The organism is Corynebacterium sp. HMSC074C01, from assembly GCF_001814605.1.
Classification (GTDB): domain Bacteria; phylum Actinomycetota; class Actinomycetes; order Mycobacteriales; family Mycobacteriaceae; genus Corynebacterium.
This window is the reverse complement of record NZ_KV817285.1, coordinates 1-57,122: the sequence shown is the minus strand read 5'-3', so window position 1 is coordinate 57,122 and position 57,122 is coordinate 1. Positions and strand designations below refer to the sequence as shown.

50 protein-coding genes, 1 tRNA gene and 1 pseudogene (1 of these 52 running past the window's edge) are annotated in these 57,122 nt (G+C 62.0%); 16 read left to right on the top strand and 36 right to left on the bottom strand.

The features are described 5' to 3' along the window. From HMPREF2978_RS08480 to HMPREF2978_RS08460, 5 genes and pseudogenes are all read right to left on the bottom strand, one after another. Positions 1–369: pseudogene (locus HMPREF2978_RS08480) on the bottom strand (2'-5' RNA ligase); it reaches 140 nt to the left of the window's first position. Between the two features lie 11 nt (positions 370–380). After that, the gene (locus HMPREF2978_RS08475) at positions 381–1,142 is read right to left on the bottom strand and encodes an ABC transporter ATP-binding protein (protein ID WP_070745001.1); all 762 of its coding nucleotides are present in this window, start codon (positions 1,140–1,142) and stop codon (positions 381–383) included. Next, positions 1,133–2,248, bottom strand: coding sequence for a FecCD family ABC transporter permease (locus HMPREF2978_RS08470; RefSeq protein ID WP_246818749.1), 1,116 nt, complete (start codon positions 2,246–2,248; stop codon positions 1,133–1,135). Before HMPREF2978_RS08470 ends, HMPREF2978_RS08475 begins: the two co-directional genes overlap by 10 nt. Before the next feature lie 2 nt (positions 2,249–2,250). Next, positions 2,251–3,399, bottom strand: coding sequence for an ABC transporter substrate-binding protein (locus HMPREF2978_RS08465; RefSeq protein WP_070744999.1), 1,149 nt, complete (start codon positions 3,397–3,399; stop codon positions 2,251–2,253). 268 nt (positions 3,400–3,667) lie between these two features. Next, the gene (locus tag HMPREF2978_RS08460; protein ID WP_010191207.1) at positions 3,668–3,946 is read right to left on the bottom strand and encodes a DUF3618 domain-containing protein; all 279 of its coding nucleotides are present in this window, start codon (positions 3,944–3,946) and stop codon (positions 3,668–3,670) included. Between the two features lie 198 nt (positions 3,947–4,144). On the opposite strand from HMPREF2978_RS08460, the gene bcp reads away from it, so the two are divergent. Further along, positions 4,145–4,615: a thioredoxin-dependent thiol peroxidase gene (gene bcp / locus HMPREF2978_RS08455; protein ID WP_070745015.1), complete on the top strand. Its 471-nt coding sequence runs from the start codon at positions 4,145–4,147 to the stop codon at positions 4,613–4,615. Positions 4,616–4,618: 3 nt separating this feature from the next. Next, positions 4,619–5,257: a TetR family transcriptional regulator gene (locus tag HMPREF2978_RS08450; protein ID WP_070744998.1), complete on the top strand. Its 639-nt coding sequence runs from the start codon at positions 4,619–4,621 to the stop codon at positions 5,255–5,257. A 35-nt stretch (positions 5,258–5,292) separates the two neighbouring features. Here the strand turns inward: HMPREF2978_RS08450 and HMPREF2978_RS08445 are convergent, their stop codons facing one another. The 6 genes from HMPREF2978_RS08445 to HMPREF2978_RS13250 all read right to left on the bottom strand — a co-directional run bounded on the left by HMPREF2978_RS08445 (position 5,293) and on the right by HMPREF2978_RS13250 (position 17,755). After that, on the bottom strand, positions 5,293–5,715 hold the full coding sequence (locus tag HMPREF2978_RS08445; RefSeq protein WP_070744996.1) for a holo-ACP synthase AcpS: 423 nt from the start codon (positions 5,713–5,715) through the stop codon (positions 5,293–5,295). 30 nt (positions 5,716–5,745) lie between these two features. Continuing rightward, a complete protein-coding gene (locus HMPREF2978_RS08440) occupies positions 5,746–6,498 on the bottom strand; it encodes an ATP-binding cassette domain-containing protein (protein ID WP_070744994.1) in 753 nt (250 codons plus the stop codon). A gap of 2 nt (positions 6,499–6,500) precedes the next feature. After that, complete coding sequence (locus tag HMPREF2978_RS08435) at positions 6,501–7,559, bottom strand: ABC transporter permease (RefSeq protein ID WP_070744992.1); 1,059 nt, start codon at positions 7,557–7,559, stop codon at positions 6,501–6,503. Then, positions 7,556–8,551, bottom strand: coding sequence for a substrate-binding domain-containing protein (locus tag HMPREF2978_RS08430; RefSeq protein WP_010191221.1), 996 nt, complete (start codon positions 8,549–8,551; stop codon positions 7,556–7,558). The genes HMPREF2978_RS08435 and HMPREF2978_RS08430 overlap by 4 nt, the downstream gene beginning before the upstream one ends. A gap of 97 nt (positions 8,552–8,648) precedes the next feature. Then, entirely contained in the window at positions 8,649–17,579 is an 8,931-nt protein-coding gene (locus HMPREF2978_RS08425) for a type I polyketide synthase (protein ID WP_070744991.1), read from the bottom strand. Between the two features lie 5 nt (positions 17,580–17,584). Next, on the bottom strand, positions 17,585–17,755 hold the full coding sequence (locus HMPREF2978_RS13250) for a hypothetical protein (RefSeq protein WP_157753289.1): 171 nt from the start codon (positions 17,753–17,755) through the stop codon (positions 17,585–17,587). Between the two features lie 37 nt (positions 17,756–17,792). On the opposite strand from HMPREF2978_RS13250, the gene HMPREF2978_RS08420 reads away from it, so the two are divergent. From HMPREF2978_RS08420 to HMPREF2978_RS08400, 5 genes are all read left to right on the top strand, one after another. Then, positions 17,793–18,572 (top strand): HNH endonuclease family protein, encoded by a 780-nt coding sequence (locus tag HMPREF2978_RS08420; protein ID WP_070525331.1) that lies wholly within the window; start codon positions 17,793–17,795, stop codon positions 18,570–18,572. A 370-nt stretch (positions 18,573–18,942) separates the two neighbouring features. After that, positions 18,943–19,926 carry an ABC transporter permease gene (locus HMPREF2978_RS08415; protein WP_070525329.1) on the top strand — a complete coding sequence of 328 codons (984 nt, stop codon included), beginning with the start codon at positions 18,943–18,945 and terminating at the stop codon, positions 19,924–19,926. Beyond that, entirely contained in the window at positions 19,927–21,012 is a 1,086-nt protein-coding gene (locus tag HMPREF2978_RS08410) for an ABC transporter permease (protein WP_070525326.1), read from the top strand. Continuing rightward, positions 21,009–22,979 carry an ABC transporter ATP-binding protein gene (locus tag HMPREF2978_RS08405; protein ID WP_070744989.1) on the top strand — a complete coding sequence of 657 codons (1,971 nt, stop codon included), beginning with the start codon at positions 21,009–21,011 and terminating at the stop codon, positions 22,977–22,979. Before HMPREF2978_RS08410 ends, HMPREF2978_RS08405 begins: the two co-directional genes overlap by 4 nt. A gap of 60 nt (positions 22,980–23,039) precedes the next feature. Beyond that, positions 23,040–24,737, top strand: a complete 1,698-nt coding sequence (locus HMPREF2978_RS08400) for an ABC transporter family substrate-binding protein (protein ID WP_070525322.1) — start codon at positions 23,040–23,042, stop codon at positions 24,735–24,737. Between the two features lie 124 nt (positions 24,738–24,861). On the opposite strand, the gene HMPREF2978_RS08395 is transcribed toward HMPREF2978_RS08400, so the two are convergent. The 5 genes from HMPREF2978_RS08395 to pflB form a co-directional block, all read right to left on the bottom strand. Next, a complete protein-coding gene (locus HMPREF2978_RS08395) occupies positions 24,862–26,058 on the bottom strand; it encodes an SPFH domain-containing protein (RefSeq protein ID WP_070744986.1) in 1,197 nt (398 codons plus the stop codon). A 104-nt stretch (positions 26,059–26,162) separates the two neighbouring features. Continuing rightward, positions 26,163–27,413: an alpha/beta fold hydrolase gene (locus HMPREF2978_RS08390; RefSeq protein ID WP_070744985.1), complete on the bottom strand. Its 1,251-nt coding sequence runs from the start codon at positions 27,411–27,413 to the stop codon at positions 26,163–26,165. 4 nt (positions 27,414–27,417) lie between these two features. Continuing rightward, a complete protein-coding gene (gene pflA / locus HMPREF2978_RS08385; RefSeq protein WP_070525316.1) occupies positions 27,418–28,287 on the bottom strand; it encodes a pyruvate formate-lyase-activating protein in 870 nt (289 codons plus the stop codon). Further along, positions 28,288–28,539, bottom strand: a complete 252-nt coding sequence (gene grcA2 / locus HMPREF2978_RS13515; RefSeq protein ID WP_070525314.1) for an autonomous glycyl radical cofactor GrcA2 — start codon at positions 28,537–28,539, stop codon at positions 28,288–28,290. Positions 28,540–28,574: 35 nt separating this feature from the next. Next, positions 28,575–30,686 (bottom strand): formate C-acetyltransferase, encoded by a 2,112-nt coding sequence (pflB, locus tag HMPREF2978_RS08375; protein ID WP_256380754.1) that lies wholly within the window; start codon positions 30,684–30,686, stop codon positions 28,575–28,577. A gap of 354 nt (positions 30,687–31,040) precedes the next feature. On the opposite strand from pflB, the gene HMPREF2978_RS08370 reads away from it, so the two are divergent. Next, the gene (locus tag HMPREF2978_RS08370) at positions 31,041–32,963 is read left to right on the top strand and encodes a solute carrier family 23 protein (RefSeq protein ID WP_070744981.1); all 1,923 of its coding nucleotides are present in this window, start codon (positions 31,041–31,043) and stop codon (positions 32,961–32,963) included. Between the two features lie 78 nt (positions 32,964–33,041). On the opposite strand, the gene HMPREF2978_RS08365 is transcribed toward HMPREF2978_RS08370, so the two are convergent. After that, positions 33,042–33,647 carry a hypothetical protein gene (locus HMPREF2978_RS08365; RefSeq protein ID WP_070525308.1) on the bottom strand — a complete coding sequence of 202 codons (606 nt, stop codon included), beginning with the start codon at positions 33,645–33,647 and terminating at the stop codon, positions 33,042–33,044. A gap of 59 nt (positions 33,648–33,706) precedes the next feature. Further along, positions 33,707–34,054 carry a hypothetical protein gene (locus tag HMPREF2978_RS08360; RefSeq protein ID WP_246818747.1) on the bottom strand — a complete coding sequence of 116 codons (348 nt, stop codon included), beginning with the start codon at positions 34,052–34,054 and terminating at the stop codon, positions 33,707–33,709. 113 nt (positions 34,055–34,167) lie between these two features. On the opposite strand from HMPREF2978_RS08360, the gene HMPREF2978_RS08355 reads away from it, so the two are divergent. Further along, positions 34,168–34,938 (top strand): DeoR/GlpR family DNA-binding transcription regulator, encoded by a 771-nt coding sequence (locus HMPREF2978_RS08355; protein ID WP_070525305.1) that lies wholly within the window; start codon positions 34,168–34,170, stop codon positions 34,936–34,938. Here HMPREF2978_RS08355 and HMPREF2978_RS08350 read toward each other — a convergent pair. Continuing rightward, positions 34,935–35,291, bottom strand: coding sequence for a DUF3817 domain-containing protein (locus HMPREF2978_RS08350; RefSeq protein ID WP_010191247.1), 357 nt, complete (start codon positions 35,289–35,291; stop codon positions 34,935–34,937). The two genes, HMPREF2978_RS08355 and HMPREF2978_RS08350, sit on opposite strands and share 4 nt — an antisense overlap. Then, entirely contained in the window at positions 35,288–35,686 is a 399-nt protein-coding gene (locus HMPREF2978_RS08345; protein WP_010191248.1) for a hypothetical protein, read from the bottom strand. The genes HMPREF2978_RS08350 and HMPREF2978_RS08345 overlap by 4 nt, the downstream gene beginning before the upstream one ends. A gap of 143 nt (positions 35,687–35,829) precedes the next feature. On the opposite strand from HMPREF2978_RS08345, the gene HMPREF2978_RS08340 reads away from it, so the two are divergent. Further along, a tRNA-Leu gene (locus HMPREF2978_RS08340) sits at positions 35,830–35,911 on the top strand. Positions 35,912–36,244: 333 nt separating this feature from the next. On the opposite strand, the gene rdgB is transcribed toward HMPREF2978_RS08340, so the two are convergent. The 7 genes from rdgB to clpS all read right to left on the bottom strand — a co-directional run bounded on the left by rdgB (position 36,245) and on the right by clpS (position 40,875). After that, entirely contained in the window at positions 36,245–36,856 is a 612-nt protein-coding gene (rdgB, locus tag HMPREF2978_RS08335) for an RdgB/HAM1 family non-canonical purine NTP pyrophosphatase (protein WP_070744980.1), read from the bottom strand. After that, positions 36,850–37,578, bottom strand: a complete 729-nt coding sequence (gene rph, locus HMPREF2978_RS08330; RefSeq protein ID WP_070525301.1) for a ribonuclease PH — start codon at positions 37,576–37,578, stop codon at positions 36,850–36,852. Before rph ends, rdgB begins: the two co-directional genes overlap by 7 nt. Before the next feature lie 22 nt (positions 37,579–37,600). Beyond that, entirely contained in the window at positions 37,601–38,368 is a 768-nt protein-coding gene (locus HMPREF2978_RS08325; protein ID WP_070525297.1) for an MBL fold metallo-hydrolase, read from the bottom strand. 67 nt (positions 38,369–38,435) lie between these two features. Continuing rightward, positions 38,436–39,212, bottom strand: coding sequence for a glutamate racemase (gene murI / locus HMPREF2978_RS08320; RefSeq protein ID WP_070744978.1), 777 nt, complete (start codon positions 39,210–39,212; stop codon positions 38,436–38,438). Then, on the bottom strand, positions 39,212–39,934 hold the full coding sequence (locus tag HMPREF2978_RS08315; protein WP_246818746.1) for a rhomboid family intramembrane serine protease: 723 nt from the start codon (positions 39,932–39,934) through the stop codon (positions 39,212–39,214). The genes murI and HMPREF2978_RS08315 overlap by 1 nt, the downstream gene beginning before the upstream one ends. A 64-nt stretch (positions 39,935–39,998) precedes the next feature. Further along, positions 39,999–40,535 carry a DUF2017 domain-containing protein gene (locus tag HMPREF2978_RS08310; protein ID WP_070744974.1) on the bottom strand — a complete coding sequence of 179 codons (537 nt, stop codon included), beginning with the start codon at positions 40,533–40,535 and terminating at the stop codon, positions 39,999–40,001. Between the two features lie 4 nt (positions 40,536–40,539). Beyond that, the gene (gene clpS / locus HMPREF2978_RS08305) at positions 40,540–40,875 is read right to left on the bottom strand and encodes an ATP-dependent Clp protease adapter ClpS (RefSeq protein WP_083316518.1); all 336 of its coding nucleotides are present in this window, start codon (positions 40,873–40,875) and stop codon (positions 40,540–40,542) included. An 88-nt stretch (positions 40,876–40,963) separates the two neighbouring features. Between clpS and HMPREF2978_RS08300 the strand changes: the two genes are divergently transcribed. The 3 genes from HMPREF2978_RS08300 to HMPREF2978_RS08290 are packed head-to-tail and all read left to right on the top strand — an operon-like array spanning position 40,964 to position 44,934. Further along, a complete protein-coding gene (locus HMPREF2978_RS08300; RefSeq protein ID WP_246818745.1) occupies positions 40,964–41,542 on the top strand; it encodes a hypothetical protein in 579 nt (192 codons plus the stop codon). 41 nt (positions 41,543–41,583) lie between these two features. Continuing rightward, positions 41,584–42,936: a nicotinate phosphoribosyltransferase gene (locus HMPREF2978_RS08295; protein WP_070525290.1), complete on the top strand. Its 1,353-nt coding sequence runs from the start codon at positions 41,584–41,586 to the stop codon at positions 42,934–42,936. A gap of 36 nt (positions 42,937–42,972) precedes the next feature. Then, a complete protein-coding gene (locus tag HMPREF2978_RS08290) occupies positions 42,973–44,934 on the top strand; it encodes an ATP-dependent DNA helicase (protein WP_070525289.1) in 1,962 nt (653 codons plus the stop codon). Here HMPREF2978_RS08290 and HMPREF2978_RS08285 read toward each other — a convergent pair. The 4 genes from HMPREF2978_RS08285 to nrdF form a co-directional block, all read right to left on the bottom strand. Beyond that, on the bottom strand, positions 44,931–45,656 hold the full coding sequence (locus HMPREF2978_RS08285) for a peptidyl-tRNA hydrolase (RefSeq protein WP_070744972.1): 726 nt from the start codon (positions 45,654–45,656) through the stop codon (positions 44,931–44,933). The two genes, HMPREF2978_RS08290 and HMPREF2978_RS08285, sit on opposite strands and share 4 nt — an antisense overlap. After that, a complete protein-coding gene (gene serB / locus HMPREF2978_RS08280) occupies positions 45,649–46,842 on the bottom strand; it encodes a phosphoserine phosphatase SerB (RefSeq protein ID WP_070744970.1) in 1,194 nt (397 codons plus the stop codon). Before serB ends, HMPREF2978_RS08285 begins: the two co-directional genes overlap by 8 nt. A gap of 103 nt (positions 46,843–46,945) precedes the next feature. After that, positions 46,946–48,637, bottom strand: a complete 1,692-nt coding sequence (gene ctaD, locus HMPREF2978_RS08275; protein ID WP_070744968.1) for an aa3-type cytochrome oxidase subunit I — start codon at positions 48,635–48,637, stop codon at positions 46,946–46,948. A gap of 339 nt (positions 48,638–48,976) precedes the next feature. After that, a complete protein-coding gene (gene nrdF / locus HMPREF2978_RS08270) occupies positions 48,977–49,966 on the bottom strand; it encodes a class 1b ribonucleoside-diphosphate reductase subunit beta (protein WP_070744966.1) in 990 nt (329 codons plus the stop codon). A 105-nt stretch (positions 49,967–50,071) separates the two neighbouring features. Between nrdF and HMPREF2978_RS08265 the strand changes: the two genes are divergently transcribed. Next, positions 50,072–50,782 carry a FadR/GntR family transcriptional regulator gene (locus HMPREF2978_RS08265; protein WP_070744964.1) on the top strand — a complete coding sequence of 237 codons (711 nt, stop codon included), beginning with the start codon at positions 50,072–50,074 and terminating at the stop codon, positions 50,780–50,782. On the opposite strand, the gene nrdE is transcribed toward HMPREF2978_RS08265, so the two are convergent. The 5 genes from nrdE to HMPREF2978_RS08240 form a co-directional block, all read right to left on the bottom strand. Then, on the bottom strand, positions 50,779–52,941 hold the full coding sequence (gene nrdE, locus HMPREF2978_RS08260) for a class 1b ribonucleoside-diphosphate reductase subunit alpha (protein WP_070525409.1): 2,163 nt from the start codon (positions 52,939–52,941) through the stop codon (positions 50,779–50,781). The genes HMPREF2978_RS08265 and nrdE overlap by 4 nt on opposite strands. Positions 52,942–53,003: 62 nt before the next feature. Then, entirely contained in the window at positions 53,004–53,429 is a 426-nt protein-coding gene (gene nrdI / locus HMPREF2978_RS08255) for a class Ib ribonucleoside-diphosphate reductase assembly flavoprotein NrdI (RefSeq protein ID WP_070525283.1), read from the bottom strand. A 9-nt stretch (positions 53,430–53,438) separates the two neighbouring features. Continuing rightward, complete coding sequence (nrdH, locus tag HMPREF2978_RS08250; protein ID WP_070744962.1) at positions 53,439–53,678, bottom strand: glutaredoxin-like protein NrdH; 240 nt, start codon at positions 53,676–53,678, stop codon at positions 53,439–53,441. A gap of 475 nt (positions 53,679–54,153) precedes the next feature. Continuing rightward, complete coding sequence (ykgO, locus tag HMPREF2978_RS08245; protein WP_003847162.1) at positions 54,154–54,276, bottom strand: type B 50S ribosomal protein L36; 123 nt, start codon at positions 54,274–54,276, stop codon at positions 54,154–54,156. A 123-nt stretch (positions 54,277–54,399) separates the two neighbouring features. After that, positions 54,400–55,728, bottom strand: coding sequence for a sugar porter family MFS transporter (locus tag HMPREF2978_RS08240; RefSeq protein WP_070525282.1), 1,329 nt, complete (start codon positions 55,726–55,728; stop codon positions 54,400–54,402). A gap of 27 nt (positions 55,729–55,755) precedes the next feature. On the opposite strand from HMPREF2978_RS08240, the gene nadE reads away from it, so the two are divergent. Together nadE and HMPREF2978_RS08230 are read left to right on the top strand one after the other, a co-directional pair. After that, a complete protein-coding gene (gene nadE / locus HMPREF2978_RS08235; protein WP_070525281.1) occupies positions 55,756–56,580 on the top strand; it encodes an ammonia-dependent NAD(+) synthetase in 825 nt (274 codons plus the stop codon). A gap of 254 nt (positions 56,581–56,834) precedes the next feature. Further along, positions 56,835–57,065, top strand: a complete 231-nt coding sequence (locus HMPREF2978_RS08230; RefSeq protein ID WP_070744960.1) for a hypothetical protein — start codon at positions 56,835–56,837, stop codon at positions 57,063–57,065. The last annotated feature ends 57 nt before the right edge of the window (positions 57,066–57,122 follow it).

The following is a 57,122-nucleotide window of genomic DNA, read 5'->3' as shown; positions in this document are numbered from 1 at the left end:
GCCCCATCGTCAGGTGCGGGGGGTCCATCGCGGCCCGCGGCCTTCCGGGTTCGCGGCGCTTAACTGGCGCGCAGCGATCTCCAACTCGTCCGTGGTTTCCAGAAGCCACGCCACGGTCTGCTTGCTTTTCCTCCCGAATACCACCGTCCCGACGCGATGAAACAGCGCCGGCAGTAGCGGCGGCAACAGCGTGCGGGCCTCGTCGACGACTGCGGTCTCGAGCGCCGGCGCAAACGTTACCGTAATGTGCGGGCGCTGGTGCTGCACCGGAAAGCCACGCTGAGCCAGGGCAGCATAGACTTCCCGGATCGTGTCTTCATCCTCTGGGGTGAGGTACAACAGGAGGTTTTCGGGCGAATTTCGGCTCACACGGCCCGAGTCTAACTAACCTCCCGCAGCGCCACGACGGGTTGCCCGCGGTGGTCCAGCACATCCGTCTCTACGCCGTATACCTCGCGCAAGAGCTCCTCCGTGAGCACCTCTCCCGGCGCACCATGGGCGCGGGCCTTGCCGCCATGGAGCACGACGAGCTGGTCGCACATCCGGGCCGCCAGGTTGATGTCATGAATCGCCACCAACGCGAGGCTTCCTTCCTCCCGAGCTTTTGCCCGCACGCGGCCCAAGACGAAGAGCTGCCGGTTGAGGTCGAGAGCGGAGGTGGGTTCGTCGAGAAGCATGAGCCCAGGGGTCCCCACCAGCATCTGCGCCACGGCGACGAGCTGGCGTTGGCCGCCGGAGAGCTCGTTGAGGTAGCGCTGCGCAATGTCGTCGAGCCCCATGGAGTGCAGGACCTCGGCGGTGCGGGTGATTGGGTCCTCGCACGCTTCGCGCCGCGCCGCAATCAGCACCGCTTCAAACGCGCGCAGCGCCGCGGTGTGCGGCAGGCCCTGCGGCACATAGCCGATAAGCTGGCGGCGCCGCTGTCCGCGCGGGCTCTGGCCATCGACGCGAAAGTCCACCGTGCCGCCCCGCGCGCGGTGCACGCCGGCGAGCGACTTAATGGTGGTGGTCTTGCCTGACGCGTTCGGCCCCAGCAGTCCCACGACCTGCCCGCCGCGCAGGGTGGGAAGGCTCAGCCCGTCTACCACCGTGCGCGAACCATAACCGGCGGTCAGATCGGAGATGGTGAGATCTACGTCCACAATGCCCTCCTCCGGGTCATGACGATGGCGATGAAGAATGGCACGCCCAGAAGCGAGGTGACGATGCCGATGGGGATGGCCAGTCCGGGCTTAATCAGGAGGCTTAGCGCGTGGGCGGCGCACATCACCGCTGCGCCCGCGGCCATGGAGGCCGGCACGAAGTAACGCTGGTCCTCCCCCACCAACATGCGCGCGATGTGCGGGCCCACCAGGCCGATAAAACCGATGATGCCGGCGAAAGCCACGGTGGTGGCCGCGACGAGCGAGACCACAACGAGAACAATCACGCGTAGGCGGGAGGTGTTGATACCGAGGGCGGTGGCGCGGGCATCGCCGAGCCGCAGCGCCGTCAGCCTCCACGACAGCGCTCCCAGGATGGGCAACGCCACCGCAAGCACGCCGGCCAGCACGGCGTTGGCCTGCCAGCTAGCGCGGGTGAGCGAACCCATGGACCAGAAAACGATCTGTTGTAGAGCCTCGCTGGAAGAGCGGTATTGAATGAGCGCCAGCATGGCCTGAAAGAAGAAGACGAGGCCGATGCCGAGCAGCACCATCGTCTCGGACTTCGCACCGCGAATAACGGCGGCGACGACGATGATGGCCGTGGCCAGCGCCGCCGACAACCACGCGATGAGCGCGAGGTTGAACTGCGGCTGGGCCAGAAGCTGCCAGCGCAACACGATGGCGCTGGCTCCGCCGAAGGCAGCCGCCGCGGAGATGCCGAGGGTAAAGGGCTCTGCCAGCGGATTATCCAGGATGGTCTGCATCTGCGCGCCAGCCAGCGACAGGCTGGCGCCGATAAGCAGCGCCATGACTGCCATAGGCAGGCGCAGGCTCCACAGGACTGTACGCGTTTGCTTGTCGACGCCTCCCGGATCCACCATCCCCCGCAGCACCTGGCCCGAGGTGAGGTCGATGGCGCCAACGATCACGCTAAGAACGAATGCGGCGAGCGCTACGCCGATAAGCCCGGCGACGATGGCGATGCGGCGGCGGGTCACTCGGGAGTGTTCGCGTGCGAGGGCCTCCACGGGAAGCACCGCGGTTTCTGCGCGCGTGGTCCGTTCAGGGCTTGCCGAGCGCGCGGTTGAGGTGAGAATGCTCATGACTAGTTGGTGCTGAAGAAGGTTCCGTCGCCGGGGACGGGCGAGTATTTCTCTTGGGCTTCGGCCCATTCTTGCTGAACGTCGACGTCTGCGTAGTCCTCTGGGTGGAGCCACGCGGCGATCTGGAGGAGTGCCAGGTAGTTGAAGGGCGAGTTGTAGAACTGGTGCCACAGGCCGTGGAGGTTGTGCTCCTTGACGGCGGAGAGGTCCTCAAAACCAGGTTGGACGCCGGCCAGCGAAGCGGCGCTGTCGTGGGCGTCCTTATCGCTGATGCCATAGCCGGCGGCAGCGAAGCCGGTGTGCCCCTTTGCGCTATCTACCTTGGCGGACCAGTCGCCGCCGGTGGCGATGATCATGTCGGGATTGGCGTCGATGACCTTCTCCGGGGTCAGCGCGCCGGACTCACCCTCGATGATGCCGTCTGCCACGTTCTTTCCGCCGGCGACGTTGACCAGCTCAGAAATGTTGGAGTCATTCCACGAGCCGCAACAGTCGGAGACACCCGCTGCGCGCCACACGAAGGTGGAGGGCTTGTCCTGCGCTTTCGTGGCGCGCTCGGTCACCAGGTCCACGTTCTTTTGCCAGTCCGCGATGAACTCCTCCGCGCGGTCCTCGTGGCCGAAGATATCGGCGAAGATTTCCATGGTGGGGACGGTGTTCTCCAAGGGCTTGGCGCGGAAGTCCGTGACGGCATAGGTCAGGCCGGCCTGGTCCAGCTTGTCGGTGAGCCCGGCGGTCTGGGAGGCCTCGTACTGATCCTTGGAGAGCACGATGAGGTCCGGGTCGAGGCTGATCAGTTCCTCCACGGTCACGTCACCCTTGGTGAAGCCGCCGATTTCCGGCAGCTCGTTGACCTTGGGCGCGGTCTTTTCCAGCTCGCGGTAGTAGTCGGGCACATTCTGCTTCAGGTCCGATCCGATGGCCACGACCTTGTCCAGCGGGTCTTCCTTGTTGAGGATGCCGGTGGCAAAGACGCTGCGGCCTTCTCCCAGGATGACGCGTTCCGGCGCGTGGTCCAGCTCCACCTGGCGGCCGGCAAGGTCTGTGAAACTCACAGCGGCAGTCCCCTGCGCTCCCGTGGCCTGCTCGCTGCCGGCATCGGCATTGTCGGAGGCACAGCCCGCCAGCACGCTGGCCAGCGCCGCCACCATGGCGCACGCCCCTACTACTCGCCCGACGCGCGGACGGGATGCCTGGCCTGCAGGCGTCGATACGTGAAGCACGATTTCTCCTTCAAACTTTGGTCTTATGGTCTGTTCGGAGGTTCATACTACACAGAGAGGTAAGGCTACCCAAAGTTCCTATAGGGTAGGCAATGCTTCCAGTAACGCATACGGAGCACAAAAATGCCCCACCCCGGGGTATTTCCCAAGGCAGGGCCTCTAGGTATGCAGTCGCGCCCAACGGCGCTAACCGGCTCTAGCGACGCTCAGCGAGCAGGCGCTGCAGCTCCTTGATATCGGACTTGCGGCGCTTGGAGCGGAAGACGGAAAAAGCGATGAGGCCTACGACGGCCGCACCAACGCCGGCGAGCGCCATCTGCACATTGCGCTCCTGCAGCTTCTGGGTGGCCGCCCCCTTCGCGTCCTCAACGAAGTTCTGCGGCTTGCTGCGATCAGCGAGCTCATCCAAGGTGCTAGCCAGCTGACGGCGGGTGCGCTCGATGTCGCGCTGGATATCATCAATGTTGCGTGCCACGTGAATCTCCTGAATTTTGACTTCGTTCGGTGTTGTTGTGGTTAGTGTCTTTCTAACCGTTGTGGTTCTAACGTCGACATTCTACATTGACCACCAGCTCCCCTGCAGAGTTGGCCATGCTCTTTCTCACCCATGCTGCCCCGAGCAGACTTAGATTCGCGAAAGAGCCCCGTGGTCGAGCACGGTAAGGTAGACAGCATGACTGAAGCACAACGACTATCCGTAGGAGACAAGGCTCCCGCTTTTTCCTTGAGCGATGATGCCGGCAACACCGTAAGTCTGAGTGACTATGCTGGCCAGCGCGTCGTGGTTTATTTCTACCCGCGCGCCAACACCCCTGGCTGCACGAAGGAGGCCTGTGACTTCCGCGATAGCTTGGAGCAGCTCAACGGCATGAACATCGCCGTGGTAGGCATCTCCCCCGATAAGCCCGAGGCCTTGGCGAAATTCCGCGAGGACCACGAGCTGAACTTCCCGCTGCTGTCTGACCCCGACAAGGAGGTCATGACGGCTTATGCTGCTTTCGGCGAGAAGAAAAACTACGGCAAGGTAGTCCAAGGCGTTATCCGCTCCACGTTCCTCATCGAGGAAGACGGCACCATTGGTCAAGCCATGTACAACGTCAAGGCCACCGGCCACGTTGCCCGCGTGCTCAAGGGGCTCAACTAAACCGTGGAATCTAGCTCGAAGTCACCGGAGATTCTGGTCCCGAGGCGTCGCCCAGCGCAGGCGCGTAGCCGGGCCAAGTATGACCGGGTTTTGTCCTGCGCGCGGGAAGCGCTCGTGGACTATGGCTTCGAGTCTTTTACTTTCGACGAAGTCTCGCGCCGCGCGGAAGTGCCGATTGGCACGCTCTACCAGTACTTTGCTAATAAGTACGTGTTGATTTGTGAGCTTGACCGCCAAGACACCGCGGAGATGCTGGCGGAGGTTGAGCGCTTTTCCCAGCGCGTTCCTGCCCTGCAGTGGCCGGATTTTCTCGAAGAATTCATCGACCGCATGGCTCGTGTTTGGCGCAACGACCCCTCGCGCCGCGCGGTGTGGCATGCCGTGCAGTCCACACCCGCGACCCGCGCCACGGCTGCCGACACGGAGCTCAGCCTGCTCAAACCCATCGCAGAAATCATCGAGCCGCTTGCCCAAGGCTTGGACGCTCACGCCCGCGTGGAAATTGCGGCCTTCCTCGTCCACACCGTGGTCTCGCTGCTCAACTACAGCACCATGCGCTCCGAGGAAAGCTTTGACGGCGTGGTGGAAGAGATTAAGCGCATGCTCATCGCCTACCTCTTCGCCATTGCCACGAGCGCCTAGCCACACCCAGCGAAGCCAGGTGCGCCCAGGCGCGTTTAGCGCGAAAGGTACACAAGGGCGGTGGCGTAGTCACCATCGTGGCTAATGGACAGCGCCGTGGAAAACTCCCCCAGGGATTCCCGCGTGAGGCGGGCAATCTCACCACGCAACTCGAGTGCTACGCGCCCCCATGCATCCGGGCGGACCTCAATCTCCGCCCAGTCCACGGCTTCCTCTGCCATAACCGGCGGGTGCCCGTAAAGCGCTTGCGACCACGCCTTGATGAAGGCCTCCTTGGCCGCCCAGCGCCCCGCCAGGTGCTGCGCGCGGGCAGCACCGCTCAGCCCCCGGGCCTGCGCCACGCGCAATTCGGAAGCGCTAAAGACCCGCGCGAAGCGCGTGCCGGGAAGCTCCAGCTGCTGGGCAAAGGACGGGGTATGCACTAGGTCGGTGCCCACGCTCACGCCGCTTTTTGTCATGCAAGCCAGCTTAGTTGCGCCAACCGTGGTCTAACGCGCCAGCTCCTGCTTGAGCTCCTCCAGCTCGTCACCGCCGGCCATCCACTGGGTCAGCTCCGGCAACGTGACCTCCTCCTTGGAGGCGTCCAGCGACATCTGCCCCACCGTGAGCACGATGAAGTGATCGCCCACGAGGTAGGCGTGCTGCGGGTTGTGCGTAATGAACACCACGCCCATGCCGCGTTCGCGGGCGGCATCGATAAAGCGCAGCACCATGCCTGATTGCTTCACACCGAGCGCGGCGGTCGGCTCGTCCAAGATGATGTAGCGCGCGCCGAAGTAGATGGCGCGAGCAATGGCGACTACTTGGCGCTGGCCGCCGGAGAGGGCCGAGAGTTCCACGGAGACGTCGCCAAGCTCAATGCCCATCTCGGACAGCTGCTCGTGCGTAATCCGCTTCATCTCTTCCTCACGCAAGCTCCCCAGCGCCCCAGTGAGCTCTTGGCCCAGGAAGAAGTTGCGCCACACCGACAACGAGGGCACCAGCGCCAAGTCCTGGTACACGGTGGCAATACCCGCGTCGAGGGAATCGCGGGGGCTGGCGAAGTTCACCTCTTCCCCATCGACGGTGATGGTGCCGCCGGTGGGCTGGTTGAGGCCGGCGAGGATCTTGATCAGCGTGGACTTGCCCGCGCCGTTATCACCCAGCACGCAGGTCACCGCGCCCTCTTTCACAGAGAGGTTGATGCCGCGCAGGGCGTGGAAGTTGCCGAAGGTTTGGGAAATATCGTGCAGCTCAATCATGGTTATCGCTTCCTCGTAAAGTTGGCCACCGAGGTGTTCGTCAGCACGGCAAAGAGCAGCATGGCGCCGAGGAAGAACTTGAACCAGTCGGGGTTCCAGCCGGCGTACACGATGCCCTGGTTGGTCATGCCGAAGATGAGCGCGCCGATGGCTGTGCCCACTGCGGTGCCGCGCCCGCCGGTCATGGAACAGCCGCCAATAACCGCGGCGATGATGTAGAGGAACTCGTTGCCAATGCCCTGGCCGGCCTGGATGGAGTCGAAGGCAAAGAGGGTGTGCATGCCCACGAACCACGCCGCGAAGCCGACGAGCATGAACAGCGCCACCTTGACGCGGCGCACGGGAACGCCGACGGCGCGGGCGGCTTCATCGTCGCCACCAACGGCGAAAATCCAATTTCCCCAGCGCGTTTTGTACAGCACCCACGAGGCGATGGCGACGAAGAGGATCCACCAGATGACGGTGGCGCGGATGCTCAAGCCACCGATGTGGATGGTGCCGGCAAAAATGACGCGGGCGGAGCCGAAGCCTTCCATGTCCGAGATAGTCGGGGTCGCTACCTGGCCGGTCACCAGCTTGGTGATCGCCAGGTTGAGGCCCTGCAGCATGAGGAAAGCCGCCAGCGTAATAAGGAAGGAATCGATCTTGGTGCGCACCACAAGGAAGCCGTTGAGCGCGCCGATGGCCAGGGCGGTCAACAAGGAAAGGCCCACGCCCACCCACGAGTTGAGGTGGAAGTTGTAGTTGAGCATGGTGGCCACGAGCGCCGCGGACGTCACCGCCACGCCGGAGGACAGATCAAACTCGTTACCAATCATGAGCAGGCCCACCGCCAAGGCCACGATGCCCAGCGTGGAGCTGGCATAAAGCACCGTAGAGAAGGCCTCCACCGAGCGGAAGGCGGGCGCCACGATCATGAAGAGGACGAAGATGACCACCGCGCCGAGCAGGCTGGCCAGCTCCGGGCGGCGGATGAGCCGCGCGAAGCCGCTGCGGCGGGTCAGGCGCGTATCGGCGGGGCTAGATAGCGCCTCGTCTGATGCACTAGCGGTTTCGCTCATCGCAAACCTTCCTTAGCGGATTCGGAGATGATGTCCACGTTGGTGGAGTCCACGAAGGAGGGGCCGGTGTACACGGGGCGACCGCCGCCCATGGTGGAGCCATTACGGTGTGCCAACCACAGCGAGTCGACGGCGAGGTAGCCCTGCATATAGGGCTGCTGATCGACGGCCCACTCGATGCGCTTATCCGCGATGGCGTCGACAAGCTCAGCGTTGGTGTCGAAGGTGGAGACCTTGGCCTTGGAGGAGGCGTCGGCAACCGCGTCGGTGGAGCGCATGGCTACAGAGGCCTGCAGCGCCATCACCCAATCGATGGAGGGATCCTGACTCAGCTTCGCGTTAATGGTGGACTGCGCGGAGGTCAGATCCTTGCCGTTAACGTAGAGGATCTCCACCTTTCCGTTGTCCAGGCCTTCTTTCACGCCGGCGCAGCGCGACTCCTGGGAAGAGTTGCCCTGCTCGTGGATGACGCACAGAACGTGCTTGGCACCATCCTCCTTGAGGCGCTCGCCGGCCTTGGTACCGGCCACCTTTTCCTCCTGGCCGAAAAAGGCGCTCATGCCATACTTCTGGTAATCATCCATGCCGGCGTTAAGGCCAACGGTGGGGATGCCGGCGTCCGCGGCCTTCTTGGTCACAGGCCCAATCGCCCCAGAGTTAGGCATGGTCACGGCGATGCCGTCCACGCCGGAGTCGATGGCGGATTGCACCAGGTTGGCCTGGTTGGGGGCTTCCGGGTCGGAGGAGTAGCGCAGCTCGATATTGTCCTTGCGGGCGGCGTCCTCCGCACCCTTGCGCACGAGATCCCAGTACGTGTCTCCCGGCGCGCCGTGGGAAATCATGGCGACGACTAGGCGCTCGGTGTCGACGCCACCGGCTAGCTCGCCGTCGGCTTCGGGGCGGGGCGCGCCGCCAGTGGCCGAACATGCGGTGAGCACGGCGGCGGCAGCGACCGCGATGAGGCCTAGAAGAGGTTTCTTAGCTTTTTTCACCCTTGCATGGTGCCCCAGATGTCGGGACTTCTCCAACCCGTCTGACCTGCTTCTTTATCGTTCCAGAGGGTGCACGCTGGGGATACTCTAGCGTCTGCTACCCCCGTTGCGTTGTGTTTCCTCCCTCCGGATCAAGCATGCCGTCACGCAGCCGCGCGGAGTCGCTCAGCAGCACCGCGGCCTCTCGTTCGCTCACCTCGGTGGCTGGGACCGAACCGAGGTTGCGGTTCACCGGCCGCTCGTACAAGGCGGGCCCGCCGCGCATGGCCTTTTCCAGGCGCCGCAAGCCGCGCCACTCCCGCTCGGCGGCGGCTGAGCGCCATGCTTCGGCCTCGGCCTCACCCCGCTCACGAACCAGCGCGGCATAAAACGCACCGGGGTGTACAAGCGCGATGAGGGCGGAGACATGCCCGAAGCCCAGGGAGGTCACCAAGCCGGCCTTCGGCGGGGTGCGGCGCAGGTCCAACGGTTGGCGCAGCCACACCAGGTGCGGGTTGCGGCGCAGCACGGGGTCGACGCAGTCGAGCGAACGGTTCGGCGGGAGAACCCCGCTACGCAGCACCTGAGTCAGGCCGACGAGTTGGAAGGCTGCGGCACCGCCCTTGGCGTGTCCGGTAAGGCTCTTCTGCGAAACCACATACAGCGGGTTGCCGGGGCTGCGGCCGAGTGCGGCGGCGATGCGCTCGTGCAGGTCAGATTCGTTGGGGTCGTTGGCGTTGGTGGACGTATCGTGCTTCGACACCACCGCAATATCGTCCGCGCCCACGCCGAGGGCCTTCAGCGAGCGGGCCAGGCGGGAGTCCTGCCCACCCCGCGCCGCCGAGAGCGCGCCCATGCCCGGCGCGGGGATGGAGGTGTGCGCGCCATCGGCAAAGGACTCGGCAAAGCCCACCACGCCAAGCACCGGCAACCCCATCTCGGCCGCGAAGGATCCACGGGCGAGCAGGATGGTTCCGCCGCCTTCGGACTCCACGAAGCCGCCGCGGCGGCGGTCGTTAGCGCGGGAAAAGAAGCGATGCTCAATCCCCTTCGCCGCCATCTCCGCGCTATCGGCCGTGGCCGCCATGTCACCGAACCCGGTGATTCCTTCAATCGACAGGGCGTCGATGCCGCCGGCCACGACGAAGTCCGCCTTGTGCAGGCGCAGCTTGTCGACGCCCTCCTCCACCGACACCGCCGCCGTGGCACAGGCGGCCACCGGGTGCACCATCTGGCCATAGCCGCCGACATAGGACTGCATGACGTGCGCGGCAATGACGTTGGGCAGCGCTTCCTGCAGAATGTCATTGGGGCGCGGCTGGCCCAACAGCTTATCGACGTACAGCGAGCGCAACGCCTCCTGGCCCGCCATGCCGGTTCCCTGGGTGGAGCTCACGCGCGCCGGGTGGACATGGGCCAAGAGCTCGGCCGGGTTGAAGCCTGCTGAAAGGAAGGCATCCACGGTGCACACGAGGTTCCACAGGGCGAGGCGGTCGAGGTTATCCACCATGTCCGCCGGGATGCCGTAGACCTGCGGATCAAAGCCCTCCGGTATCTGGCCGCCCACGAAGCGGGTCATTGCTACGCGCCGCGGAACCCGCACCGCGGAACCGGCGGGCCGGGTGACCTGCCATTCAACCTCGCCAGTCTGATCAGTGACGCAACGCAGCGTGGCGCCCTCGCAGCTATCGACGAAACTGCGCGCTGTCTCTTCGTCCTGCACGGTGAAGCTCAGCGGCTTCTCCAGATAGATGGTGGTCAGCTCGGGCGCGAGGTTATCCACCATGGGCAGATGCGGGCCGAAGTCATCGTGGAAGCGGCGCACACCAATTCCGGCGAGCACCTCGTCGTGGAAGCGCGCGTAGACGTCTTCCTCCGCTAACTCTTCGCCTTCGGCCGTCAGCCATCCGGCCGTGCGCTCATCCCACCTGATGAGTCCGCGGCTCCACGCCAGCTCCAGTACTCCGGCGGCGGACAGGTCGCCGCCGACCTCCGACTCATAGCGTGTGCGCGCAGAGCCCAGTGGGCCCAGCTCGCCGGCCCCGACGATGACCACCATGTCCTCGAGGGACTGCGTCACCCCGTTGAAGTCTGGGCTGGTGTACTCCATAGGCCTCAGCACGTTCGGCAGAGCCTTTACCGTTCGCGGTGCTTTCCCTTCGCGCAAACTACCGGCTGCGCTCGATGCGTCGGCAGTCTCGGGCTGCGCCCCACTGGCAAGTGCGGCAAGGTCCAGCTCAGCCTCGGCCAGCCCGCCCGTGAGGTCCACGCTCAGCGGCGCCTGTGCTGCTTCGGCGCGGATGTGGGGGGAGGCAGTGGCGTCGAGAAGCTGCACCGCCATCTCCTTCGCCGAGAATGTTCGCACGCCGCGGTCCTCCACCTGAGTAACCAGCGGATCGTTGCCACTCATCAGGCCGGTGCCGCGCACCCACCCGATCTGGGCATGCACCAAAGAGGTCCGCGCACCCCAACTGGATTGCTCGGAAGACCAGCGGTTAACCAGGGCGTCAAGGGCCGCCTTGGCCTCGCCGTAGGCGCCGTCGCCGCCGAAGCGCCCGCGGTTGGGCGAGCCCGGAAGCACCACGTGCAGCCGGTGGCCCACGTGGGTGTCCGCGCCCACGGCGGAGAGCGACGCAATGAGCTTCTCCACCGACCACAGCAGCAGGCGCATCTGGGACTCCGCCCCTGCCCCGGCATCCGCAAGAGTGCCTGCCACACGCGGCGCGGCGAAGGGGAAGAGCAGATCCGGCACGTAAGCAGGCTTGAGCTGCACAGACTTTCCGCCGACGGTGGCGGTGCGCTCCGCCGCAATCCATTCCGCGAGCGCATCCACGTCCGCGAAGGAATTAAGGTTCGCAGGCACGACCCACAGCGCTGCCGCGCCGACGGCATGGCTGCGATAGAGCTGCTTATAGAACTCCAGGCGCTCGTGGCTTAGCTGGGAGGTCGTCGCAATCACGGTTGCGCCCTCCGCGAGCAGCTCGCCGATGAGCTCGGCGGCAATCGAGCCCGGCGAGCCACCCGTCACCACGGCCACCTGGTCAGCGAAGAGCAATCCATCCGCCGGGGTGCGGGCATCGCGGGCCAGGTCTTCGTAGCCGAAGTGCTCGGCCAGGAGCGCAACCTCCTCGCCGGCTCCCAGCACGTCCAGCTCAGGCTCGGCTTCACCGGCGGCGGCCGCGCGGGCGAGGTCCTCGCGGGCGCTGGCCCAGCGGTCGTCGAGAAGCACTGCCTTGCGCGCATCAAAAGCGGGGGCAACGCGCTGCCGCCAGTCCGGGCCCAGCTCCGCTGCAACGAGTTGCTCCAGCTCCGTGTGCGCGGCGCTGTCCCCCTGCTCAGTCGGGATCTCCTCACTGCCAAGGGCAGCGAGTGCCGCGCGGGCGGAGTCCTCCAGCGCCGATTCAAGGCGCTCGGTATAAGCGCGCACCGCTTCAGGGTCCACGGACTCGGTCGGCGTTGCCGCTACGGCCTTCTGCAGCTTGAGTTCTTCGCGCTCGCCGGCCGCGCGCACGGCGGCGTCGATCAGTTCATCGAGCTCAGCCACCGAGGCCACGGCGGTCATGGGCAAGCTGGCCAAATCCCCGCCGCGCAGCGAGGAGCCTTCGCGCGTGCCCAAGACCAGCTGTGCAATAGCGCGATCGACCCAGCCCGGGCCCAATCCCCAGGTATTGCTCACGCGCTCGGCCACGTAGCTCGGCTTCTTGCCCGCGGGCCCGGTAAGCCGGTTGAGAGCCTGCGCGACCTGCTCTCTGAGGACCTCCCCAAACGTTGTGTAGCCCGGCGCGCGCTGCGCCACGCTCTCCGCCAGCTGTGGGATGGGGGTATCCGCAGCATTCTCGATGGCGCTGATACCGAACTCCACGCCGAGGTCAACGAGCAACTGGTTGCGGCGCGAGGACACGCCTTCCACGAGGGTTTCGATGGAATCAGTCGCGGCCATCTGATCGGGGCGGACCTTCGTCCACAACGCAATAAGCATCTCGAGGGCCTGGTGCACGCTCAGAGGGAGGTCCTCGATGGCGGCTGAGGTCTCCTCGCGCGGGGCGTGCACGGAATCTTCCTGGTGTGTGCTCTCGGTTGGCTGCCTCGACTCAGATTCTGCCGGTTCCGCTTCCGTGGTATCCGGCTGCCCAGCCACCTGCGCTGCTGGCCCGGGCGCCGGCTCGGCGTCTTCGGCAAAGACCCGCCCACGGTCGCGCTCGTAGTTGAGCACCTCGATGCCTGCGCTGCCCGCGTACTGGGGCAGCCGCAAGGTTTGGCCCAGCATGTTGGTCAGCGTGGGCGCGGTGCCAACGCCAACCTCGATGAAACGCTCCACGCCGAGCTGACCAAGGAGCAGGTCCTGGGTCTCAATCCAGCGCACCGGGGAGGCAAACTGCCAGGCCAAAAGCTCGATGAGCAGGGTTCGACCAAGACGCGCCGGGCTCGCCATGGCACCATCGAAGTCCGCCAGGATCTCCGCAATAGGCTCCGAGTCCACCACTTCTGCGATGGACTCCACGAACTCGCGGCTCAGCGCGAAGGGCCGCGCCACGAGGTTAGGAATATAGCGCCCCACCAGCGCGTCGAGGTTAATCTCTTCAGGGATGAGCGCATCGAGGTGCGCGCGGAAATCTGCCACACCGCCCACTAAACGGGAGGAGTGGAAGGGCACGTCAATCCCCGGGATGGGGATAACGGCGCGCTGCCCAGGGGCGCGGCGCTCGGCGTCATGAGCCAACGCCTCCAGTCCCGCCTTCGTCCCGGCCACTGCGTATTGGCGCCCGGCGATATTGTGGTTGACCACCTCAAGGAACTCGCCGGTCTCTGCGGCCACACGGGCGACGTGGGCGAAGGCCTCGCCCGCGCTCATCCCCATCTTGTGCGGGCGCAGCGCCGCCAAACCATAGAGCGACTGGCCTACGGAATCGCGCTCGACCAAACGGTGCATGGTCAGCCCGCGGACATAAACGATGTCCAGGACCGCCTCCAAGGACAGGACCCCGGCATAAGCGGCCAGGGCGTTGTACTCGCCCACCGAGTGGCCAGCGAAGAAGGCGCCGCTCTCGAGAACCCCGGCTTCCTTGAGCGCTGCAATCTGTGCGCATCCGAGCGTCGCCATGGCCACCTGCGTGAACTGCGTCAGATACAGCACGCCGTCCGGGTGGGTGAAGGTCTCACCAGCCACCACCACTGTGTCAGGGTTGTGGCGGACGATCTCCAGGATGGAAAAGCGCAAGCTCTGCCGCGTGTGCTCGTCCGCCCGCTCCCACACGGCGCGCGCCGCTGCGGATTCTGCATAGTCCTTCATCCCCATCCCCGGGGATTGGATGCCCTGGCCGGGGAAGGCATAGAAGGTAGTGGGGCTGCTCATCGTCGCTCGCGCCTGAAGCACCGGCACGCCCTGGCTGGTGGCGGTCACGCTGCGGACCTCACCGTAGCCGCACCGCTTGTCGACGCCCACCCGTTCCACCTCGAACTCCACCTCACTGCCCGGAAGCACTGGTGCAAGCCAGGTAGCGGACCACTCGAGGACGCGGGCACCGTCGAAAGCCGCGGCCGCCTGTGCCAGCGCCGAGGTCCACATGCCGTGGACGATGGGGCCTTCACGATGTCCCGCCAATGCCGCCGCGTTCGATGACAGGTGGATGGGGTTCCTATCCCCCGTGACCACGGCGAAAGGGCGCAAGGATTCCGGTGCCACAGCGCTAGTGCGGTGGCGGAAGGAGCGCGGTGTCTCACGGACCGATGACTCTACTGTCTCTGCCCCGCTTTCTTGTGCACCATAAGTTGCGGCGTCCACGGTCTCGAGCGCGGCGTCACCGCGGCGCCCGGTGATGAAGAAGCGCTCGTGCAACTGCGCGAATTCATGTTCTTCTCCGCGCACGGCTGCAGTCACGCCGACAGAAACGTCGACAACGCGCCCTGACGGCGTATCGCGTACCTCCTCCAGCTCGGCGGTGTAGCGCAGGTCCAAAGGCTCGGAGCCCGGCGCGGCGCTGGCGCGAAGCAGCTCCCAGGTGTCTGGCTTGAGGCTCATCGAGTGTTCGAGGTGGACGAGGTCGAGGAAGCCCTCCACCACCGGCTCCGCGGACTCTGTGCGTGCACTGGCCAGGACTGCGAAGAGTGCCGGCCAAGCGGGACCGACGAGGACATCGGGCGAGACAGTCGCGCTCATCTCCCCGCTGGTCACCGCGCTGTAGTGGGCAATGTCGGTGGCGCTGAGGTGAGCGCTGATCGTCGCGGTCCCGGAGCTAACGTCCGGAAGATCACCGCCGAGGGCCTGGCGCAGCAGCTCCCGCATGGCGGTCTCGGCATCCTCGACCTTAACGAGTGGTGAGGCACCAGGAATGCTCGGCGGAGTGATGCGAACACGCATCGACGCATCGGAGTGGAAAGGAACGGCCAACCACATGGCTTCCTCGCCCGCGGCTTCCAGCTCGGCGCCCTCAAGGCCAAAGCTCAGCGGGTTGGGCTGTTCGCGCCCGGCCCAATTCAGCCCCGGGGCGCGGCGGATGAGCTCTTCAGTGCTGAAAGCGGGCTCGCCAGTGTCATCGTCAGTCCCGTCGAGAAGCGCAAGCGCCGCCTGCTCAAATCGGGCAAGCACCTGCGCCACCGGCTCGTTGGCCTGCTCGATTCCCTCAACGGCCGCCGTGCCAGGGATGATGCAGACCTCATCGGCCTCGTAGTGCTCATCGTGTGCCTGCCACAAGGTGTCGCGGCGCCAGCGGCGGCGTACGTCAGCATCGATGACCGGCACAAAGTTTGCGGGTTTGCCGGGACCATCCACGAGCTGAATGAACCACGCGGCGTCGGTCGGGTGCAGCGCGGCCTCACCGTAGAGTCCGGTTAGCTGATTAATTGCCTCAGCCGGGTTCTCGCGGTCAACCTCAACGCGCAGCTCGATCTCGCCGTGATCGGTCGGGTAAAGGCGGGCTTCGGCGCGAGCCACCATGCGGGTAAACCGACTCAACCAGGATTCATCGACCCAGCCGTCCAGGTAGGACAGCTCAAGGTAGCGCTGCAGCCACTCGGAATAGGACATCGCATCGAGGTCGCCGAAATAAGGCTTGCACGTGCGCCCGATGGCTTCAATGATTTCCGCACGGCGCGCCTCCACGGCCGCGGCGTCACCGGCCACTTCATCCAGAAGGCGCCCGGCGCGGGCGAAAGAGTTGTCCAGTTCATGGATGTCCGCGCCCAGGTCCGAGCGGCCCGACACAACGTCCCCGCTGTGCGCGGCAACGAGCGCCTGCTTTACTGACTCGGATGCGGTGGATTCCTTCGCCGCCATGGCGGCGGTGCCCACCATGATGGCATCGACTGGGGCTGCGGGCAGGCCGAAGCGTTGCGCCCACGTACCCAGCAGGTACTCCGCGCCACGCGCCGGGGTGCCGATTCCCCCGCCAACGGCGAGGAGGACATTGTCGCGCTCACGGATCCGCGCGTAGGTAGCAACAAGGACCTCATCGAGGCCTTCTAGGGAATGGTGGCCACCGGCCGCGCTACCTTCCAGCTGCATGATGACGGTGGTCTCGGGGAGAGCATCGGCGATACGGAGTACCTCCTCCACCTGCGCCGAAGTTCCCGGCTTGAAAGCGACCCAGGGGATGTTTGCCCCGTGGAGCTTTTCCACCAGCTCCACTGCCTCCTCCACAGGAGGAATGCCAGCGGAAATCACCACGCCGTTGATGGGTGCTCCTCCTGCGCGTGCTCGCAGAATTGAGTTCGGCCCCTCGATCTGGCGGCGCCACTGGAAAGCCGCAAGGTACAGCGCATTGAACTGGGCATTAACCCCGGGCTGCAGGAGTCGGCGCAGGATGTGCAGGTTCTCCTTAAAGATGACATCGGTGTGCTGTCCCCCGCCGGCCAGCTCCGCCCAGTGCCCAGCATTAGCGGCCGCGGCGACGATGGCCGGATCAACCGTGGTGGGGGTCATCCCGGGGAGCATGACCGGTGAGTAACCGGTGGCCTGCGTAAAGGCAGTCGCCAGACGCCCGTCTGCCACGCGCGGTGCCCACTCGGACCACGCGCGGGGCAGAACGGGTGCGCGGCCTGGCTCCACGAGCTGGGCCAGCCCTTCCGGTGCAGCGACGGCCAGCGTGCCCACTCCGCGCCCGGCAACGAGATCCCGAGTCAGCGGCTCCACCCCGCGGGCGGGCCCGATTTCCAAAATCCAACGCGCCCCGGCCTGAAGCGCTGTGTCAATGCGCTCGGGCCAGTCCACGTAGTCCGTGAGCACTGCGCGCGCGAGCTGCGCGGTGATTTCTGGGTCCAAGCCGATTCGCCCGGCCCAGCTTTCCACCTGTTCCACCGCGTGCTTCATGGTGGGATGGTGGAACGCGGCTGAAACCTCAAGGTCGGTGACAACGACGGCGGCTGGCTCCCCTTCCCGATCTTCCTTGAGGTCCGAGCTCTCTTGCAGCGCGGCCTTCACCCGGGAAAGTTCAGCCGGGGTTCCGACGATGACGAAGCGCCCCCGCCCATTGTCGAGCCCAATGTGTGCTCCGGCGTCGAGTAGTTGCTGCTTCGTCGCGCCGGTCACCGCCGCCATGGGCGCGCCCTGCGGGGTGCGGACCAGCCCAGCACTGCGTGCGGTTGTCTCCAGAGCCGCGCCGATGAGGCGTGCCAGCGCCAGAGCCTCGGCTGGGCTCATGCGTCCCTCAACGACCGCCGCGGCAAGCACGCCCTGGGAATGGCCAATGCTGGTGACGGCATCCTCGAGTTCTATTCCCTGCGCACGCAGTGATTCGAGGACCGCTAGCTGCGCGGTGAGGATGCCGGGGGTGGAAAGCGAGGCGTCGGCAAGCGCGTGCACCCACGCCGGTTCCGAATCTGCCCAGGTCAAAGGCGCAAACCCGTGCGGAGCGGCAGACAGAAGCTCCTCTTCCAGCGGGGCAAGGATTTCCTCAGCCGCGGCGAGGTACTCCGCAATCTTGGGTTGGACGCCGGTGACGAGGGCGTCGCGCAACGTCGGCAGCCAGGCATAACCCTGTCCAGAGAAAGAGAGCGCGAAAGGCTCGGAGCCCAAACGCGCGGACAAAGGCACAGAGACGTGGAAATCAGACACCTACGCTACTCCCCCAAAGTGCGAGCGACGAGCTGCGCGGCCTCATCGAGGGAAGACTGGGTCTTCGACTCAGACGCATCAGAAAAGACCTGGCAGGCGTGGTCCGGGACAACCTCGGCCGAGCGCTTCAAACCGCGTTCAGCGAGGTACTCGTCAAAGAACATATCGATACTCATACCGTGTGCCGATTCTACCCACTAGGATCAATACGTCATGGCCACTCGTACCCCGTTCTTCATCGCCGCGCTGCTCAACGCCGCGGTAGCAGTACTAGTGGCCATCGGCCTTATCCTCCCCGCCCCAACCGAACCTACGCCCGAGCGGCCCAAGGCCACTGAGACAGCGGCACCCACGCAGGAAAGCCCAGCAGAAGAACAAGCCGAAGAGGCCACACCCGCGCCAAGCATTGCGCCGGACATCGCCGAAGCGCTCGCCACCCTAGATTCCCTGGAGGTCAAAGGCCGCGCTCCCATGACCGGCTATGAGCGTGAGGAATTCGGCCAGGCTTGGTCCGATGACGTCACGGTGGAGTTCGGCCACAACGGCTGCGATACCCGCAATGACATCCTCCGCAGGGACCTGGATCCGGAGAGCCTCGTTCTCAAGGAAGGTACCCACGACTGCGTGGCGCTCGCCGGCACCTTGCACGATCCCTATTCGGGCCAGGACATTGAGTTCCAGCGCGGGGCGCAGACATCACGTGCGGTACAGATTGATCACGTTGTGCCGCTTGCCGACGCCTGGCAGAAAGGCGCCCAGCAATGGTCACCAGAAAAGCGCCGCGACTTTGCTAATGATCCCCGCAACCTCCTTGCCGTCGATGGCCCTCTCAACCAGCAGAAAGGCGCTGGTGATGCCGCCACGTGGCTGCCTCCCAACAAGGGATTTCGTTGCGAGTATGCACGCCGCATCGTCGAGGTAAAAGCCGCCTATGAAGTTTGGGTCACGGCAGCGGAGAAGGATGCGCTCCGTCAGCTACTGAATGCTTGCTGAAGATTTTTACCCCCTTTAGGTGCCCCGATCCCCTTCCCGGCACCCCCGAATTTATGCGCATAATATTCACTCGCGCCTAAACGGCCGTGCATAGTTTTCTGCTTCGTGAACCCTGGGGTGCACTGCGCCAACATTCCTCCCAGCCGGGAATTTCTATAGACCTATTAATATGTAATTGATGCAACCTGAACTCACATAAGGGTCACCCCCTCAGGAATCTAAAACGATAAATCTTTCCCTCCCACCTCACAATTCTTTTAATATGTGACACAGCGCCTAGCCTGAGGTCTAGGTCACATGGACGCCGTGAGTTCTCGCTGGCCGCCATCACTCCCAATCCTGCCGAGACGACCCCTGCGAAGGAATAGTGATGTTCAAGTACATCATCAAGAAGACCGCCAGCTGGCTGGTAGTCATCTTCCTCGCGACTAATATCGCGTACCTCCTGGCCGCAACCTTCCTTGATCCCCGATCAAATTATGTCGGCCGCAACCCACCGCTCGAGCCGGAAGAAATCGGCCGAATTCTCACTCCACTTGGTCTCAACCCTGAGACCCCGCTTATTGAGCGCTGGTGGGGATGGCTGTCCAACATCATCTTCCACTGGGACTGGGGTACCTCCCCTCTTGGAGATCCGGTCAGCGCACAAATCGCGCACCGCGCGCTCGTCTCGGCACAGCTGCTGCTCGTGGCCACGATTCTCTCCGTCATCATCGGTGTCGCCCTCGGCGTCTACACCGCCTCCCGCCAGTACAGGGCAGCGGACCGCTTCTGGCAGGGAGTCTCCATCATCACGATGAACACGCACGTCGTCGTGGCCTCCATCTTGGTCGTCGCCGGTGGTCTGTGGATCAACCGCGTCACCGGCCACCGCGTGGTCTACGTAACGGGTGCCTCCAGCCTCGGCGTCGAAGGCTTCTTCCCCAAGCTGCTGGATATGGCGCAGCACCTCATCTTGCCGTCCATCTCGCTCATCATCATCAGCTACGCCGGCTACCACATGATGCAGCGCACCTTGCTGCTGGATAACCTGAACGCCGATTATGTGCGCACCGCCCGCGCCAAGGGCCTGACCCGTGCACAGGCTATTCGCAAGCACGCCCTGCGCACCTCCATCATCCCGGTGGCAACCTCCGTGGCCTTCTCCGTTCCCGGAATCTTTACCGGCGCCATCATGACGGAAACCATCTTCGCGTGGAAGGGAATGGGCCAGTACTTCATCGAAACCATCAGCCGCAACGACGTCAACGGCACCACCGCCGTCGCCGCCTTCGGTGCCGTCATGATTGCCTTCTCCGCAATCCTGGCTGACCTCGTCGTCGTCGCCCTCGATCCGCGAGTAAGGGTGAGCTAAATGTCTCCAGAAAAGAAATCCACGTCGCCACGCTCAGAAGCCCGCCACACCGAGCGCCACCGCCGCAACGACCTCGCCATCGACACCGCCGCGGACAACCTCGGCGTGCGCCCGCATGCCGCCACTGCGGACTTTTCACCGCAGACCGAACCCAGCGCACAATCCGCACTCGGCTCCGGCGTCGACGTCGATGACGCACAGCGCAAGCAATTCTCCAGCAGCGATTTCCGCGGCACCTCCAAGCTCAAGCTGTACGTTCGCCGCTTCTTCCGCAACAAGGCAGCTGCCGTCGGACTCGTCATCTTCGTGCTACTCGCGCTGCTCTCCATCTTCGGCAGCTACCTCACCCCGTGGTCCTTCGACGAGCCGGACTTCTTCAACCTGTCCACCGGGCCTTCCCCGGAGCACTGGTTCGGAACCACGGACTCCGGAAACGATCTCTTTGCGCAGACCGTCCACGGCTTGGGCCGCTCACTGATCATTGCGCTCATCGTCTCGCTGGCTTCTACCCTGATCTCCGCCTTCATCGGCGCGGCCGCGGCCATGTACGGCGGTGCGGTGGAAAAGCTCATCCTGGCAGTCATTCACTTCCTGCTGGCTATCCCGACCTTCCTGCTCATCGCCCTGGTGGTTTCTGATTCCGGCGGTGACTGGAAGCTGCTTATCGTGGTGCTCATCGTCTTCGGCTGGATGTACCCGGCGCGCGTCATCTGGGCCATGGCGCTGAGTGTGCGCGAGAACGACTACGTCCGCGCCGCAGACTACATGGGAGTCTCGCGCCTGCGCACCATCTTCCGCCACGTGGTGCCCAACATCGGCTCGCTGCTCATCATCCAAGCTGCTCTGGGCGTGGTGTCCACCATCATGTCGGAGACCGCGCTGTCCTTCCTGGGCTTGGGCGTGAAGCTTCCCGACGTCTCCCTGGGCACCCTCCTGGCCGGCGGCGCCAACGCCGTCGAGGCCTCGCCCTGGCTCTTCTACTTCCCCGCAGGCATCCTCACGCTGCTGACCGTCTCCATGGCGTTCATCGCCGACGGCCTGCGCGATGCCATTGACCCCAACTCGAACTCCGGAGGCCGAGCATGACCCCGCAGAATACTGCACACACCGCCAACGCCGACCCGGCCAGCCGCGCCACCGACCCCACTGCATCCACCGAGCCGGTGCTGTCCGTGCGCAACCTCACCGTCACCTTCCCCTCGGAGGCCGGCTCCGTCCACGCGGTGCGTGGCGTCGACTTCGACCTCATGCCGGGGCGCACCCTGGCGATTGTGGGCGAGTCCGGCTCCGGTAAGTCCGTGACATCTTTGGCCGTCATGGGCCTGCTGCCGGACTACGCCAAGGTAGAAGGCTCCGTGGTCTATGCCGGCACCGAGCTCATTGGCAAATCGGATAAGGAGATGTCGAAGATCCGCGGCAAGGATATCGCCATGATCTTCCAGGATCCTCTCTCCTCCCTGACCCCGGTGTTCTCCATCGGCGACCAGCTCATCGAGGCCATCCAAACCCACCGCGATGTCTCCAAAAAGGAGGCAGAGAAGGAAGCAGTACGCCTGCTCGAGCTCGTCGGCATTCCGGAAGCGGACAAGCGCGTGAAGTCATTCCCGCACGAATTCTCCGGCGGTATGCGCCAGCGCGTGGTCATCGCCATCGCCATGGCCAACAACCCGCGCGTCATCATCGCCGACGAGCCCACCACCGCGCTCGACGTCACCATCCAGGCCCAAATCCTGGAGGTCCTCAAGGTAGCCCAGCGCGAAACGGGCGCCGCAGTCATCATGATTACCCACGACATGGGTGTGGTCGCCGGCACCGCCGACGACGTCCTGGTCATGTACGCCGGGCGCCCGGTGGAGCTCGGTGATGTCGACACCATCTTCAACAACCCCAAGATGCCCTATACCGTGGGTCTTCTCGGGTCGACGCCGCGCGTGGACAAGGCCACCGACGAACCACTGACCCCCATCGTGGGTACCCCGCCACAGCTTATCGACGTCGCCGCCGAATGCCCCTTCGCGGACCGCTGCCCGGTGGTGAAGGATGAGTGCCAAACCTTGGAACCGGAGCTGCGCGCGCTTGACGACGTCCCCGGACACTTCGCCTCCTGCCTGCGCTCCGACGAGATCAAGGACGGCACCATCGGTGGCGAGCGCATGTACCCGTTGCCGAAGATTTCCGCCGATACCCTGGGCGATACTCCCTACGAGCAGCGGCCGGTCACCCTGGAGGTCAAGAACCTGGTCAAGGACTTCCCGCTCATCAAGGGAGCGATTCTCAAGCGCCGCGTCGGCACAGTACACGCGGTCAAGAACGTCAGCTTCGATGTGCACCAGGGCGAGTGCTTTGCCATCGTGGGCGAGTCCGGCTCCGGCAAGACCACCACCCTGCTGGAGATCATGAACCTCAACCCGCCGGAGGGTTCCACCATCGTGGTCAACGGCACCACCACCTCCGGCTTGAGCGCGTCGGCGCGCCGGAAGCTGCGCAAGGACATCCAAATCGTCTTCCAGGACCCGATGAGCTCGCTCAACCCACGTATGACCATCCGCGAGATCATCGCTGAGCCGCTGGAGTCGCTGGGGTACGAGGGGGACGTCGGCCAGCGCGTGGCTGAGCTGATGCAGCTCGTCGGTCTGGAATCCCACCAGGTGGATCGCTTCCCCGGACACTTCTCCGGCGGACAGCGCCAGCGCATCGGCCTGGCCCGTGCTCTGGCCACCAACCCCTCCATCGTGGTGCTCGATGAGCCCGTCTCCGCCCTCGACGTCTCCATCCAGGCCGGCATCATCAACCTGCTGCACGACCTGAAGAACCGCCTGGGCATCTCCTTGGTGTTCGTGGCCCACGACCTGTCCGTTGTGCGCCACCTTTCCGACAAGGTCGCCGTGATGTACAAGGGCGACTTCGTGGAATACGGCCCCACGGACGAGGTCTTTGACAACCCGCAACACGCCTATACCCGCGCGCTGCTCTCCGCCATCCCGGTGCCGGATCCAGCCGTGGAGCGTGACCGGGTGCGCGAGATTTACCAGCCCACCGAAACCCCGGCTTAGCAAGACTTATAACTAAATACTCACCTTTGTCTCCATGTTTCCTCTCGAAAGGACACACATATGAATATGAAGCTCCGCAGGACCGCCCTCGCAGTGGTCACCGCCTCTGCCCTCATCCTCACCGGCTGCGCCTCCGATGGCGGCTCCGGCTCCGATGGATCAGGGAATTCCGCCTCCGGCGAGAAGCTCGACGTCAAGCTGGACGGCTCCTACAACCCCAAGGACCGCTCCGAGCTCAAGGAGGGTGGCGAGCTGCGCTTGGCTATCGACGAGATCTCCCAGCAGCAGAACACCTTCCAGGCCGACGCCACCTCATACACCCTGAGCCTGTGGAAGTACTACAACCCGCAAATTGGCCTCTTCGATGGCGCGGGTGAGTTCCACGTCAACAATGACTACATCACCGACGTCAAAGACGAAGAAAAGGACGGAAAGACTGTCGTCACCTTCACCATCCACGAGAAGGCGCAGTACAACGACGGTACTCCGATTGACTGGAAATCCTTTGAGAACACGTGGAAGTTCAACAACGGTGAGAACAAGGACGTCAACGTTAGCGCCACCGACGGCTACGAGCTCATCGAGTCCGTCAAGCCAGGTGAGAACGACAAGCAGGCCGTCATCACCTTTAAACAGGCCTATCCGTGGTGGCAGGGTCTGTTCAACGTCCTGCTCCCGCCACAGGTTGACTCCGCGGAGAAGTTCAACGAGGCCTACCTGGGCAAGGTCCACCCGGAGTGGGGTGCGGGCCCGTACAAGGTCGAAAGCGTCGACTTCAAGAACGGCAGCGCTACCTTCGTCCCGAACGAGAAGTGGTGGGGTGATAAGCCTTTCCTGGACAAGGTGACTTACCGCCAGATGGAAGACCAGGCTTCCATTAACGCCTTCAAGGCCGGCGAAATCGACGCCACCGGCGTGGCCAACAAGGAACGCCTGGCAGCCGTCAAGGACATGCCCGACGTTGAAATTCGCACCGCCATGACCCCAGGCAAGAACCTGTACACGCTCAACTCCAAGAACGAGATCCTCTCTGACATCAAGGTGCGCGAAGCCATCATGACCGGTATCGACCGCGCCACGCTCTCCGGTATCCGCTTCAACGGACTCAACGGTTACACCGAAGACCTGCCAGGCTCCTTCAACCTCTACCAAACCCAGAAGGGCTACGAGGACAACGTCGGCGCAGTCATTTCTTTCGATCCAGAGAAGGCCAAGTCACTCCTCGATGAAGCCGGCTGGAAGGAAGGCGGCGACGGCATCCGCGAGAAGGACGGCAAGAAGCTGTCCATGCGCTACACGCTGCTGGGAGATTCTTCCATCAGCAAGGCCATGGCGACCGCCACCCAAAAGATGATGAAGGATATCGGCGTGGACCTGAAGGTGGAGGAACGCCCAGTCTCTGACTTCTCTGAGATCACCTCCAAGTACGACTTCGATATTCTGCCTATGGGTTTCTCATCCGGTGATCCCTTCGGTGTCGCTTACTTCGGCCAGACCTATCGCTCCGGCTCCCAGCTCAACCGCTCCGGTACGGGTACGCCAGAACTGGACAAGAAGATCGACGAGCTATCCCAGATCGCTGACCCAGACGAGCAGATCAAAAGATCCAATGAGCTGGAGAAAGAAGCCCTTGCCCAGTACGGCATCATTCCTATCTTCAACGGCCCGACCATGGTTGCGACCCACCCCGATATCGCAAACTTCGGTGCCAACTCCTTCGCCGTCATTGAGGTGGAGAACATCGGCTACGTCAAGTAGGTAGCGTGCTCGGCGCTGCACCACATGATGCGCGGTGCCTAGCTATCACGTCCGCTGTGTAGGGCAACGACAAGAGGGCCTTCCCAAACTGCGGGAAGGCCCTCTTCGGGTGTTTTAACTGTGTTTAGTTGTCCTTGTTGAGCTGGTTGCGCAACTGATCAAAGTAGTCACGCGCGCTCTGCGGCTGGTTGTTGCCCTGCGGCGGGGCTGGGAAGCCCGAAATCTGACCAAAGCCCTGGCCCTGCTGAGCGTTCTGCACCTGTTCTTGTGCCTGCTGCTGTGCGCGCTGTGCCTGTTCCATCGCTTCAGCTTCGCGGCGGGCACGCTCATCGCGCTCGCGGCGCTCCTGCTCCTCACGGCGGCGGCGCTCAGCGGCGGCGTCCTCGCGGCTGTGCTTTGCTTCGCCGGCCGGCACCTTCGGCTTCGGGGCTTCATTAATAGCGTTAGTGGACAGCAACGTATCGCGCATACCGCCGAAGAGATCCTGCATGCCGCCCGGGTTGGACGGCATGTAGAGCACGTTGGTGTGAGCGCGGTCGGCCACATCCACCATGGCGTCGAGGTACTGGGACACCAGCATGAGGGTCTCGGGGTTCTCCTGCACGCCGGCAGCACGCAGCAGCTCATACTGCTGAGCAATACCTTCGACGATCTCCTTACGCTGGTCAGCCACACCGCGGCCCTGCAGCTTCTTGGCCTCGGCCGCACCTTCGGCTTCCTTGACCACGCGGATCTTCTCGGCCTCTGCCTGGGCGACGGCTGCCTCGCGCTCACGCTGCGCCGCGTTAATGGAGTTCATGGACTCGCGCACGCGGGCATCCGGGCGAATATCGGTGACCAGGGTGTTGACGAAGTTCCAGCCATAGGCGGCCATGTTATCGCGCAGGGACATCGCCACGTTGCGGGCGATGGTGTCCTTGGATGAGAAGGAATCATCCAGGTTCATGTTTGCCACGGAGGAGCGGACGTTGTCCTGAACGTAAGCCACGATCTGCTGCTCGTGGTTGGACAGGGTGTAGAAGGCCTGGCGCTCGCTGCCTTGAACTACCTCGTACTGCACGGCAACGGGGATCTGAACGAAGACGTTGTCCTTGGTCTTGGTTTCCACCATGACATCGAGCTGACGGATCTGCAGGCTGATCTTGGCGCGCACGCGGTCGACATAAGGCACCTTGAAGTGCAAGCCCGCGTGAGCAACGTTCACGAACTTACCCATCCGCTCAATGATGGCGGCTTCCTTCGTCCGGACGATATAGAAACCGTCGAAGGCGGTGGCAATAATAAGTAGGAGAATCACGCCGATGACGATGAGACCGCCCATAGGCTTATCCTTTCTGCTCGATTTAGATTTTCCTAACCAGTGTGCCACACGGTGACCACCACCACACGGCGAGGGAGACTACTCCCCGAGCCCAGTCGAAGCGCTTAACGCTGGTCGGCCACCCGGAAGAGCTCACCCAGAATCCCTGCGCCGTCTTCGCTAATACCGTTGTGCTGGAAGCGGTTGGTCACCACTGGGCGCAGGTCGCGGTAGGTCTCCCCCGTGGCCAGGGAGTCTTCGAAGGGCACGAAGATATCGTCAAGGTAGATGGCGGCGGAGGCGGTAACGGGGGCGTCGGCAAGCTTGGCGGCATCGTACGGCGAGCTTGCCCACTCGTGGGCGGCGAGCTCCTCGGCAGCCTGCTTGAAGGGGCGCAGCGCCGGGTCCTCGTCGAACTGCCAAGGGAAAATGTGCTCGCCGGTCAGACACGTGCCATCCTCGGCGAACTCGGGGAATTCCTCGCGCACGCGGTGCGCCGCCCAGCCGGTGACGGCCTGGCCGCCAACGCCACCGTAAATGGACTCATGAATCGCCGCGTAGAGAGGACCGGCCTGGAAGCTCACGCGGCTACCGACGTTGTTGAGGAAGTCCGAACGCAAGCGCTTCTCGCCGTTCACGGTGCGGAAAGGCTCCTCCAGCAGGTATCCCAGAGAATCAAAGCCGGTGCCGCGTCCCAGCTCAATGCCGATAGTGCGGAAGCGGCGGGAGGACAGACGCTCCCCTGTCGGCAGCAGCTCCTCTGAGTTGTCCAGGTGGTGGATGAGCTCCTCGATGCGTGCTTGAGCCCACGGGAACTGGGCGAAGAAACGTTCGTGACGCACCTTGAGCTTGGCAAAGGTCGTGCGGTAGAGATCATCCGCACCCTTAGTCAGGGTGGGCAGGCCACCGGTGAGAAAGGCACGGCCGATGGAATCGGGGAACATCGAAATATAGGCAGTAATGATGAAGCCGCCAAAGGATTGGCCGTAGAGATCCCAGGAGTCCTCGCCGAGGTGCCCGCGCAGGTGCTCGGCATCGCGCACGATATTCTCCTGCCGCAGCTGTGCCAAGCGCTGCGCCGTGCGATCCTCAGCCGGGCTGAGCTCATCGATGCGGTGGCTGCGCCCAGTGCCGCGCTGGTCCATGAGGATCCAGCGGTAGCGCTCCAAGCCCTTGCCGATCAGCCCAGTGGCACCCGTCGGCCGCGGCGCCGGGAAACCCGGCCCGCCCTGGTTATAGAGCAGCGCCGGGTACTTCTCACCGCCCGGCGGGATGATTTCCCGAGCATAGAGCTCGAACTCCCCCGCGGCTGGATTGTCATAGTCCCAGGGGACGGTGATGGTGTGTTCCTTGATGGTATGGCCGAAGCGTTTCATGCTTCTAGTAGACCACGAAACCTTCCTTACGGAACACCTCGCGGATCTCCTCCACGTCTTCCGGCTTCGGCGGCTTTGTGTCCTCCAGGGTGTACGGGTAGCCCAGCTCGTGCCACTTGTCCGCGCCCATGTTGTGGAAGGGCAGCACCTCAATGCGCTCAATATTGCTCTTCCAGCGGGAGACGATCTTGGCCACGTTGGCGACGTTCTCGGGGCTGTCGGTAAGCCCCGGCACCACCACGAAGCGAATCCAGACCGGCTTGCCCATGGCGTTGAGGCGATCCCCAAAATCGATCGTCGGCTGCAGCTCGCGGCGGGTGACCTTCTTATAGGTCTCCTCGTCACCAGACTTGACGTCCAAGAGCACCAGGTCGATATTGTCCAGGTCCTCATCGCGCAGGCGCGCGCCCAAGTAGCCCGAGGTATCGATCGTCGTGTGGATGCCTGCATCGTGGACTTCCTTGAGCAAGCGCCGTGCGAAGGCAATCTGGAAAAGTGGCTCACCGCCCGAAATGGTCAGCCCACCACCGGAGGCCTTGAAGACGGGCTTATAGCGTTTAATGCGCTTGACCACATCCTCGATGCGCTCCAAGGTGCCGACCTTCATTTCCATGGTGTCGGGGTTGTGGCAATACTGGCAGCGCAACGGGCAACCCGACATGAACATGGTCATGCGGGTTCCAGGCCCATCCACGGCCGTCACCAGCTCCCAGGAGTGCACGAGCGCGACATCGCCAGAGCGGCGGGCCTGCATCAACTCCGGTCGGGTGTAGCCCTCGAGGTCATTATCCGTTCCTAAACCGGCGGCGGCGCCGCGCACCTTCTCCCCTTCTTCAGGGTTGAGGTGCACGACGCCGGTAATGCCATCTGCCATTTAGGAGCCCTGGTGGAAGGTACGGGAGATGACGTCGAGCTGCTGCTCGCGGGTGAGCTTCACAAAGTTCACCGCGTAGCCGGAAACGCGGACCGTGAGGTTCGGGTACTTCTCCGGGTGCTCAACGGCGTCCTCCAGGGTGGACTTGTCCAGGACGTTGATGTTGGCGTGGTAGAGGCCCGAGTTCATGTTGTTGGCGGTGCGGCTGGCCTTCATGGAAGCGAGGCGCTCGTCGAAAGTTTTGGTTGCCATGTTGTGTTCTCCTTAGGAAGTGGTGTGGATGTGGTCTATTCGGAATCCATGATGAAGCCGGCGTCGAGGACGCCCACCAGGTTGGTGATGCGCTCCTCCGGGGTGCGGCCCAATCCGGACGGGGTGATGGTGTTGGTCAGCGAGATGCCGTCGAGTGCATCCTTGTAGTCCAGCTTGCCTACCGACAGCATGGAGGCAACCATGCCGTGGCTATCCGCGCCGTTCTCCGGGTTGGCGCCCGGCGCGAACGGGGTGCCCGCCTCGTGGCCGGACGGGAAGGCACCGGTGGCCTTGCCGTAGACAACGTTGGAGGTAATGGTCAGCACCGACTGGGTGGGGATAGCGTTGCGGTACATCGGGATGGCCTTAATCTTCTCCATCACGGTGTGAACGATGGTGGCGGCGATGTCATCGGCGCGGTCGTCATCGTTTCCGTAGAAGGGGAAGTCACCTTCCGTCTTGTAGTCCACGATCAGACCGGAATCATCGCGCACCGGGTAGACCTTGGCGTACTTGATGGCGGAGAGCGAGTCCGCCACGATGGACAGGCCGGCGATACCGCAGCCCATGGAGCGCACGATGTCCGAATCGTGCAGCGCCATCTCGATCGACTCGTAGGCGTACTTGTCGTGGCAGTAGTGGATGATGTTGAGGGCTTCAACGTAGGTGCCCACAACCCAGTCCAGCATCTCCTCGTACTTCTGCCAGACCTCGTCGAAGTCGAGCGGGCCGTCTCCCTGGATTGCTTCATAGCCGTCCACGACCTGCTTGCCGCTGACCTCGTCACGGCCGCCGTTGATGGCGTAGAGCAGGGCCTTCGCAGCGTTGACGCGGGCACCGAAGAACTGCATTTGCTTGCCGACGGCCATCGGGGACACGCAGCACGCAATTGCGGCGTCGTCGCCCCACTGCTCACGAATCTGCTTATCGGACTCGTATTGGATGGAGGAGGTCTCAATCGAGATGTGGGCACAGAATTCCTTGTAGCCCGCCGGCAGCTGCGGATCCCAGAAGATGGTGATGTTCGGCTCCGGGGACGGGCCCAGGTTGATCAGCGTCTGCAGCAGACGGAAGGAAGTCTTGGTCACCATGTGGCGGCCATCGTCGCCAAAGCCGGCATCGGACCAGGTTGCCCAGTACGGGTCACCGGAGAAGATCTGGTCATAGTCCTCGGTGCGCAGGAAGCGCACGATGCGCAGCTTGAGCACGAGCTGGTCGATGATCTCCTGGGCGTCTTCCTCGGTGATGGTGCCAGCGGCAAGGTCGCGCTCGAAGTAGCAGTCGAAGAATGCGGAGAGGCGGCCGATGGACATGGCGGCGCCGTCCTGGGACTTAATGGAGGCCAAGTAGCCAAAGTAGGTCCACTGCACTGCCTCGTGGGCGGTCTTCGCGGGCTTCGAGATATCGAAACCATAGGACTCAGCCATGACCTTGAGCTTCTTCAGCGCCTTGATCTGCTCGGCGTGCTCCTCGCGGTAGCGTGCCCAGTGCTCGGAGAATCCGATATCACCGACTGCGTGCTTGGAAGCCTCCTTCTCAGCGATGAGGTAATCCACGCCGTAGAGTGCCACGCGGCGGTAGTCACCAATGATGCGGCCACGGCCATAGGCATCCGGCAGGCCGGTGATGATGTGAGAGGAACGCGCTGCGCGGATGCGCGGGGTGTAGATATCGAAGACCGCGTCATTGTGGGTCTTGCGGTAGCGGGTGAAGATCTTCTCTACGTCTGGGTCAACTTCCTTGCCGGCCTCGAAGATAGCCTGCTTGACCATGCGCCAGCCGCCGTTGGGCATCATGGCGCGCTTCAGCGGAGAATCCGTCTGCAGGCCCACGATGACGTTGTCGTCCTCACAGATGTAACCGGCCGGGAAAGCATCGATATCGCTCGGGGTGTGGGTATCCACGTCGAAGATGCGCTTTTGGCGCTCGACGGACAGGTAATTCTTCTCCAAATGATCCCACACGCGCTGCGTCTTCTCGGTGGGCCCAGCGAGGAAGGAGGAGTCCCCGTCATAAGGGGTGTAATTGCGCTGGATAAAATCACGAACGTCAATGTTTTCAGTCCACGGGCCGGGCTCAAAGCCCTTCCATGCCTCGAATTGCACGGACTGTTCAGTTGCGGTGGTCACTAAATTGACTCCCTTCATAGTTCACACGACGCATAATGCTTAGTCGCAGAAGGGCTTTAGGTGACTTCGGTTCACAGGTAATTCGGTCAACCCGTTTCGTCACCGAACCCCTCTCTGTAGCCCATAGTAGGGGTACGGACGCATAACCTCATATCGGCAAATGCGGGCCCCATGCCACCGAACGGGCTGGTTTTAGCACCACACTGGTCAGCTCTCTCATAGGTAACGACCGTACGGTTAGATGCGGGGGTAAATCACCCCCTGACGTGGCCTTTCCCACACCTTCCAGGCGAGTTCTTGGTGCCTGTCCGCGCCGCGCTCTATTGTTATGCGCAGTATCCTCGTCTCGCCCTTCAGCAAGGAGCTCTTTGCGTGTCCGACACCGCCGCTACCGCTAGCCCCGCCACTCCCCCAACGCACCCCGTTGATGTTGTCCCGCCAGCGCCCAAGTTAGCGGCGCTCGGTCTCCAGCACGTTCTCGCTTTCTACGCTGGCGCGGTCATCGTCCCGCTGCTTATCGCGGGTTCGCTCGGGCTGGATGAGGCCACCACGATCCACCTCATCAACGCTGACCTGTTGACCTGTGGTCTGGCCACGTTGATCCAGGCGGTGGGCGTCGGCAAGCACATCGGCGTCCGGCTGCCCATCATCCAGGGCGTAACCACCACGGCGGTGAGCCCCATCATCGCCATTGGTATGAGCGCGGGCGACCAGCCGCTGCCCACGATTTATGGCGCAATTATTGCCGCCGGTATCTTTACCTTTTTCGCTGCGCCGGTCTTTGGACGCGTGCTCAAATACTTCCCGCCGATTGTCACCGGCACCGTGCTCTTGGTCATGGGTACGTCGCTGCTGGCGGTCTCAGCAAATGACTTTGTCAATTACGCTGACGGGGTGCCGGCCGCACGCGATCTGCTCTATGGCTTCGGCACGCTGGCCATCATCATTGTTGTGCAACGTTTCTTCCGCGGCTTCATGGGCACGCTGTCTGTGTTGCTTGGTTTGGTCATCGGTACTGGCGTGGCCTTCGTGCTGGGCGATACGTCCTTTGACGGCGTGCGTGAGGCTGATGCCATCGGCATGACGACGCCCTTCTACTTCGGTATGCCGAAGTTCGACATCATGGCGATTCTCTCCCTCATCATCGTCATGATCATCACCATGGTGGAAACCACCGGCGATGTCTTCGCCACCGGTGAGATTGTGAAGAAGCGCATCAAGCGCGATGACGTTGTGCGCGCCATTCGCGCCGACGGTCTCTCCACCACCCTTGGTGGCGTGATGAACTCCTTCCCCTATACCTGCTTTGCTCAGAACGTCGGCCTCGTCCGCCTCACCGGTGTGAAGTCCCGCTGGGTCGCGGTGTCAGCAGCGGGCTTCATGATCATCCTGGGGCTGCTACCCAAGGCTGCAGCCATCGTGGCGGCTATCCCCTCCCCGGTGCTCGGCGGTGCCTCCCTTGCTCTGTTCGCCAACGTTGCCTGGGCCGGTCTGCAGACCATCGCGAAGGAAGACATCGCCGACGGACGCAACGCCGCCATCGTTACCACCGCGCTGGGGCTGGCCATGCTCGTCACCTTCAAGCCGGACGTAGCGACTGCCTTCCCGGAGTGGGCGCAGATCTTCGTCTCCTCCGGAATGTCCATCGGCGCTATCACCGCGATTCTGCTCAACTTGCTCTTCTTCCACGTCGGCTCGCAGTCCGGTGATGATGTCAGCCGCCTCGACGGCGCCGGCGTCTCGCTCAAGGAGCTCAACGAGATGGACCGCGAGAGCTTCGTCAGCGCATTGCGCCCGCTCTTCAACAACGAAACTTGGCCGCTCGAAGCTGCCTGGGAGCTGCGCCCCTTCCAGGACGTCAGCCAGCTGCGGGAGGCTATCCAGGTCACGGTGCTCACCGCTCCGAGCGACCAGCGCCGTGCACTGATCCACGACTACCCGGCGATGGATGAGCTGCTGCTCGCAGACTCCGACACGGCCGCCACCATCTCCGCCGACCGCGGTTCCTTGGCCCTGGATGACCTCGATGATGTCCAAACGCAGCAGCTTATCGACGTCTCACAGGCCTACCGCGAGCGCTTCGACATGCCTTTTGTGGCATACCTGGACACCAACGACTCGGCCGACCGGGTTATCGATGCGGGCGTGCGCCGCCTGTCCAACTCGGATGAGCTGGAACAGCGCGTGGTCTTGAGCGAAATCATCGAGATTGCCAACGACCGCTTCGACATCCTCCTCGCGGACGCCAACCCGGTACGCGCTTATTGGGACCGCAAGTTCACGGAGGTGGAATGAACATAGTTCATTCCACGTAAAGAGGACACTCGACGTTAAAAGGTTCATTCCACGTTAAAAGGTCACTCGACGTGGGATCTAGCTGAACTCCATGGTGACCTGGGCTTCGGAGTCCACTCCGCGAATGATGCCTTCATAAAAGCTGCGGGCTTGGTCTTGTAAGAGCTCGCGGTTGTCGTTGATGTCCTTGCGCTTCTTATCGGCACTGAGGACGTCCGACACCGTGGATGCGGCGTCGAGTGGCTGCGTGGTCCAGCTGAGAACTCCGTTGTTCTCCACGGCGGTCTTGAACTCCTCGTCGGTATGCCCAATGAAGATAAAGTCCGGAATGTGGACCGTGTAGGAATGCTCGCCGGTTTCGGTGACGCGAACTTCCTTGCCTTCGATACCGAGCTTCGCTTTATAGGAATACTGCACAAACTGGGTGCGGTCGGTCCACGGAACCTTCACACCAAATACCTGCCCAGCGGAGGATTTTTCCGCCAGCCCCTGGATACCCAGGCCCAGGAGCACAACCTGCTCCTCGCGCTCGACCGCTTTGACCACCTGAGAGTTCGTGGACTGAACTGGGGCGCTATAAACCTCGTGCGGTTGGCGCACAGCGTAAACACCAAGCGCAGCGCAAGCCAAGGACAACAGCACCACGAGGGCGATGAGGGTCGTGCTGAGTTTTCGAGGAGACATGAGTCTTAGCCCTTCGTGCGTAGTAGAGATAGCTACGTTCCAGATTAGTCTCCGCAGCTTTAGTACACTTCGCCCGCAGCCACCGAGACGAGAGCCTGTTGCTCAGCGAAAGCAGCAAAAGCCATTAACAGGGTGTCTATATGTGTGCGCAGGTGACGATCCATGACCACCGAGCCTGACTTCCGAAGGCGTTCTTCGGCGACTCCGTTGACGTCGCCAAGCACCAGCACAACCTGGCCGGGAGGAACACCAGCGAATTCTGTGGCGTCGACAATCACGCCGTCGCACGCACGCGCTTCCACTTCGCTACCGATCCACCGGGTAGAAACTCCTTGCGGTGCATAAGTGGCAATGTTCTCAGCGAGCCGCTTACTCATCATAAGCCCAAGGGTAATGGTCTTGCGCATTTCAATCATCTTCCTTAATCCTGCATGACGTGGCTTTTTGCCTTGACAAGCTACAGATTAAAGATTGAAACGCTCACTGTATATGGTCGTTTCAGTTCTATACAATCAGGGGTATGGACAAGGAAGAACGCCAACGCAGAATCATTTGGGCTGTTGACTCGGGGAGCAAAACGGTCAGCCAATTGCAAGAACTCACTGGGGCCTCCGCGGTTACCATCCGCCGAGATCTCACTGAGTTAGAAGAAGCTGGGGCCCTCACGCGCTTTCACGGCGGCGCTCGCCCCGCTGTGCGACGAGGCGCACGCTATCCCCTAGAGGTTCGCCGAAAAGAGGACCCCGCTGGAAAACGCGCTATTGCTGCCGAGGCAACACGACTAGTCGAGCCCGGCTCCTGTGTTCTCATTGACTCGGGCACGACACCCACGGCCGTCGCCCGAAATCTCGCCGGCATGGACATCACGGCCCTAGCAATGTCCCTGTACGCGGGCGCGGCCTTAGCCAAAACACCCGGCTCCGACGTCATAATTCCCGGCGGAACCGTCAATAGCGATGATCTTGCGGTGTACGGAGCAGAAGCTGTGGACACAGTGATGTCCATGCGCTTCGACCTAGCAATCGTGGGTATCTGCGCGTGTACTCCGTCGGTAGGTCTCATGTCCCCGAATCTCACCGAGGCCACCATTAAGCGGGCTTATTTCCAAGCAGCCAGGCGCATCATCGTTGTCACCACACCAGAGAAGTTCACCCGCATGTCGGCCCACCGAGTGGCCGACTTTGACCAAGTTGACACGTTCATCACAACAAATGACCTATCCCCAGAGATAGCTCAGGATGTAGTCGATTCCGGCGCCAACCTCATCATGGTGCCTGTGGAAGACTCCTAAAGCTGGAACTGCTCTACAACTTCAGTGCGGCGCTTGTGCTCCATCCAGAAGGAGAGGAACGGAACAACACCGGCGAGCGCCGTGGTAAAGAGCTTGCCTACCGGCCACATGGCACGCGGGCCGAGGACCAAGATGGACACGAGGTAGACCATGTAGGCCACGCCGTGCGCCTGGGCGATGAGCGTGGCCCACGACGGCATCTCCATGCCCACGCCGTACTGCAGGATCATGCGCGCGACAAGAATCAGAAGAAAAATACCGGTAATCGTGGCGGCAATGGAAAAGAACTTCAGCGGGCCACGGATACGCGCTTGACGGTCAGGATGGACAGCGTTGTTCACTGAGTTGCTCATAAATTCTCCTCTTCGGTGCCGCGACGGCGGCGCTGCTTGTTCATAGCGTTGAAGGTTTCCACATCAACCTGTGGACGGGGCGGTAGAAAATCTTCGTCGATCTTGGTGACGGCTTGCTCCTTGGCCGCGCGCACGTCCTCAGCCTCATATTGGGCTGGCTCTTCTCCCCGCTCGAGAGCTTCGTTCTCGGCATCGATACGCTCATTCTCGTAGCGCAGTGCGGTGCGATATGCGTAAACAACAAAAACCGCGAACAGCGGCCATTGGAAGGCGTATCCCAAGTTCTGAAAGGTTCCCGAACCGGAGCGGAACCGAGTCCACTGCCAATAAGCAAGGAATAAAAAGAGCACGACGAAGAGCACAATGAGGGCGATGTGCCACCATCGAACCTTCATCCGCTTTTTCGGTGCTGAGTTGGTGCTCACCCTGAACAGCCTACCCACCACGCCCAGAAAAGTGGATTTCCGTCTATGGCCTGCCGCCCTGTAGGCTAGTGAACGTTGCGCAGAGCCAAGAGTGCTCCGCAGCGACGAAACCCGCGCCCGTGGCGGAATTGGCAGACGCGCTAGATTTAGGTTCTAGTGTCTTATGACGTGTGAGTTCAAGTCTCACCGGGCGCACAATTTCAAACCCCGCGCGAGTTTTCCGTGCGGGCTTTTCTTTACCCCAGCCCTGCGCCCAAATGGTTTTAGTCATATGGTTCCCCTCATCGGGTTCCTCTGGGGGCAAAGAAACCAGCTGAAGCACCGCAGAAGGTTCGTTTGAGGGCAGGAGAACCATGTGAGTAGAACCAAGTGCGGAGGGACCAAAGTTAAGGGACCACCTGCGAGTCAGCTTCTGCGTTTCCCCAGGTGGTTTTCGCAGAATATGCGCAGATGGTCCTTCTAGTTTGGTCCCTCTCAACCAGCCCAGCTCGCGGATGCTGGGGCTAGCCGTCATGGCTCGGCGGATGCTTAGGCTTGGCCGGCGAGGGCCGCCAAAGGTTCGCGCAGCTGCGCCAGTGCGCGGCCGCGGTGCGAAACCGCATTCTTTTCCTCCGGGGACATCTCCGCGGCGGAGCGGGATTCGCCCTCGGGCTGGAAAAGCGGATCGTAGCCAAAGCCATTCTCGCCCTGCGGTGCGGTGAGCACGGCGCCGGGCCAACGGCCCTCCACCACATACTCCTGGCCATCCGGGGTCACCAGGGCGCAGACCGACACGAATGCCGCCGCGCGGCGCTCCGCGGGCACGTGGGACATCTGCCCCAGCAGCAACTGGTTGTTCGCTTCATCGTCGCCATGTCCGCCCGACCAGCGGGCCGAAAGCACGCCCGGCATGCCGTTGAGTTCTTCCACCGCGAGGCCGGAATCATCCGCAATCGTCGCTAGGCCGGTGTGCTTCACCCCGGCGCGCGCCTTGATCAACGCATTGTCGGCAAAGGTGCGACCGTCCTCCACGGGCTCCGGGTAAGCCTCCACCGCGGACAGGGGGAGCAACTCGATGCCCGCGATGCCGGCATCGGCGAGAATCTTTTCCAGTTCCTTGAGCTTCTTGGCATTATTCGAAGCGACGAGGAGCTTTACCATCCGAGGGCCGCCTTTTGAGCGTCGATAAGCTGGGCGCAGCCAGCCTGAGCCACATCCAACATGTCGTTGAGCTCCGCGCGGCCGAACAGACCGTGCTCGCCGGTGCCCTGAATCTCGACGAAGTCTCCGCCCTCCTGCATCACCACGTTGAGATCAACCTCCGCGCGGGAGTCCTCCTCATAGGGCAGATCGAGGCACACGTGGCCATCGATGATGCCGACGGAAACAGCAGCGATGGGATCCAGCAGCGGCTCGCCCGGGACGACACCTTCCTCCTTGAGGTAGGCAATCGCATCAGCCAGCGCCACATACGCGCCGGTGATCGACGCCGTGCGGGTACCGCCGTCTGCCTGCAGCACGTCGCAATCCAGCTGGATGGTGTTCTCCCCCAGCTCAGACAGGTCCACCGCTGCGCGCAGGCTGCGGCCCACCAGACGTGAAATCTCGTGGGTGCGGCCCTTGACCTTGCCCTTCATCGACTCGCGAGGCATGCGATCGTGGGTGGCCGAAGGCAACATCGCGTACTCAGCGGTCAACCAGCCCTCGCCGGAGTCCTTCTTGAAGCGCGGCACTCCGAATTCCACGGAAGCCGTACACATGACTCGGGTGTTGCCGAACTCCACCAAGACCGACCCGGCCGGGTTGGTGGTGAAGTTGCGGGTAATGCGAACGCTACGGAGTTGGTCGAGCGCGCGACCATCAGCACGAGTGAAATCAGTCATGCCCACTACCCTACCGCGCGTATTAGAACTCGAGCTCCATCCCGGCAGCGCCGACGACGATCTCTCCGTCGAACTCGCGAGCAGCTGCTGCGTAGGTGGCGGCGGCATCGCCCCACGGCTGGAGGTGAACGAGCACCAGCTTCTTCACACCCGCTTCACGCGCCAGGCGTCCGGCTTCTGCTCCCGACATATGCATGTCTGGGGCTTTATCCTCCGAGGTCTCGCCCCATGCAGCCTCACAAAGGAAAGCATCCACACCCTGGGCAGCCTCAACGAGCGCGGGTGTATAGGCCGAATCCGCGGAATAGCACAAGGTTGCTCCGGTTTTGGAGTGCTCGACGCGCAAGGCATACGTCTCTACCGGGTGCACGGTTCGGAAAGGCGTGATGTAGACATCGTCGACAAGCTGGCGTTCCCGATCCACCCAGGGGCTGAACGCAAATGTATCGCTCATGTCATCCACCCCGTCCGGGGCATCCGAGGACAACCGGCCCAGGTGGGTCTCAGTCGTCGACGGCCCGAGGCAGAAATTACGGGACGCCGCGGGTGCTGTGGGGTGGAAGCGACGCCACACCATCAAAGACGGAAAGTCCAAGCAGTGATCGGCGTGGAGATGAGTTAATGCCACGTGGGCATCGCAAGGATCCTGGAGTTCCTGCAGGCGTGCAAGCGTACCCGGGCCCAAGTCCATGATGATGGACGGAGCAGAGGGAAAAGACAAGAGATAGCCAGAGGCCGGATTACCCACGGTGGGCACCGAGCCGGAACAGCCTAGGATGGTCAGCTTCATGCGTTCAATAGTTCCACGAAACAACGGGGGATGCGGGATTTGCGTCGATTGTACATCTTCACCAGCACTAAATCTTGGGTCCCAAGAAGCGCGTGGCCAAGAGCTCGAATGCCGCGTGGTCACCCGTGCACTCGAAACTGCGGGTGGGCACCTGCCCCGCTGGGGCGAGCATGTCCGTAGTGGTGAGGATGCGCAAGACATCCTTCGTAGTCTCCTCCGCCGAGGACACTAAAGTGACGTTGTCTCCAATAGCGAGCTGGATGACACCGGTGAGCAGCGGATAGTGCGTGCAGCCAAGAACGAGCGTATCGACGCCCGCCGATTGCAACGGCGAGAGGTAGCCCTCAGCCACACCCAGGATTTGGCGCCCAGCGGTAATGCCGCGCTCGACAAAGTTCACGAAATCAGGACAGGCCACCGCCTCGCATTCGACATTCGGGTTGACGGCAAAAAGATCTTGGTACGCGCCTGAATTAATGGTGCCCTCCGTGCCGATGACGCCAATCTTGCCGTTGCGGGTGGTGGCGATGGCGCGGCGTACGGCCGGGCGAATCACCTCGACGACCGGAATGTCATAGCGTTCCCGGGCATCGTGCAAGAAGGCGGCCGTAGCGGTATTGCAGGCAATCACCAACATTTTGCAGCCGCGCTCCACGAGCTCATCGGCAATCGCGGTGGATAGCTCACGTACTTGGGCGATGGGCCGCGGGCCATAGGGCGCGTGGGCGGTATCGCCGATGTAGATGATGGATTCGTCGGGAAGCTGCTCGATGATGGTACGCGCGACGGTCAGGCCGCCCACGCCCGAATCAAAAATCCCAATGGGAGATGTTGCACCAGGCATTAGCGCACTACTCCCCGGGGCTCAGACTTTACCTTCTTAATCGGGTCATCCGAGGTAATCACCATTCCCGCGACAATGCCGCCAATAGCGCCGAACAGGTGCCCCTGCCAGCTGACGCCCTCATAGATCGGCAGCACACCCCAAATGAGACCGGAATAGGCAAACCCCAGCCCCACGCCAACGAGGAACTGGCCCAACGAGCGGTTAAAGATTCCCCGCACGATGAGGTAGGCCAACCAGCCATACACCATTCCTGAGGCACCAATGTGCGATGTTCCCGGACCTCCCAATAGCCACGTGCCTATGCCCGCAATGAGCACCACGATGACGGTGACCTCCCACCAGGCTTTGCGCCCCGAAAGACCGATGAGGAAGCAAAAGACCGCACCGGGCAGCGAGTTACCGATGAGATGCTCAAAGTTTGCGTGGAGAAGCGGCGCGGTGAAAATCCCCCAAATGCCGTTGAAATCCAGAGGGTGAATTCCGTACTGGCCCAGCTCGCTTCCAAAGAACAGGAAGTTAATGATGTGGATGATCCACTCTACGGCCAGGAAGCCCACCGTTAAAGACGCAGCCGTTTTCAGTCGGCCGGTCCGAGTGTAATTCTTCGAATCCCCCGTGTTGAGAACAGGCTTCTGCCCCGCGCCGGGACTTGCCGGGCGGGGCTGAAAGGGGTTGGGCTCATGCGAATGCTGCTGGCCAAAGGGTCCACTCGTCGTCATAATGTCTCCAACTTTAGCAAGCGCGCAGTGCGGACCACCTCTCTATTCCCAGCCTGCGCTTCTGCTAGTCCATGATGACGTTGAGCAGCGAATCTTGGCAGAAGGCCAGCCATTCCACAAGCGTATCGCGGTCTGCCCCGGGCGCATCTTGCGGCACGTCCCCGGCGGCGATGAAGAGGCGCAGGTCATTGAGACCGGCGAGGAAGGCATGCGCCTCCTCCTCGCTGATTGCCACCTCGACCCCGCCGGTAGGCCCGAGCGCGGTATTAATTACCTGGAGGTTTTCTAGCTTGGCGCGCGCGATGTCATTCTCGTGCAGCGAGCGCATCAGCGAGTTATCGCCGTCGAATTCCTCATCCCCCTCCTTTTTGAAATCCGGAAAGAGGCGGGCCAGCGATGGATCCTCCGGTGCTTCGGTGTGGCCGGTGGGCATATCAAGCATGTCCGCCAGCTCGTCCTTGGGCGCTGATTGCGCGCGCGCAATGATGGCCTCGGAGACCGTCGCGGTGAGATCACCTAAAACCTCGCGCTCCATGGGTTCGAAAACAGTCGTGTATTTCGCACCACGCATGAAGGACTTCTTTTTCTTCCAAGCCTGCATACTCTTATCCTGCCTGCTGCATCGTGGCCCACAAGCCGGCGACCTGTAGTTTCTTCACGTCGGCTTCGACCTTGTCGCGCTCGCCTGAGGAGACTGCCGCCTTACCTTCGGTATGGACTTGCATCATTAGCTCATTAGCCCGCTTCTTGTCATAGCCCAAAACGGTCTGGAACACGTAGGAAACGTAGCTCATTAGGTTAACTGGGTCATCCCAGACAATGCACATCCACGGCAGGTTTTCGCTCGTTGCGACGTCGACCTCAATCGCCTCATCCAGCTCCGGGGTGGCCATGGGCGAACTCATCACCACGCCCACGGACGTTTCGTTGTGCGCTTTCATGTCCTCTACCCTAGCCAAATTTTTTCCTGTAGCGAGCGGTTATACTGTCATCAACTTTTGACCTGATTGTCGTTTCCAGGTGACACCGATGAATTCTTTCACCCTTCCCCCAGCAGTTACTGACATTCTCGCGGGACGCCAACCGTCAAGAGAGGATCTTATCCCCCTCCTGCAGCGCATCCTCACCGTGCTTGTCCTCGGCGGCACGCTCGTCACTGCCGTGATCAGTCTGACCACCCCGTCCGAGGACGGCAGCTCGCAGGAGCCAGACACTCCCGCACCTGAAAAGTGCGATTACGAGCTTCCCGACGTCCCCGTCCAACGCCAGCTCACCACCATCCAAGAGGAACTTATGGAGGGGCTCAACAAGTGGCGCAAGGAAGACGGCCAGGCCCCGCTGGTGCCGTGGATCGAACGCCAAACCGCTGCCCGCGAAAAGGCGGAGTGCAACGCGGTGACGCACAAGGAAGAGCACACGGAAGAAAATGTGCAGATGGTCCAGCACCACCTACCTGTGGACAAGGCTAGCGGCTATGAATTTATGGAAGACATCCGTAGATCACCCGACAGTGTGGCCGCTTTGCGCGACCCCCGGATGACTACTGCCGCGGTAGGCACGGCCTATAGCGACGGTAAGGTCTACGTTGTCATTCAGCTTGAGGAATAGAAGAGCTGATTTTTCGGTACTGCCTGAGTAGCATCTTCGATGTGACTACTATCTCAGACAATGCCCAGGGTTCTGGGTTCGAACCTAGCGATCGTTCCACGGCTCTCCTTACCGATAAATATGAGCTGACCATGCTGCAAGCAGCACTACGCGATGGCTCTGCACACCGCCAGGTGGCCTGCGAGGTGTTCGCCCGCCGCCTCCCCAACGAGCGGCGCTATGGTGTCGTTGCCGGCACCGAGCGCGTCTTGCGCGCCGTACGGGATTTCCGCTTCACCGCCCAGCAGCTGGCAGAGATGGACTTCTTGGATGCAGAAACCAAGGAATACCTGGCCAATTACCGTTTCTCTGGACACATCGATGGCTACCGCGAAGGCGAGCTCTACTTCCCCAACTCGCCACTGTTGACCGTGCGCGGAACCTTTGGCGAATGCCTGATCCTGGAAACCGTAATCCTGTCCATCATGAATTCCGATTCCGCCGTGGCCTCTGCGGCCTCCCGAATGGTGGTGGCTGCGGATGGCCGCCCCATCATCGAGATGGGCTCGCGCCGCACCCACGAATACGCTGCCGTGACCGCCGCCCGCGCCGCCTACCTGGCAGGTTTCCAGGCCACCTCCAACCTGGAGGCTGGCTACCGTTACGACATCCCAGTCTCTGGCACCGCGGCGCATGCATGGACGCTGGCGCATGTCAACGAGGACGGCACCCCGAACGAAGAGGCAGCTTTCCGCAGCCAGATCGAGACCCTTGGCGTGGACACCACCCTGCTCGTGGATACCTATGACATCACCAAGGGCGTAGAAACCGCCGTGCGCGTAGCCGGCCCCGAGCTGGGCGGTGTGCGCATCGACTCCGGCGACTTGGCCGCGGTCACCCGCCGCGTGCGCAAGCAGCTCGATGACTTGGGCAATCACAACACCAAGATCGTGGTGTCCTCCGACCTCGACGAGTTCGCCATCGCCGGCCTGCGCGGCGATCCCGTCGACGTCTACGGCGTGGGCACCTCGGTAGTCACCGGCTCTGGCGCCCCGACGGCCAGCATGGTGTACAAGGTCGTCGAGGTCGACGGCCACCGAGTAGCCAAGCGCTCCTCCTCGAAGAAGTCGCAGGGTGGGGCGAAGCGTTCCTTGCGCGCCTACCGTTCCTCCGGAGTGGCCGTCGAGGAGCTCGTACTCCCCTTCTCCGCCGAGGACCCGGACACAGGCACGCTGCGTACACGTGAGATGACGGTGCCGCTCATGCGCGACGGAGAGATCGTAGGAAACCTTCCTACCCTCCACGAATCCCGTGAATACCTAGCCCAGGCCATCACTACCTTGCCGTGGGAAGGCCTGGCACTTACCCGCGACGAGCCTGCGGTCCCGACCCGCTTCATCGGCTTCGACTCTTAAGAAGCCTGGCGGAGGCGACCGACTACACTGCCTGACATGCACGACTCAACGGTTGACCTTCTCGACGCCGCCGTTTCCGCCCTCGGTGGCTCGCGGCGTGCCGGCCAAGTGCGCATGGCGGAGGCTGTGACCACCGCCTTGGAAAAGGAACGCCACCTCGCCGTGCAGGCGGGAACTGGTACGGGCAAGTCCTTGGCTTACCTGGTTCCTGCCTTCCGCCACGCCCAAGGCACTGGCCACACCGTGATCGTCTCCACCGCCACCCTGGCATTGCAGCGCCAGCTCGTGGAACGAGACCTGCCGCGCCTCGCCGAAGCCCTCGAGCCGCACCTGGAGAAGAAGCCGACCTTCGCCATCATGAAGGGGCGCTCCAACTATGTCTGCCTCAACAAGGTCTCCCGTGCCGCCGAGTTGGAGGACGAAGATGCCCTGCTTGATGAGGACTCCATCTCTCACCTTGGCCGCCATGTCCAACGGGTCTATGAATGGGCGGAGGACACCGAGACTGGTGACCGCGAGGACTTAGAACCAGGAGTGCCCGATCTCGCGTGGCGGCAGGTTTCTGTCACCTCCAACGAATGTCTCGGCGCTACGCGCTGTCCGCACGGCGAGGACTGCTTCGCGGAGCTCGCGCGGCGTCGCGCAGCGGACGTCGATATCGTCGTCACCAACCACGCGCTGCTCGCCATCGATGCGGTGGCAGACATCAACATCCTGCCTGAGCACGATGTCGTCATTATCGATGAGGCCCACGAATTGGACGGACGCATCACCTCGGTCTCGACCGCCGAAATCACCGGTCGTGCGCTGAAGATGGCGGCCAACCGTGCCAAAGCTCTCGGAGCCAACGGCAAGGACCAACGCCTCACCGAGCAGGCCAACGAGTTGAGCCAACTGCTCGGGGAATTCACACCGGGCCGCTGGACAGACCTCCCTGAGGAAGCCAAACAACAACTCATGAGCCTCGCGGACACGCTGGCCGACTGCCGCGAGACTATCGCCCGCGCCCCCGAAGGCGAACAGGCCCAAGACCCGGAAAAATCTGCCGAGCGCCAAAACCTGTCCAATCACCTCAGCGGTCTCGTCGAAGCCATCGCCCGCATCCTCGACGTTTTCGCCACTGGTGACCCCGCCGCGCACGCCGACGTGGTGTGGCTGGAGCGCGATGAGCGCACGCTGAACGACACCCTCGCCGTGGCCCCGCTCTCCATCGCCGGCATGCTGCACGAAAAGCTCTTCGGCGAACAGACCGTGGTGCTGACCTCCGCCACACTGGCCTTGGGCGGTCGCTTCGACGCCATGGCCGCGCAATGGGGCCTGCCCAAAGGTTCATGGGACAGCCTCGATGTGGGATATCCTTTCGATCCTGCTCGCAGCGGCATCTTGTATACCGCCTCGCATCTACCGCAGCCGGGCCGCGACGGTCTCAGCCCGGAGACGCTCAAGGAGATCCGCGAGCTCATTATGGCTGCGGGCGGGCGTACTCTCGGGCTCTTCTCCTCGCGCCGGGCCGCGCAACAGGCAGCTGAGGAACTCAAGCCCACCCTCCCCTTCGATATCTTCCTCCAGGGCGAGGACTCCATTGGCGCGCTCGTGGATAAGTTCACAAAGAACGAGAACTCCTGTCTCTTCGGCACACTCACCCTCTGGCAGGGCGTCGACGTACCGGGACCTGCCTGTTCCCTCGTCCTCATCGACCGCATTCCTTTCCCCCGCCCGGATAACCCCCTCATGCAAGCCCGCACCGAAGCCGCGAAAGCAGCTGGCCGCAACGGCTTCATGGAAGTCTCCGCGACACACGCAGCGCTGCTTATGGCCCAGGGCGCGGGCCGCCTGCTGCGTTCCGCCAACGACCGCGGGGTCGTCGCGGTCCTCGATAGCCGCTTGGAAACCAAGCGCTATGGCTCCTACCTACGCGCCTCGATGCCGCAGATGTGGCCCACGAGCGACCCTGAGGTTGTACGCGGCGCTCTCAAGCGCCTGGTTGAGGCCCGCTAGGGGCGGCGCAGCGCGCACACCGTGGCTGAGTCCGGGGCGACCTCGGTGAAGCCGGCGTCGCGCACCCCCACCGCTCCCGGACGCGCACAAGCCACGGCAAACTCCTCATGGGGAATTTCGCGCACGGACAGCGCAAAGTCCTGTGCTGCCCAGTCTTCTACTTCCTCGGCGCTCATCGCCGCGGCCAACAGCATCGAACCGTGCCCTACTTGTGCTGCGGCCTTTCCCGCGCTCATCGCGAGGGACGCGTCGATGTAGATCACGGGGGCGTCGCCAAGCGCGGGCTCCTGCTCATCTTTCGGGAGGTCGGTATGGCCAATCTGCAGCTTGGCCACGAGCGGGTGCACATCCTGTACCGCTGAGGGGAGGAAAACACGCGCGCGGTTCTCCACGGTGACGCCCGGCAGGGCCTGGACATCACGCCAGGCCTTGTTGCGCGCCCGCCGCGCCACCTTACGAATGCGGTGCCCATACCACTGCCCCAAGGCCTCAGCGAAGGCTCCATCCTGTCCAGCCCGATCGTCGAGGCAGAGCTTGACGACGCCCCTCGCCGCCGCCTCGAGCACCTCTGTGCGGGTGGGCGGATCCTGCTTGGGTAGGTTGAGCGCAATCTGCATCGCCTGAATGGTCTCAGGCTTGTCGGGGTCCTCAGGATCATCCCGCCAGCTGCGCTCGCTACACGCTACCGTGAGGCGGCGATGGGCCTCACGGAGGTTATTCACTGGCAACTTCCTCCATTGGGATGCCCAGGATCTGCAGGATTTCATCCATATACGGGTGGTTGACGGAGGTATCCGCGACCTCACGCAGAACAGGCTTGGCGTTGAAGGCGATGCCCAAGCCGGCGGCGGAAATCATGTCGATATCGTTGGCACCGTCACCGACCGCAACGGTCTGCAGCATGCTCAGACCCGAATCCGCGGCGAACTCGTGCAAAAACATTTCCTTGGCCTTGCGGTCCACCACGTCCCCGATGACTCGGCCGGTGAGCTTACCGTCCTCAATTTCGAGGGTGTTGGCGCGCACGTAGTCGAGGTCGAGCTCCTGAGCTAGGTCTTCGAGTACCTGGATGAAGCCGCCTGAGACCACTGCCACGCGGTAGCCCATGCGCTTGAGCGTGCGAATGGTGGTGCGCACGCCCGGAGTCAGACGAATATCGGCGGCAGTTTCCTTGATGACTGACTCCGGCAATCCTGCCAAAGTGGCCACGCGCTCGCGAAGAGACTCCTCGAAATCCAGCTCACCGCGCATAGCGCGCTCCGTCACCGCGGCAACCTCTGCCTCCTTGCCGGCGTGGGCGGCCAACATCTCGATGACCTCTCCTGTGATAAGGGTGGAATCGCAGTCAAAGCAAATGAGGCGCTTTGAGCGGCGTTGCAGGCCGGAGCGTTCGATGGCGATGTCCACGCCTTGCTCCGTAGCGAGGCGGGCCAGCATGGCGCGGACTGGGTCGGAAGCGCCCTCAATGGTGATGTAGAGCTCGAGACCGTTGAGCGGGTAGGTAGAAAGCCCGCGGATGCGGTCGATGTTGACGTTGAGGTTGGCCAATTCTTTGGCAATCGCCGACATGTGGCTGGCGTTGAGCTGGCGCCCCAGCACCACGACGACGTGCGTGGAGCGCGGCCGTGAGGTTTCCTCTTCTTCCCGAAGGTCCACGTTGATGGATTGGGCATAGATGCTCAATGTGTTCCGCAGGCCCTGCTCAAGCGCTTCAAGACGGGAAGCCTGCACCCGGATATACGCGGAAAGAGAGATGCGGCCGGAAAAGATAGCCTGTTCGGCGTCGACGAGCTCGACGTTGTGGGAGCTCAGGACTCGGAAGAAAGCGGCAGACACGCCTGGTTTGTCGGGACCTGAGGCGGTGACAACGGCAAAGACTTGTTCACTTTGATTATCCACGGGCCTCATTATCGCACACCGCGATCTCGGAATCTCCACCAACGGCAAACGCCGCCTCCCCATCGCTGTGATGGGGAGGCGGCGTTATCAGGAGTACTCAGCTAGTGAGTGCTTAGTGGCCGACGTGCGCTTCTTCGCGCATGCGCTTAACCATGTGCGGGTAGTGCAGCTCGAAGGCCGGACGCTCAGAGCGGATGCGCGGCAGGGATACGAAGTTGTGGCGCGGCGGCGGGCAGGAGGTAGCCCACTCGAGGGAGTTGCCGTAGCCCCACGGATCGTCCACGGTGACGATCTCGCCGTAGCGCCAGGACTTGAAGACGTTCCAGACCAGCGGGATAACCGAGGCACCCAGGACGAAGGAGAAGATGGTGGAAATCTGGTTGAAGACCGTGAAGCCATCAGACTCCAGGTAGTCGGCGTAACGACGCGGCATACCCATGTTGCCCACCCAGTGCTGGATAAGGAAGGTGCCGTGGAAGCCGATGAAGGTCAGCCAGAAGTGAATCTTGCCCAGGCGCTCATCGAGCATACGGCCGGTCATCTTCGGGAACCAGAAGTACAGGCCAGCGAAGGCGGAGAAGACCACAGTACCGAAGAGGGTGTAGTGGAAGTGAGCAATCAGGAAGTAGGACTCAGCAAGGTGGAAGTCAAGTGCCGGGGAGGCCAGCATAATACCGGTCATACCACCGAAGAGGAAGGTTGCCAGGAAGCCCATGGCGAAGATCATCGGGGTATCCCAGGTGATGTGGCCCTTCCACATGGTGCCGACCCAGTTGAAGAACTTCACGCCGGTCGGAACCGCAATGAGGAAGGTCATGAAGGAGAAGAACGGCAGCAGAATGGCACCGGTCACGAACATGTGGTGAGCCCACACGGCCATGGACAGCGCACCGATTGCCAGCAGAGCGAAGACCAGACCGATGTAGCCGAAGACCGGCTTGCGGGCGAAGACCGGCACAACCTCAGAGATGATGCCGAAGAACGGCAGTGCGAGGACGTAAACCTCCGGGTGGCCGAAGAACCAGAAGAGGTGCTGCCACAGGATGGCACCGCCGTTGGCGGAGTCATAGATGTGGCCGCCCAGCTTGCGGTCATACAGAACACCCAGGGCTGCTGCAGTCAGCAGCGGGAAAATCATCAAGACGATGACAGATGCGGTAAATACAGCCCAGGTGAAGACCGGCAGACGGAACATGGTCATGCCCGGCGCACGCAGGGTGAGAACCGTGGTGATCATGTTGATGGCGGAAGCAATGGTACCGACACCGGTAGCACCCACACCGACAATCCACATGTCAGCGCCGATGCCCGGGGTGTGGACCGAATCAGCCAGCGGCATGTACATGGTCCAGCCGAAGTCAGCAGCACCGCCCGGGGTCAAGAAGCCCGCGAGCATCACGATGCCGCCGGTCAGGGTAATCCAGAAACCGAAAGCGTTCAGACGCGGGAAGGCCACATCCGGTGCGCCAATCTGCAGGGGCAGAACATAGTTACCGAATGCCCACACCACAGGTGTCGCAAATAGCAGCAGCATGACAGTGCCGTGCATGGTGAACAGCTGGTTGAACTGCTCGTTGGACAGGAACTGCAGTCCCGGGGTGAAAAGCTCAGCACGAAGAAGCAGAGCCATGAAGCCACCGAGGAAGAAGAAGCTGAAGGACATGATCATGTACATGATGCCCAGCTGCTTGTGGTCGGTGGTGGTTAGCAACGTCCAAGCCTTGGAACCGGTCTTTGCGTTACCAGTCGGCTCCGGACGTGTAGGCGCGACATAGTCGTCGAGCCGTGGCGCCACAGCGGTCATAAAATCCTCCTGAAGAACAAGCGTTTAACCACATCGGCATCACGCGTTTTCACGCGACACACACTCAGCGATCAAACACCTAGGTTTACTCGCATTATATTAGGCCACCTCAGGGCCAAATTTCCAGCGCTCTGTCATTTTCCGCCACCCTTGCTAGCCCCGTTTGGAGCGGATAACCCCTTGTACGCGGCCGCCCCGCCACACCAGGCTTTAACATACGGTGATCTAGAACACAGGTAGGCGGGCCCGACGGTCTCCAAAACCCGAAAACGCACCCCCTGAAAGAATCAAACTTTCGATTGATCCCCTCGTGGGGTGCGGTTAGGCGACAGAGAGAACTTAGAAATCCCAGTCGTCGTCAGTGGTCTCCTCAGCCTTGCCAATCACATAGGAAGAGCCGGAACCAGAGAAGAAGTCATGGTTCTCATCCGCGTTCGGAGACAGCGAGGAGAGGATCGCCGGGGACACGCGGGTTTCATCAGCCGGGAAGAGCCCCTCGAAGCCCAGGTTGTTCAGCGCCTTGTTGGCGTTGTAGCGCAGGAAGCGCTTCACATCCTCGGTCCAGCCCAACTCGTCGTAGAGGTCTTCGGTGTAGTCAATTTCGTTTTCATAGAGATCGTAGAGCAGGTCGAAGGCATAGCCCTTCATCTCTTCTTGCTCCGACTCTGAAAGCTTCTTGTAGCCCTGCTGGAACTTGTAGCCGATGTAGTAGCCATGGACAGCCTCATCGCGAATAATCAGGCGGATGATATCGGCCGTGTTCGTCAGCTTTGCGCGGGACGAGAAGTGCATCGGCAGGAAGAATCCAGAGTAGAAGAGGAAGGATTCTAGAAGAGTGGAGGCGACCTTCTTCTTCAGCGGGTTATCACCCTGGTAGTAGGACATGACGATCTTAGCCTTGCGCTGGAGGTTTTCATTTTCCTCGGACCAGCGGAAAGCGTCGTTGATCATGGGCGTCGACGCCAGCGTCATGAAGATATTGGAGTAGGACTTCGCGTGGACGGACTCCATGAAGGCGATGTTGGTGTACACGGCCTCCTCGTGGGGCGTAACGGCGTCGGGAAGCAGCGAAACTGCACCCACGGTGCCTTGAATGGTATCGAGCAGAGTAAGACCAGCGAAGACACGCATCGTGGTCTCCTGCTCTTTCTCCGTCAGCGTCTTCCAGCTCGGAATGTCGTTGGACACCGGCACCTTCTCTGGGAGCCAGAAGTTACCGGTCAGGCGATCCCACACCTCAAGGTCTTTCTCATCTGGAATGGTATTCCAGTTAATTGCCTTCACCGGAGCCTCGTGGCTAGCGATGTAATCGTCGTACTCGTGAGACACGCACGTCACCTCGTCTTGCTAGTAATTTTGGGGGTTCGGTGCCATCGTACCCTCTAAAACTAGGGGCCAAAATTCCAGCGTGTTTTATACTTAAGCCCTGTTCTCATGACCCCGAGTTTCGATGGAATGACTGACTCCTCCGCCCCCCTCCTCAGCACCGTGCTCGACGCTTTGGGCACGGACATCGTCAGCGGCACGCTGGCAGCCGGTGATCGATTTACACTCACTGATCTCTGCGCGCGCTTCGGTATTTCCCGAACCGTAGCCCGCGAAGCCATGCGCGCGCTCGAGCACCTAGGGATGGTCTCCTCGTCGCGCCGAGTAGGTATTACAGTGCTCCCCATCAGTGAATGGGCGGTCTACGATCCCGCAATCATTTCTTGGCGTTTAGGTTCCGAGAAATCGCGCGATAGTCAGCGCACCTCTCTTAATGATCTACGCCTCGCCATCGAGCCTGTCGCCGCGGGCTTAGCCGCGCAGCACGCTTCCCCAGAAGATAAGGAAGAGATCCTGGAGCTGGCCCACCGCCTCCAAGTCACGCCCACGCGGCGCGTGGGCGAGCACCTCGCCACAGATCTACGCTTTCACGCCATGGTCCTCCACGCCTCGGGCAATGAGATGTTCTCGGCACTGAGCCCCTATCTGCTCTCCATGGTGCGCGGGCGCTCCCTCTATGGTTCCCGCAAACGCAACCCGACGGCCGGCACCGCACAGCTCCACCTCGATCTAGCGGAGGCAATCCACCGCGGTGACTCCCCCGAGGCAGAAAAAATCGCACGCGCCATTCTCATTGAGGCGCGTGCGAATAAAGACTAGAGCATGCAGGAAACGCAGCCCTCAATCTCAGTTCCCTCCAGAGCCATCTGGCGCAGGCGGATGTAGTAGAGGGTCTTAATGCCCTTGCGCCAAGCGTAAATCTGGGCGCGGTTGATATCGCGGGTAGTGGCGGTGTCCTTGAAGAACAGCGTCAACGACAGACCTTGGTCAACGTACTTCGTGGCTTCGGCGTAGGTATCGATGATCTTCTCGTAGCCGATCTCGTAGGAGTCCTTGAAGTACTCCAGGTTGTCGTTGTCCATGTGCGGCGCCGGGTAGTAGACGCGGCCGATCTTGCCTTCCTTACGAATCTCGATCTTGGAGGCAATCGGGTGGATCGAAGAGGTCGAGTTATTGATGTAGGAAATCGATCCGGTCGGAGGCACCGCCTGCAGGTTGCGGTTGTAAATGCCGTGCTTGGCGACGTCCGCCTTCAGCTGCGCCCACTCCTCTGCCGACGGGGTGTGGATCGAGGACTTGGCGAAGAGCTCCTTAACTTTCTCCGTACGGGGAGCAAAATCAGCCGGATCATAGCGGTCGAAGAACTCGCCACTAGCGTAGTCAGACTCGGGAAACTCGCTGAAGTACTCGCCGCGTTCGCGGGCCAGCTTGTTGGATGCGCGCAGCGCAGCGTACATGATGGCGGCGAAGTAGGCGTTGGTGAAGTCCAAGCCTTCCTCGGAGCCATATTCAATGTGCTCGCGGCCGAGGTAGCCGTGCAGGTTCATCTGGCCCAGACCGATGGCATGGGAATCATCGTTGCCCTTGCGCACGGAAGGAACAGAGTTGATGGCGGTCTTATCCGACACCGCGGTCAAACCACGGATAGCAGTCTCCACCGTCAGCGCGAAGTCCGGGGAATCCATGGTGGCGGCGATGTTCAAGGAACCAAGGTTGCAAGAAATATCGCTGCCCAAGGTCTTGTAGGTGAGGTCCTCGTTGAGCTCCGACGGGGAGTTGACTTGCAGAATCTCCGAGCAGAGGTTCGACATGTTGATGCGCCCAGTCTTGACTGGGTTGGCGCGGTTCACGGTGTCCTCGAACATGATGTAGGGGTAACCGGATTCGAACTGCAGCTCCGCGACGGTCTGGAAGAAGTGGCGAGCGTTGATCTTCTTCTTGCGGATACGCGGATCCTCAACCATCTCTTCGTAGTGCTCAGTAACGGAGATATCACCGAAAGCCTTGCCGTAGACGCGCTCGACGTCGTACGGGCTGAACAGGTACATGTCATCGTTCCGCTTCGCCAGCTCGAAGGTGATATCTGGGATCACGATGCCAAGCGAAAGAGTCTTAATGCGGATCTTCTCATCCGCATTTTCGCGCTTGGTGTCGAGGAAGTTCATGATGTCCGGGTGGTGCGCGTTGAGGTAAACCGCACCAGCACCCTGACGGGCACCCAGCTGGTTCGCGTAGGAGAAGGAATCCTCCAACAGCTTCATCACGGGGATGACGCCGGAAGACTGGTTCTCAATGTGCTTGATGGGCGCGCCAGATTCACGAATGTTGGACAGCAACAGCGCCACGCCGCCGCCGCGCTTGGACAGCTGCAGAGCGGAGTTAATGGAGCGACCAATCGACTCCATGTTGTCCTCAATACGCAGCAGGAAGCAGGACACCAGCTCGCCACGCTGAGCCTTGCCGGCGTTGAGGAAGGTCGGGGTAGCCGGCTGGAAGCGGCCGGTCATGATTTCATCCACGAGGTGCTCAGCCACCTTAGTGTCACCATCGGCCAAGAAGAGTGCGGTCATGGACACGCGGTCTTCGAAGCGCTCGAGGTAGCGGCGGCCGTCGAAAGTCTTCAGCGTGTACGAGGTGTAGTACTTGTAAGCACCCAGGAAGGTCTTAAAACGAAACTTGAAGGCGTAGGCGCGCTTGAACAGGGACTTGATGAAATCAAAGTCGTACTGCTCGAGCAGTTCCGGCTCGTAGTATTTGTTGTCCACCAGGTAGCGCATCTTTTCTTCCAGATCATGGAAGTAGACGGTGTTCTGGTTGACGTGCTGGAGGAAGAATTGGTTCGCGGCCTCACGGTCCTTGTCGAACTGAATCTTGCCGTTCTCGTCATACAGGTTCAGGAGTGCGTTGAGCGCATGGTAATCCAGCTGCTCCTCTGGCTTCACAGGTTCAGCGACGGTCTTACCCAATTGCGTGGTCACGACGTTCACGGGCCTTTCTTTGCTATGGCGAAATGGAGAGACAAAATAGTAGGAATGAGGCTTTAGGCGGCTAAACCTAAAGCGGCCGCGTTGGCCAAAAGGCCTTCACGGCAAATTGTGACATCTTCCTCGGTTCCGAGAAGTTCGAAGCGGTACACATAAGGAACCTTACACTTGGCGGCGATGACGTCGCCGGCCTTGCCAAAGTCACTGCCGAAGTTGCTGTTGCCTCCAGCTACGACAGCGCGGATGAAGCTGCGGTTGTGTTCGTCATTCAGGAAACGAATGACCTGCTTGGGAACAGGCCGGGTGTTCTGCCCGCTCATTGATGCCCCTCCCCCATACGTCGGACAAATCAAGACGTAAGGTTCATTCACGGTGAGAGGCTCATCGCTGAGACGCAGCGGGATGCGGGCGCTGGGTAGGCCGAGCTTCTCGACGAAGCGGTGGGTGTTTTCCGTAGCGGAAGAGAAATACACGACCAACATTGCTGTTCCCTAGGCGCTCGCCGCCATAACGGAGAGTGCCTTGATGCGGTCAGGACGGAATCCGGACCAGTGCTCACCGTGAGCTTCAACGACCGGCGCTTGGACGTAGCCCAGAGCCATGACGTAGTCACGGGCATCATCATCCAAGGTGATATCCACCGTTTCGTATTCGAGACCGGCACGGTCAAGAGCTTTCTTGGTGGCGTTGCACTGGACGCAAGCGGGCTTGGTGTAGAGGGTGATGCTCATGTGACGTTCCTTCAGCTTCCTTCGGCACTACACGCGGAGTGACTGTTGAATTCGATACCAGCGGGGCGCTTAGTAGCCCTGCATTAAAGCTTTGAACAGCGGTGCAGACCCGCCGCTCAAGCAACATCAACGACACTATACTTTGTGCCCGCACCCCGCAACTAACACTATATATAGTAGTTACAAGGGTGATATTCCCAGGATGTAACCCGCCCCGACCCCACATGTTGACACCCCATCACTTCACCCATTGCCACGGCGGTAACTACACGAGTGATATTCCCTGCTCGTTCACCGAAGATTCACCTAGTTTGTGACAAACACCACTCGATCCCCAGTTTTCGCCTCCCACACACCGGCACGAAAGGCCCCTTAAGCTCACAGGGGCAGTTTCAGCCGGGGGAAGCGCAAAAGGAAACCGCCCCCTTCAGCAAGCAACGAGCGTACTGAAGGGGGCGGCATGAGTCCGTACGACTTAGCCCTGACGAGCCTTGAAGCGCGGATCCTTCTTGTTGATCACGAAGACCTTACCGTGGCGGCGAATAACCTGGGCGCCCGGCTTCTTCTTCAGCGACCGAAGCGACTTGCGAACCTTCATCGGGCGCTCCTTTCGTTATGCGCAATCTAGATGCGATTGATTAGTTCAAAGCACAGCCGGGCAGACACCCAGCAATGACACGAGGAAAAATGTTACCCCACGCGCGCGTCATAACCAAAACACTCAGCTTTCGGAGTAGCGGGAGCGAAGCTGTTCGGCAACATCCTCGAGGCTCTTCCCCGTCGTTTCCGGAACGAGGGCGCGGGTATACCCCACCGCGACGAGGCCCAAGACCGCAAAGATTACGAAGGCCAGCGAGCCGCCGAGCCACTCGACCACCGGCAAGAAGAACTGCGCCACCGCCCAGTTACTCACCCACAGCGCCAGCCCGGCGATTCCCATGCCCAAGCCGCGAACTTCGGATGGCACGATTTCTGACATCAGCAGCCACGTGGCCGGGGAGACCGCCGCCTGCTGGAAGGCAATGAACGCCGCCATGCATGTTAGCGCCAGCATAGCCAGCGGCGTGGAATCATAAGCGAAGTGATAAGCCACAGCTAGAACCACGAGCGAAACAACGTTGCCGCATAAGCCTGCTAGCAACAGCCGGCGGCGCCCCAGTCGGTCAATCACGCGCATGCCCACGAGGCACGCTACGACGGATACCGCACCGATCACCATCGACGTATACACCGAGTTGGTAGTGGAGATACCCACCTGGTTCATCATCGTGGGCGCGAAGTACACAATGGCGTTCACACCCGTAATCTGCTGAGTCACCCCCATGAGCATGGCAAGCGCAATGGCCGAGCGCATCCAGCGGTGGCGTCGCAAAGCTCGCCATTCACCCGTGCTCCGCCGCGCGCTATGCTCCAACTCCGCTCCCCGCGCGCCTACCCGAGCGCTGACTGCGGCAGCTTCGCTCGTTCGGCCTTGTGCCGCGAGCCACGCCGGGGTATCAGGGAGGAAGACCATGCCGAGCGCCAGCGCCGCGCCCGGGACCGCGGCCAGCCCGAGCATCCAATGCCAGCTGCCGCTTGCAGCCAGCAGCGAGTTCACCCCGTACGCGAGCAGCTGCCCGACGACGATCATGAGCGTGTTAAGGGAGACCATCCGGCCCCGCACAGCCGCCGGGGTGATCTCAGAGATGTACATCGGAGAGACGATGGACACCGCGCCCACCGCCACACCAAGGAATGTGCGGGCGGTAGCAAGGTCCGCGGCCGAGTTTGCGAGCGCACACCACACGGAACCAGCCACGAAGATGAGTCCGCCGGCGATGAGGGTTCGGCGTCGCCCGATTACGCTCGCCACACGCCCAGCCGCCAGCGCACCGACTGCCGCGCCAACCAACAGCATCGAGGTGACGAGCCCTTCCTCATGGGCAGACATACCGAATTCCGGCCCCACGAAGAGGAGGGCCCCAGACATCACTCCGGTGTCATATCCAAAGAGCAAGCCGCCCAGGGCGGCTATGCCTGCGACCATCATGACGTACGTATCTTTGTTCACGGGTTCCTATTGTCGCAGGCGGCTACCATGGTCGTCATGTCACATGAATCCTCAGACCTCCAGCACGACATCATCAAGGCCCTTGGCGTAAAGCCCCGTATCGATCCAGCAGAAGAGGTTGAGCGCCGCGTCGCTTTTTTGGTGGACTACCTCCGCACCACCGGCGCGAAGGGCTTTGTCCTGGGCATCTCTGGTGGTCAGGACTCCACCCTGGCCGGACGCTTGGCGCAGCTGGCGGTGGCCCGCGTCGACGGGGCGCATTTCTGGGCCGTGCGCCTTCCCCACGGAGTGCAGGCCGACGAGGATGACGCACAGATCGCTCTCGACTTCATCGAGCCTGACTACTCCCTCACCGTCAACATTGCCGAGGCCACCGCAGCTCTCGACGGCGTCGTTGCCAACGCCTTGCAACAGGACTCCCTGGGGGACTTCAATCGAGGCAACCTCAAGGCTCGCCTGCGCATGTCTGCGCAATACGCGCTGGCCGGCGAGGTCGGGGCCTTGGTCATCGGTACAGACCACGCCGCCGAAAACGTCACCGCCTTCTTTACCAAGTGGGGAGATGGTGCTGCCGACGTCTTGCCCCTCGCCGGGCTTAACAAGCGTCAAGGCGCTCAACTCCTCGAGTACCTCGGGGCTCCTGAATCCACGTGGAAGAAGGTCCCCACTGCCGACCTTGAGGATGACCGCCCCTTGCTTTCCGACGAAGAAGCGCTCGGCGTCACCTACGCCCACATCGATGACTACCTCGAGGGCAAGGCAGTGCCTGACGACGCCCGCGAGCGCATCGAAACCCTCTGGCGTCGCGGCGCCCACAAGCGCACCATGCCGCTGGGCCCTACCAGAGCCTAAGGTTCCAAGCCCCTCCTCGTGGGGCTTTCCCGTTCCGTTTCCGCACCCAGCAATTGCGCCTGAGGCCAGCATTTCCCCGCACGCCAGTGGCATTCTTTCCCCGGCGGTCAGCTCCCCCAGAACGCGAATCTGTCCACCCCAACACCTGTAGCGCATACAGCCCCGCGCCCGTGATTGACTCTTCACCCACATCTGAGCTGGGTGTTTATTCTTCCGGTTGCGGGGTTGCGGGAGCTGTTTTAGTCTCTGTGCCCATGGGGGATATTGAAACCTACATCCACCTACGCAACTCGGGGATTGCGCTGGTGGAACACATACCCAGCACACCCGACGAACTCCGCGCGCTCGGAGCTTCTGCCTCCGATGCTGCCGAGCTTGCCGGCCTGCACCAGGTGTACTTCGGGCCGACCCGCTTTAGCGGCAAACAACGCAAAGCCCGCGCCGCCGCTCTTCAACAACGCCACAGCCTCGGTCCCTCACACTGATTGAAACCTACACATCCAAAGTCAAAAAGACCCTGGATGCCTGGAACCTCCGCGCAA

Excerpts from the sequence above, each read along its gene's own strand:
- serB (WP_070744970.1), bottom strand. The coding sequence starts at position 46,842 with ATGAGGCCCGTGGATAATCAAAGTGAACAAGTCTTTGCCGTTGTCACC.
- ykgO (WP_003847162.1), bottom strand. The coding sequence starts at position 54,276 with ATGAAGGTTCGCAAGTCGCTTCGGTCGCTGAAGAAGAAGCCGGGCGCC.
- ctaD (WP_070744968.1), bottom strand. The coding sequence starts at position 48,637 with ATGACCGCTGTGGCGCCACGGCTCGACGACTATGTCGCGCCTACACGT.
- HMPREF2978_RS08360 (WP_246818747.1), bottom strand. The coding sequence starts at position 34,054 with ATGCGCAAGACCATTACCCTTGGGCTTATGATGAGTAAGCGGCTCGCT.
- HMPREF2978_RS08405 (WP_070744989.1), top strand. The coding sequence starts at position 21,009 with ATGACCCCGCAGAATACTGCACACACCGCCAACGCCGACCCGGCCAGC.
- HMPREF2978_RS08345 (WP_010191248.1), bottom strand. The coding sequence starts at position 35,686 with ATGAAGGTTCGATGGTGGCACATCGCCCTCATTGTGCTCTTCGTCGTG.
- bcp (WP_070745015.1), top strand. The coding sequence starts at position 4,145 with ATGACTGAAGCACAACGACTATCCGTAGGAGACAAGGCTCCCGCTTTT.
- HMPREF2978_RS08400 (WP_070525322.1), top strand. The coding sequence starts at position 23,040 with ATGAATATGAAGCTCCGCAGGACCGCCCTCGCAGTGGTCACCGCCTCT.
- HMPREF2978_RS08445 (WP_070744996.1), bottom strand. The coding sequence starts at position 5,715 with ATGACAAAAAGCGGCGTGAGCGTGGGCACCGACCTAGTGCATACCCCG.
- HMPREF2978_RS08390 (WP_070744985.1), bottom strand. The coding sequence starts at position 27,413 with ATGAAACGCTTCGGCCATACCATCAAGGAACACACCATCACCGTCCCC.
- nrdH (WP_070744962.1), bottom strand. The coding sequence starts at position 53,678 with ATGAGCATCACCCTCTACACCAAGCCCGCTTGCGTCCAGTGCAACGCC.
- HMPREF2978_RS08365 (WP_070525308.1), bottom strand. The coding sequence starts at position 33,647 with ATGTCTCCTCGAAAACTCAGCACGACCCTCATCGCCCTCGTGGTGCTG.
- HMPREF2978_RS08355 (WP_070525305.1), top strand. The coding sequence starts at position 34,168 with ATGGACAAGGAAGAACGCCAACGCAGAATCATTTGGGCTGTTGACTCG.
- HMPREF2978_RS08265 (WP_070744964.1), top strand. The coding sequence starts at position 50,072 with ATGACCCCGAGTTTCGATGGAATGACTGACTCCTCCGCCCCCCTCCTC.
- murI (WP_070744978.1), bottom strand. The coding sequence starts at position 39,212 with ATGCCTGGTGCAACATCTCCCATTGGGATTTTTGATTCGGGCGTGGGC.
- HMPREF2978_RS08300 (WP_246818745.1), top strand. The coding sequence starts at position 40,964 with ATGAATTCTTTCACCCTTCCCCCAGCAGTTACTGACATTCTCGCGGGA.
- clpS (WP_083316518.1), bottom strand. The coding sequence starts at position 40,875 with ATGAAAGCGCACAACGAAACGTCCGTGGGCGTGGTGATGAGTTCGCCC.
- HMPREF2978_RS08410 (WP_070525326.1), top strand. The coding sequence starts at position 19,927 with ATGTCTCCAGAAAAGAAATCCACGTCGCCACGCTCAGAAGCCCGCCAC.
- HMPREF2978_RS08395 (WP_070744986.1), bottom strand. The coding sequence starts at position 26,058 with ATGGGCGGTCTCATCGTCATCGGCGTGATTCTCCTACTTATTATTGCC.
- HMPREF2978_RS08310 (WP_070744974.1), bottom strand. The coding sequence starts at position 40,535 with ATGCAGGCTTGGAAGAAAAAGAAGTCCTTCATGCGTGGTGCGAAATAC.
- HMPREF2978_RS08420 (WP_070525331.1), top strand. The coding sequence starts at position 17,793 with ATGGCCACTCGTACCCCGTTCTTCATCGCCGCGCTGCTCAACGCCGCG.
- HMPREF2978_RS08415 (WP_070525329.1), top strand. The coding sequence starts at position 18,943 with ATGTTCAAGTACATCATCAAGAAGACCGCCAGCTGGCTGGTAGTCATC.
- HMPREF2978_RS08435 (WP_070744992.1), bottom strand. The coding sequence starts at position 7,559 with ATGAGCGAAACCGCTAGTGCATCAGACGAGGCGCTATCTAGCCCCGCC.
- rdgB (WP_070744980.1), bottom strand. The coding sequence starts at position 36,856 with ATGGTAAAGCTCCTCGTCGCTTCGAATAATGCCAAGAAGCTCAAGGAA.
- pflA (WP_070525316.1), bottom strand. The coding sequence starts at position 28,287 with ATGGCAGATGGCATTACCGGCGTCGTGCACCTCAACCCTGAAGAAGGG.
- HMPREF2978_RS13250 (WP_157753289.1), bottom strand. The coding sequence starts at position 17,755 with ATGAGTATCGATATGTTCTTTGACGAGTACCTCGCTGAACGCGGTTTG.
- pflB (WP_256380754.1), bottom strand. The coding sequence starts at position 30,686 with ATGAAGGGAGTCAATTTAGTGACCACCGCAACTGAACAGTCCGTGCAA.
- HMPREF2978_RS08440 (WP_070744994.1), bottom strand. The coding sequence starts at position 6,498 with ATGATTGAGCTGCACGATATTTCCCAAACCTTCGGCAACTTCCACGCC.
- HMPREF2978_RS08230 (WP_070744960.1), top strand. The coding sequence starts at position 56,835 with ATGGGGGATATTGAAACCTACATCCACCTACGCAACTCGGGGATTGCG.
- HMPREF2978_RS08325 (WP_070525297.1), bottom strand. The coding sequence starts at position 38,368 with ATGAAGCTGACCATCCTAGGCTGTTCCGGCTCGGTGCCCACCGTGGGT.
- nadE (WP_070525281.1), top strand. The coding sequence starts at position 55,756 with ATGGTCGTCATGTCACATGAATCCTCAGACCTCCAGCACGACATCATC.
- nrdI (WP_070525283.1), bottom strand. The coding sequence starts at position 53,429 with ATGTTGGTCGTGTATTTCTCTTCCGCTACGGAAAACACCCACCGCTTC.
- HMPREF2978_RS08350 (WP_010191247.1), bottom strand. The coding sequence starts at position 35,291 with ATGAGCAACTCAGTGAACAACGCTGTCCATCCTGACCGTCAAGCGCGT.
- grcA2 (WP_070525314.1), bottom strand. The coding sequence starts at position 28,539 with ATGGCAACCAAAACTTTCGACGAGCGCCTCGCTTCCATGAAGGCCAGC.
- rph (WP_070525301.1), bottom strand. The coding sequence starts at position 37,578 with ATGACTGATTTCACTCGTGCTGATGGTCGCGCGCTCGACCAACTCCGT.
- HMPREF2978_RS08465 (WP_070744999.1), bottom strand. The coding sequence starts at position 3,399 with ATGGTGGCGGCGCTGGCCAGCGTGCTGGCGGGCTGTGCCTCCGACAAT.
- HMPREF2978_RS08290 (WP_070525289.1), top strand. The coding sequence starts at position 42,973 with ATGCACGACTCAACGGTTGACCTTCTCGACGCCGCCGTTTCCGCCCTC.
- HMPREF2978_RS08470 (WP_246818749.1), bottom strand. The coding sequence starts at position 2,248 with ATGAGCATTCTCACCTCAACCGCGCGCTCGGCAAGCCCTGAACGGACC.
- HMPREF2978_RS08315 (WP_246818746.1), bottom strand. The coding sequence starts at position 39,934 with ATGACGACGAGTGGACCCTTTGGCCAGCAGCATTCGCATGAGCCCAAC.